A 42,351-nucleotide genomic window follows, 5' to 3' on the forward strand; every position below is an offset into this window, starting at 1 on the left:
TGATCAACCGCGTCGCCATCGGCAAATGAGCGGAAAGCCGCCCCGTGTAATCAACCTGGCAACGTGCCACCAACAAACGCATGCCGAAGACCCTACCGGTGCGGCCTGATGCGACGGCGCGTGCCGTGGCTAACCTGAGACCTGTGCATGACAAGTTCGAGGCGATCTGGACGCGGCGCTGGCCGATGGAGCTGCTTGCGGTCCCGTATGAGCTGAAGGAGCGGTTCAACGACCGTTGGGTGCGGTTCCACTGCCTGCCGGAGTCGAAGCGATACCCCGAGAACGAGTCCGAGTACGCCGTCATCCTCGACCGCTACAACACCATCCTGGACGAGCTTTTCAGTGGCGGTGGCGTCTGCATCGTGAAAGTCAAGTACGACGATGAGCTCGAATCCTCTGAGCTTCCGCCGCCGTGGCGGACAGTCGTGAGCGATGAGGATCCCGAATTCGGTACAACCTACGGCCACCTCTTCTTGGAACGATCCGAGTGGCGGCGGGGATTGATCGACGAGTGGCTGCGCGGGGTCGCCGACGACCGGGATCCTTGGGGAGTTGTCACGGACGCGGAGGCGCACTGGCTGTTCCACCCCTACGACGGGGGTATGGACGTCATCGCGCCGTCGGTCGCGGACCGAGACGCGCTGCGGGACCGGCACCGCGGCTGGCTGTCCAAGCATCCACAGGGTTACTGAGCGGCAATTTCAAGCGAGTCGCTCGATGTCGGCCCGGTTCTGGAGGGCTTGGCCGTGGCGGGTGAGCCGCAGCGATTTCGCGAAGTCGCTGCCGGGCAGGCGGATGTCGCGAAGTAGAGGGTCCTCGGGAAACCCACCTGAGAATCGGCCCTGGTCGAGATCGTAGACATCGGGTGCGTAGTCGGAACCGTCGAAGCAGTGGAGCGAGGATTGGTCGGGGCGGGGGGCCGAGGTGGGTGAGGCGCAGTCTCAGGGTTGAGCGGGCGGAGTTCCAGGAGACGGCGCCGGAGCCAGACCGTGTGCGGTTCGGTCCCAGCTCGCAGGCTCTGATCTCGGTGGAGCACACGTGTCGGCGTGTCGGGCACGCCGAGGTCGAACAACCTCGTGACGAGTGGAACGCCGTCGATGAGTACGTGCGTCCGGGGCGACCCGTAGGTCGAGGGGGCCGGTACGTTGGCGCCGTAGGGACGTGTCGAGTAGCGCATCAGTGCGAGCAGGCGTCGAGCGTGGTGGGTCGCTGCACGGGAGCGAATGTGTCGTATAGGCGGTCGATCGCCGCGATGACGGTGTCGGATGCGCGCACCCGGCGACTATAGCGCCGGGTCGGTGGGGCTTGTCCGGTTGGCGGCCGTTGGTGGACCGTTTGTGGGCCGTTTGGCGATTTATTGATGGGGGTCGATGGAGTTTGGGGGTGGGGGCGTTGTGTTGCAGGGGTTTTGGGGGGATGATTCGGGGTGTTCTTGTTGGACGGGACATCATTCTTTCGTCATCCCCTCATGGCGACCGGGTTTGGGCTCGGGGAGTTCGTCGACGGTGGTTGGTGCGCCGTGGTTGCCGGTGTGGCCTGGTATGGGCCGCCGGTCGAGCTTTTGAGGAGGGCGCATGCGTGATCGCATGAGGCCGTTCGTTTTGTTGTTGTCCGTGTTGGCGCTGGCGTTCGGGGGTGTTGTGGGGGTGGCTTCGAGTCCGGCTCAGGCGCAGCAGTGCAATGGGTACGTCGCTCTGACGTTCGACGACGGGCCCAACGGCGGGACCACCGCCAGTCTGCTGAACGCTTTGACCTCGAACGGGCTGCGGGCCACGTTCTTCAATACCGGGCAGGCCGCGCAGAGCAATCCGGCGCTGGCCCGGGCGCAGGTGGACGCCGGGATGTGGGTCGGGAACCACTCGTGGTCGCACCCGCACATGACCCAGTTGAGCCAGGCGCAGATGGCGCAGGAGATCTCCAGCACCCAGCAGGCGATCCAGTCGGCCACCGGGGTCACCCCGAACCTGTTCCGGCCGCCCTACGGGGAGACCAATGCGACGTTGAGATCCGTTGAGGCCCAATACGGTCTCACCGAAGTCCTGTGGACTGTGGACTCACAGGACTGGAACGGGGCCAGCACCGCCCAGATCGTGGCCGCGGCGCGGAACCTCCAGAGCGGCGGCGTGATCCTCATGCACGACGCCTACCAGAACACGATCAACGCGATTCCCCAGATCGCCGCCGACCTGCGTGCGCGGGGCCTGTGCGCCGGGATGATCTCCCCGGCCACCGGCCAGGCGGTCGCCCCCGACGGCTCCGGGAACCCCGGGAACCCCGGCGGGACCGGCACCGATCTCTTGCGCAGCGCCTCGGCCGCCAAGTGCATCGACGTCCCCGGCGGCTCCACCGCCAGCGGGACCGGCGTGCAGCTCTACAGCTGCTACGAGGGCCCCAACCAGCAGTTCACCTACACCGCAACGCAAGAGCTGCGAGTGCTCGGCCAGTGCCTCCAAGCGCCCTCGGGCGCGAACGGGGCCAGAGCCCAGATCGCCGGGTGCAACGGCTCAACCGCGCAGCAGTGGACCTTCGGCGCCGACGGGACGATCCGCAACGTCGGGTACTCCAGTGCGTGCCTGGACGTCTACAGCGCCGCCAACGGCGCCCCGGTGCAGCTCTACGGCTGCTGGGGCGGCGACAACCAGAAGTGGACCCGCGTCTGACGCGAAACGCCCCGGTCGGGACCACCGACCGGGGCGCTTTTTGCTTCTAGCCCAACAGGTCCGGGCGCAGCACCAGGGCCGCCGCGCCGACGATCGGGGCGTCGCCGCCCAGTTCGGGTCGGACCACGGCGAGCTCGGTCGCGTACGGGTTCACCGCGTTCGCGCCGATCGCCTCCTTGACCAGCGCCGGGTAGTCCTCGGCCACGGACGCGAACCCGCCGCCGATCACCGCGAGTTCCAAGTCCAGCAGGGTGGACGCGTTGACCAGGCCGAGGCCGACCGCGCGGGCCGAGCGCCGCACCGCCTCGATCGCGACCCGTTCCCCGGCCTTGTAGTCCCGCGCCAGGTCTTCACCGGTCTCACCGGTCCAGCCCTGCGACACCGCCCACGCCACCGTGTTCGGGCCCGAAGCGATGCCCTCCACAGTGGCCTCAGCGGTGGCTCCGTCGATGCTCTCGACCAGGATCTGTCCGATGTGGCCCGCGTTGCCGCTCGCGCCGGCCACGAGTCGCCCGTCCGAGACGATCCCGCCCCCGACGCCGGTGGACACCACCATCACCATCGCGTTCCGCACCCCTCGGGCCGCGCCGAGCCAGGTCTCGGCCAGCGCGATGCACGTCCCGTCCAGGCGCAGCATCACCTGGTCCAGGCCGGTCAGGTCCCGCACGAAGTCCGCGATCGGGAACCCTTGCAGCGCAGGCAGGTTGTGCGGCGCGATCGTGCCCTTGAGCAGGTCGATCGGGCCCGCGGCGCCGATGCCCGCCGCCGTCACCGAGTCCCACTCCGGGGCCACCAGGCACGAGGCCACGACCGCGGTGATGGCCGCCTCGGCCGCCGAGCGGTCCGCGGCCGCCGCCGCGCCCGTGGCCGCCCGCGTGCGGGTCCCCTCCACGATCGAACCGTCGGCGCGCACCAGAGCGGCCTCCACTTTGGTGCCGCCCAGGTCCAGGGCCAGGCTCACAGTCATTCCGAATCCTTCGTTCATTGTGGAGCGGCATGCCGCTCAGTCCATGTTGTGGCCGCCGTTGACGGTGATCCGCTGCCCCGTCACGAACGCCGCGTCCCCCGAGACGAGGTAGGCCACCGCCCCCGCCACGTCCCCGGGCTCCCCGATGCGCCCCAGCGGCACCTCTGACAAATACCCGGCCAGGTCCGCGCTCGAAAGCTCCCCGTGCCGCTCCACCGGGATCCACCCGGGCGCGACGAGGTTCACCGTAATGCCGTGCCGCCCGAGCTCCTTCGCCCACGTGCGGGTCAGGCCCCACTGCGCGCCCTTCGCGGCCGTGTACGCCGACATGCCCGGCAGCGACCGCTCGAACACGTCCGAGCCGATCTGCACCACCCGGCCGCCCCCGGCCGCGCGCATGTCCGGCAGGAACGCCTGCACCAGCAGTGTGGGGCTCTTCACGAAGAACACCAGCTGATCGAGATGGTCCTGCCACACCAGGTCCTCGACGGGCGCCTCGGGCTGCGGCCCGGTCGCGTTGCACACCAGCACTTCCACCGGCCCGAGCCTGGAGCGGACCTCCTCGGCGAGCGACGCCACGCCCGCCTCGTCGGTGACGTCCGCGCCGAACGCCTCCGCCACCCCGCCTGCCGCCCGGATCTCGCCGACCACCCGCTCGGCCCCGTCCCGGCTCGCGGCGTAGTTCACGGCCACGGCGAACCCGTCGGCGGCCAACCGCCGGGCGATGTGCGCGCCGAGCCCGCGCGACGCGCCGGTCACGAGTGCGACGGTCATGGGAACCTCCGTTCGGGCGCGTCGGTCGCGCCGCCAGCAAGCATCCCAGCCCGCGCCGCCCGCCGCACCCGCCAGTCCAGGTGGTGGAACGGCACTCACCGAGCGAATGTCGTAGGGCCTCCCTATGCTCGTTCGCGTGAACCTGACTGACACCCCCGAACGCCTCGAACTCCCCGAGTCCTGGCGCACGCATCTGCTCGACCGCCGCGGCTCCGGCACGCCGAAGCCGGTGACCATCGATCCCGAAGCGCCCCAAAGGCTCCGCGGCCTCATGGAGAAATGGGCCGACGCCTACGCACCGGCCGCCGCCCTGATCGAGAGCTCCGACCACCAGGACGCGGTCGTAGGTTGGGCCGAAGGCAAACCCGATCCGCTCGGCGCGGCCCTGACCTTCGCGATCCTCAAGCAGGTCATGCCCCGCAACATGGAATTCGACGACCTGACCGCCCGCGACGCGTGGATCACCGAGCACGGCCTCGAATTCGCCGTCCAGGCGTTCCTGGAACTGTTGTCCCACAACGTGTACTGGCGATCGAAGAGCCAGCGCTTCGAGGCGAGACTCACGATCCGCGAAGTGACCGGGTCCTGGGTCCCGCACCTCGCCTACCTGTTGAAGACGGCCGCGCCGATGCGCTCGCTGCTCGCGGGCCTGCCCGAAGCCGAGTACCTGCGGGTGCGGGACGCGCTCGCGCTCCGCAGGAGCAGCGACGGGTACAAGTTCCTGTCTGCGATGTTCATGCCCGACCAGGAGGACTGGGTGCGCGAGTCCTGCGCGATCCAGCGCACCCACTGGCGGCACGAGGCCGGCTCCGACCCGTTCTGGGCCGTCGCCCGCACCCGCGAGCACCTCGAACTCGCCGATGTCAAGCGCATGGACCTCAACGGCGACCCCGCGAGCCGCGTCCCGCTCGTAGTGGACGCGCTCGGCACCGACGCGTTCCCGATCCTGGTGGGCACCATCGAAGGCGAGAGCCGCCCGCCCGCCGACACCCGCGACCGCCTCTACGAGGCCCTGAGCCTGCTGCCCACCGACGAGGCGGTCGGCTACCTCCTGCGGGACCTCGCCGACCCGCATTCGATGATCGCCGCCCGGGCCGCCGCCAAGCGCTTCCCCGCCCGGACCCTCCGCGTCCTTGCCCAGACCGCCGCCTCGGCCCCCGCCCACGCCAAGGCCCGCCTCGCCGGATTCGCGAAGGCCAACGGCCTGTTGGAACTCGACGCGACCGAGACGGCCGTCGTGGAGGAACTGCTGGCCTCCACCCGCCACCACCCCGAGGCCGACGAACTCCCGGCGGCCTTCACCACCCCGCCCTGGACCGGCTTCGCCAAGCCCGTCGCGGGCCCCACCGGCCTCACCCCGCCGGTCATCGACGAACTCCGCTGGGCCCCAGGCGAGCAGGACGAGTGGCGCGAGCTCCCCGACGGCTACTGGTACAGCCGCGACGCCGCCTGGGACCGGGTCATGCCCGGCGACCCGAACCCGAAGCACTACGCCTTCCCCGAGTTCCTCGCCTACGCCGACGAGTCCCGGGCCCGGCCCGCGCTGGCGCTGTGGGACGGATCGGTCTCCCCCTACGTCCATCACCCGGCCACGATCGGCGCGCTGCTCGCGCGCTTCGGCGACGAGGCCGCCGCGCGGGTCCTGGCGCTCATCAAGAAGAAGCCCTCGCTGCGGGTCTACACGCTGCCGTTCGTGAACCTCGACGTGGCCCGCATGGCCGCCGACTGGGTCGCCCGCTCTCGGGTCGACCGGGCCACCGGTCAGGCCTGGCTCCAGCGCCACGCGACCGACGCCGTGGCCCTGCTCGTCCCCGACGCCGTCGGCAAGCCCGGCCGACCCCGCCAGGTGGCCGAAGCGGCGTTGCGGCACCTCGCGATCAAGCACCGCGAACTCGTGCGCGAAGGCGCGGCCTCATACGGGGAGGCCGCGCTCGCGGCCGTGGACGCGGTACTCGACGCAGACCCGCTCGACCCGCGCGTGCCCCGCGTCCCCAAACCTCCGGCGTGGGCCGACCCGGCGATGCTCCCGCAGGTGCTCCTGAAGGGACGAACGGCGGCACTGCCCGACGCGGCGGTGCGACTCCTGTTGACCGCCTTGGCCTTGGACGACTCCGAGCGGCCCTACGCGGGGGTCGACGTGCTCGCGGCCGAGTGCGACCCCGACTCGCTCACGGCCTTCTCGTGGGGCCTGTTCGAGCTGTGGACCTCCTCGGGTTCGCCCACGAAGGACGGTTGGGCGTTCGACCAGTTGCGGCGCTTCGCCGACGACGACACGGTGCGGCGCCTGACCGCGCTCATCCGCGAGTGGCCCGGCCGCAGCCAGAGCCGCAAGTCCGTGCGGGGCCTTGAGATCCTCGGCCGCATCGGCACCGAGGACGCGCTGCGCGCGGTGCAGTCGATCGCCGGGAACGCGAAGTTCAAGTCGCTCAAGAAGACCGCCGCGGCCCAGATCGAGATCATCGCCGAGCGGCTCGAACTGACCTTGGACGAACTCGCCGACCGCCTGGTGCCGGACTTCGGGCTCGGCGCTGAAGCGGCGATGGTGCTCGACTACGGTCCCCGTTCGTTCACGATCAAGTTCGACGAGAGCTTGAAGCCGTACCTGTTGGACGAGAAGGGCAAGCGCCGCGCGAGCGCCCCGAAGCCCGCCGCGAAGGACGACCCGGAGCTCGCGCAGCGCTCCTACGAGCGGTTCGCGGCCCTCCGCAAGGACGTCAAGGCCACCTCGGCCGAGCAGGTCAAGCGCTTCGAAGCGGCCATGACGGCCCGGCGAGCCTGGGGCGCGGCCGACTTCCAGCGGTTCGTGGTCGACCACCCGCTGGTCTGGCAGCTCTCCAGCCGTCTCGTGTGGGAGACCACTGTGGATGGACAGGCGCGGAGTTTCCGTCTCGCCGAGGACCGCACCCTCGCCGATGCCGAGGACGACCCGTTCGAGCTGCCCGAAGGCGCCGAGATCCGCCTGGCCCACCCGATCACGCTCGGCTCCGAAGCGGTCGAGGCCTGGTCGACCGTGTTCGCCGACTACGAGATCCTGCAACCGTTCGACCAGCTCGCCCGCCCCGCCTTCACACTGTCCGAACAGGATCGCATCGCCGGTCGCCTGCATCGGTTCGAGGCCGAGAAGGTCAGCGGCGGCGCGATCGTGGGCCTGATGAAGCGCGGCTGGCAGTACGGACAGCCCAAGGGCCACAAGGGCACCCACGCGGTCTACCTCGAACTGCCCGGCGAGTCGTTCCTGATCGTCGACACCGTTCCCGGGGTCTATCCCGGCTACGGCGATCAAGGTGACCACCGCGTCGAGATCACGTTCCGCGGCTCGGAGTCGATCGACCCGGTGACGCTCTCCGAGGCGCTCTACACCGTGGCCCGCCTGACCCACACGGTCTGATGCGTCGCGGCCCCTGGGAAACCGGGGGCCGCGGCCGTCAGGCGGCCTCGCCGGCGATCAGGCCGTCGAGCCGGGACGGGTCGAGCGCGTGCTCGATGACCATGACGCCCGCGCCGATCGCGCCGCTCGACTCGCCGGTGCGGGCCGCCGCGATGCGCAGGTGCCCGGTGGCCAGCGGCAGCGACCGCTGGTAGATCACCTCGCGCACCCCGGCGATGAGATGGTCGCCCGCGAGCGCGAGGGACCCCCCGATGACGATGATCGAGGGGTTGAAGAAGTTCACCGCCCCGGCCAGGACCTCGCCGATGTCCCTGCCCGCCTGGCGGATCAGTTGCAGCGCCGGGACGGACCCGGCGCGGGCGTGCTCGACCACGTCGATCGAACCGCGCGCGGGGGTGCCCTGCGCGGTGAGCGCGGCCGCGATCGCCGCGCCGGAGGCCACCGCTTCGAGGCACCCGGTGTTGCCGCAGCGGCATTGGGCGTCGTCGGCCCCGGCGACGCGGATGTGCCCCATGTCCCCGGCCGCGCCTTGCGCGCCCCGGTAGACCTGGCCGCTGGCGATGATCCCGCACCCGATCCCGGTGGCGGCCTTGATGAACAGCAGGTGCTCGTGTTCGGGCCAGGCGGTGAAGTGCTCGCCGAGGGCCATGATGTTCACGTCGTTGTCGACCAGCACCGGCACGCCGAGGCGCTCGCTCACGTAGGCGGGCACGTCGAAGCCGTCCCAGCCGGGCATGATCGGCGGATTGACCGCGCGCCCGGTGGAGTGCTCGACCGGCCCGGGCAGCCCGATGCCGATGCCGAGCAGGTCGCCGTGGGGCCGCTCGGCCGAGTCGAGGATCTTGCGGCTCGCCTCGACCACCCAGTCCAGCACCGGCTTCGGGCCGAGCGCGATGTCTATGTCCGCATTGGATGCGGCCAGGACCGTCCCGGCGAGGTCGGTGACGGCCAGCCGCGCGTGGGTCGCGCCGAGGTCGGCGCCGATCACGATGCGCGCGGCGGGGTTGAACGCGAACGTGGCCGGGGGCCGCCCGCCGGTCGAGGCGGTCTCCCCGCTGGGGGCGATGAGCCCGGCGGCCAGGAGGGCGTCGACCCGGCCGGTGACGGTCGAGCGGGCGAGACCGGTGATCGCGGCGAGCTCGGATCGCGTGCGGGGCACGCCGTCTCGCAGGAGCTGGAGCAGCGTCCCGGCTCCCGGCGCGGGCGCCACGCGGCGGCGCGAGCTCGAATCATCTGTCACTTCACTAGTGAAGCACACCGGTTTCGACGGCCTGATGTCATAACTGTTTCATAACATGAACAACTTTTGCTTGTGTTCCGACAGAAGTCTCCTCTACGGTTCTCGTATGGCTTACGTCACGGACACTCGGCCGCGGACCTATCGGGCCGCCATCGTCGGCACCGGCTTCATGGGGCGGGTGCACTCCCACGCCATCGCCGTGGCCGGCGGCTCGGTCGCCGGGATCGCCGGGTCCACCCCCGAACGCGCGCTCGAAGCCGCCGCCTCGCTGCGCGCCGAAGCGGTCTTCGAGGACCTCGCCGACCTCATCGACGCCGCCGACGTGGTCCACGTCTGCGTCCCCAACCACCTCCACGCCCCGATCGCCTTGGCCGCCATAGCGGCCGGGAAGCACGTCGTGTGCGAGAAGCCCCTCGCCACCGACGCGGCCACCGCCCGCGCCATGACCGAGGCCGCCGCCGAAGCGGGCGTGGTGGCCGCCGTGCCCTTCGTCTACCGCTTCCACCCGATGGTCCGCGAGGCCCGCGCCCGCGTCGCCGCCGGGCAGATCGGACGCCTCACCCTCGCGCACGGCTCCTACCTCCAGGACTGGCTCCTGCGTCCCGGCGACGACAACTGGCGCGTCGACGCCGACAAGGGCGGCGCGCTCCGCGCCTTCGGCGACATCGGCTCCCACTGGTGCGACCTCCTCGAATTCGTCACCGGCGACCGCATCACCGCCGTCTCGGCCCAGCTCTCCACCGCCAACCGCCGCCGCTCAGGACGCGACGTCTCCACTGAGGACATCGTCACGCTCCAGTTCGCCACCGCCGCAGGCATGGTCGGGAGCACCGTCATCAGCCAAGTTTCCGCCGGACGCAAAAACCGGCTCCTCTTGGAGATCTCCGGCACCGAGGAAACCCTCTCCTTCGACCAGGAGCAGCCCGAGACCCTCTGGGTCGGCGGCCGCGACCGCAGCGCAGTCCTCATGAGGGACCCCGACCACCTCGCCCCCGACGCCGCCCGCCTCGCCCGCGTCCCGGCCGGGCACCCCCAGGGCTACCAGGACTGCTTCAACGCGTTCGTGGCCGACACCCACGCCGCCATCGGCGGCCAGACCCCCGACGGCCTCCCCGTCTTCGCCGACGGCCTGCGCGCCGCCCGCCTCGCCGAAGCCGTCGCCGACTCCGCCCGCACCCGCGACTGGACCGAGGTGCCCCATGACTGAACCACTGCTCGACATGCAGGGCATCGGGAAAGCCTTCCTCGGCGTCCAGGTGCTCTCCTCAGTGGACCTCCGCATCGAACCCGGAGAAGTCCACGCGCTGGTGGGGGAGAACGGCGCCGGCAAGTCCACCTTGATGAAGATCCTCGCCGGCGTCCACGCCCCGGACGCGGGCACCGTCGAGCTGGGCGGCCGCGCCGTCTCCTTCACCCACCCGCTCCAGGCCCAGCACGCCGGGATCGCCTCGGTCTTCCAGGAATTCAACCTCCTGCCCGAGCTCACCGTGGCCGAGAACGTCCACCTCGGACGCGAACCGCGCCGCCGCGGCCTCCTGGACCGCCGCCGGATGGCCCTGCGCACCAAGGAGATCCTCGACGACCTCGGGGTCGACGACCTCGCGCCCACCGCCAAGGTCGGCACGCTCTCGGTCGCCCACCAGCAGATCACCGAGATCGCCAAGGCCCTCTCCCAGGGGGCCGACCTCATCTGCATGGACGAGCCCACCGCCGCCCTCGCCGACGCCGAGGTCGAGATGCTCTACCGCCTCGTCAGGCGCCTCCAAGAGCGCGGCGTCGCGGTCCTCTACGTCTCCCACCGCCTCCGCGAGATCTTCGACCTGTGCGACCGCATCACCGTCCTCAAGGACGGCCGCCTCGTCACGAGCGTCGACACCGCCGAGATCACCCCCGACGACCTCGTCACCCTCATGGTCGGCCGCCGCATCGAAGCGGTCTTCCCCGAACGCCTCCCCGGCACCGAGACCGGCGAGGTCCGGCTCAAAGTGGACGGCGGCGGCAACGACTACGTCGACGGCGTCGACCTCGAAGTCCGCGCCGGAGAGATCGTCGGCCTCGCCGGGCTCCAGGGCTCGGGCCGCACCGAGATCGCCGAAGCGCTCTTCGGCATCAACCCCTTCACCCGCGGCAGCCTCGAAGTCGACGGCAAGCCGATCCGGATCACCGGGCCCCGCAAGGCCATCGCCGCCGGGATCGCCCTGGTCACCGAGGACCGCAAGGCCGAAGGCCTGGCCCTGGGACAGTCCGTGCGGGCCAACGCCCGCATGGTCCTCGACGGCAACCGCCGCACCCACTCCCGCAAGCGACTGGGCCGCATCTCAGGCCTCCTGAGCAGCCTCGACCTCGTCGCCCGCGGCGAGGACCAGGAAGTGCGGTTCCTCTCCGGCGGCAACCAGCAGAAGGTCGTCGTCGCCAAATGGCTCGCCGCCGAACCCGGCGTGATCGTCCTCGACGAACCCACCCGCGGCATCGACGTCGGCGCCAAGCACAAGCTCTACTCGGTCATCCGCGAACTCGCCGCCGAAGGCCTCGCGGTCGTCCTCATCGCCTCCGAACTCATCGAGGTCATCGGCCTGGCCGACCGCATCGTGGTCCTCCACGACGGCCAGATCTCCGGCGAACTCCCCGGCGGCGCAACCGAACAGCAGGTCATGGCGTACGCCACCGGAAGAAGGCCCGCATGAAACCCCTCCTGCGAGCCACCCCGCGGCTCGACACCACCGCCCTGATCTACCTCGCGCTCGCCGGGGTCCTCGCCGTGGGCGCGGTGGCCGTCGCCGCGGGCGGCAAGAACCTCTTCAGCACCGCGAACCTGGTCGACATGCTCACCCGCACCAGCCTCACCGGGTTCCTCGCCATCGGCATGACCCTGGTGATCCTGTGCCGCTCGCTCGACCTCTCGGTGGGCTACACGGCCGCGCTCTCCAGCCTCGTCGCGGCCACCACCATGGACGGCGACGTGGGCCGCATCCCGCTCGCCGTCGGCGCGGTCCTGCTCGTCTCGGGACTCATCGGCGCCGCCAACGGCACCATCGTGGCCTACCTGAAGGTCAACCCGTTCATCGCGACCCTCGGCACCGGCCTGATCATCAAGGGCTACCTCGACACCCAGTACAAGGGCCCCGCCGGGGACGTGCCCGCCGTGTTCCAGCAGTTCGGGTACACCCGCATCGGGTTCATCCCCGTCTCGGCGCTGGTGATGCTCGCGCTCGCCGCAGCCGCGATCTGGTTCCTGCGCTCGACGAGGACCGGCCACCACATGTACGCCGTCGGCGGCGACACCGAGGTCGCGCGGATGTCCGGCATCCGCACCGGCCGCGTCCTGGTCGCCGCCCACGTCCTGTGCGCCATGTTCGCCGGGGTCGCCGGGCTGCTCCTGGCCGCGCGCTTCGGCACCGGCTCGGCCGAGGCCTACACCAACCTCTACGAGCTCGACGCGATCGCCGCGGTCGTACTCGGCGGCACGCTCCTGTTGGGCGGCAAGGGAGGCGTGGCCGGAACCGTGGCGGGCGTGCTGATCCTGGCCGTGCTCGACACCGTGTTCAACGTGATGCAGATCGACCCGTTCGCCAAGGACGTGCTGCGCGGCGCGGTGATCATCACCGCCGTGGCGATCTACGCCCGCCGCCAACTCGACCGCACCGCCCGCCGGCCCCGCTTCAAGCTCGCGGGCTCGGCACCGACCCCGCCCGACACCATCCGCGACTCCCGGGAAGTGAAGCCGTCATGACGCGCGTCCGCGGCGACCTCGTCGCCCTGCTCCGCTGGGCCGCCAATCCCACCGGCACCGTCTTCGTCCTGCTCGCGGCCATCTTCGTGGCCATCTTCTTCGCCAACAGCGGCTTCTTCGAGGGCCCCTCGTTCATGGCCTTCCTCAAGCAGGCCGCGCCGCTGGTGATCCTCGCCGCCGGGCAGTACTTCGTGATCGTCTCGGGCAACTTCGACCTGTCCGTGGGCGCGCTCGTCGGTGCTCAAGTGGTGATCGCGGCCCGGCTCATCGACGGCGAGGAGTCGCGCACCGTCCCGGTGCTGCTGATCATGCTCGCCTTCGGTGTGGCCGTGGGACTCGTCAACGGTCTCATCACGACCGTCCTCAAGGTCCAGTCGTTCATCACCACACTCGGGATGCTGCTGGTGCTCTACGGCGCCATCAAGCTCTGGACCGGCGGGGCCCCGACCGGCAGCCTCTCGGAGTCCTTCCGCCAGGCCGGACGCATGGGCATCGAGGACGTGCCGGTGCTCGGGCAGATCCCGTGGGCCCTGCTCATCATGATCGGCCTCGGGGCCGGGGCGATCGCGCTCATGCGCACCCGGTTCGGCCGCATCCTCATGGCCTCGGGCGACAACGAGCGGGCCGCGGCCCTCTCGGGCGGGCGGGTCGACTACGTCCGCACCATGGCCTTCGTCCTCTCAGGAGTGTCGGCGACCGTCGCCGGGATCCTCATCGGCGGCTACGCGGGCGTCAGCGCCCAAGTGGGCGAAGGCATGGAGTTCACCGTGATCACCGCCGTGGTCCTCGGCGGCGTGGTCCTCGGCGGCGGCCGCGGCTCCGTGGTCGCCGCGATGGCCGGGGCCCTCACCATCGAGGCCCTGTTCATCCTGTTCAACCAGATGGCGCTGCCCTCGACGGTCCGGCCGACCGTCCAGGGCGTCATCATCATCGCCGCCGTCGCCTACGCCGCCCGGCAGCGGCACAGGCCCGGCAAGACCGTTCCCAAAGCCACCGCAATCGCAACTCCCTCATGAAAAGAAGGTCCCGCACCATGCGAACCATCCGTTTGGCCGCCGCGTCGGCAACAGCCCTCGGGCTGATGCTGGCGGTCGGCTGCACCACCGACACCCCGACCGAGAGTCCCGACGACGACACGACCACCACCGAAGAGTCCGGCGACGAGTGGTTCGTCCAGGCCGAGTACGACGAGCAGCTCGCCCAGCGCGACATCGAGCCCGAAGGCGACCCGGCCACGCCGTGGCTCCAGGCCATCGAGCCCGAATGGGTCGACACGACCGAGTTCGCGCGCGAGGGCGGCGACGCCACCGTGTGCTTCTCGAACGCCTCGATCTCCAACCCGTGGCGAGTGACCGGCTGGATCACCATGCAGCAGCAGGTGGAGGTCCTCAAGGAATCGGGCGACATCGGCGAGTTCCGCAGCTCGGACGCCGGTGACGACGACGAGCAGCAGATCTCCGACATCCAGGCGTTCGTCGACTCCGGCGAGTGCGACGCGCTCATCATCTCGCCTTCGACCACCGCGACCCTCACGCCCGCGGTCGAGACCGCGTGCGCCTCGGGCATCCCGGTGATCGTCTTCGACCGCGGCGTCAACACCGACTGCGCCGTGACCTTCATCCACCCGATCGGCGGCTACGCGTTCGGCGCCGACGCCGCCGAGCACCTGGTGGACAACCTGGAGCCGGGCTCGAAGGTCCTCGCGCTGCGCATCCTGCCCGGCGTGGACGTCCTGGAGAACCGCTGGGCCGCGGCGAAGGAGATCTTCGGCGACTCCGAGCTGGAGATCCTCGGCGACGAGTTCACCGGTGGCGACGCCGCCGAGATCAAGAGCATCGTGACCCAGTACCTCCAGCGGGGCGACGTCGACGGCATCTGGATGGACGCCGGCGACGGGGCCGTGGCCGCGATCGAGGCGTTCGAGGACGCCGGCAAGCCCTACCCGGTGATGTCGGGCGAGGACGAGCTGTCGTTCATGCGCAAGTGGGAGGAGACCGGCATGACCGGCTTCGCCCCCGTGTACTCGAACTTCCAGTGGCGCACCCCGGTGATCGCCGCGACGATGATCCTCGCGGGCGAGCAGGTCCCGGCCGAATGGGTGCTCCCGCAGGACCCGATCGAGCAGGACGAGCTCGCCGACTACTTGGAGCGCAACGCCGACATGCCTTCGCTGCACTACGCCAAGTTCGGCGGCGAGGACCTGCCGGGCTTCCCCGACGCATGGCGGGACCGTTGAGCCGAAAGCTCGGTGTCAACACCTGGGTCTGGGCCTCGCCGCTCGACGACGAGGCCCTGGCCCGGCTCGCGGTGTCCGTGCGCGACTGGGGGTTCGACGTGATCGAGCTCCCGGTCGAGGCGCCGGGCGACTGGGACCCTCAGCGCGCGTCCGAGCTGCTGCAAGAGCTCGGGCTCGACGCCACGGTGGTCCTGGTGATGGGCCCCGGCCGGGAACTGGTCGGGGCCCCCTCCGAGACCGTCGCCAGGACCCAGGACTACCTGCGGCGCGTGGTGGACGCGGCCGTCGCCGTGGGCTCGCCGGTGATCGCCGGTCCGGCCTACGCGTCGGTGGGGCGCACCTGGCGAATCGACGACCGGGCCGCCGTCTGCCGGGAGCTGCGGGCGAACCTGCTCCCGGTGGCCGAGTACGCGGCCGAGCGCGGCGTCACCATAGCGGTCGAACCTCTGAACCGCTACGAGACGAGCCTGGTCAACACCGTCGAACAAGGACTGGACGCATTGGACGGTCTGCCCGGTTGCGCACTGGCCCTTGACGTCTACCACATGAACATCGAGGAGACCGACCTCCCGGCGGCGATCAAGTCCGCTGCGGGACACATCGGACACGTCCAGGTCAGCGCCAACGACCGGGGCGCTCCGGGCCGCGACCACCTCGACTGGCCCGCGATCGTGGCCGCCCTCGACGAAACCGGGTACGCCGGGCCTCTGGTCATCGAGTCGTTCACGGCGCACAATGCCACCATCGCCACCGCGGCCTCGATCTGGCGACCGCTCGCGCCGACACAGGACGCGATCGCCGTAGACGGCCTGACCTACTTGAGGAGTCTCGATGCCTAGACCGATCACGCTGTTCACCGGCCAGTGGGCGGACCTGCCCTTCGAGGAGGTGTGCCGCCTCGCCTCCAGCTGGGGTTACGACGGGCTGGAGGTCGCCTGCTGGGGCGACCACCTCGACGTGCGCCGCGCCGCGACCGACGACGACTACGTGGCCGAGCGCAAGGGCCTCCTCGAATCCCACGGCCTCGGGTTGTGGGCGATCTCGAACCACCTTGTGGGCCAAGCGGTCTGCGACGACCCGATCGACCAGCGCCACGAGGCGATCCTGCCTTCGCACGTGTGGGGCGACGGCGACCCCGAGGGCGTGCGACAGCGCGCCGCCGAGGAGATGAAGACGACCGCCCGGGCCGCCGCGCGCCTCGGCGTCGACACCGTGGTGGGCTTCACCGGCTCGGCGATCTGGAAGTACGTGGCGATGTTCCCGCCCGTGCTCGAATCCCAGATCGAGGCCGGCTACGACGACTTCGCCGACCGCTGGAACCCGATCCTCGACGTGTTCGACGAGGTCGGGGTCCGCTTCGCGCACGAGGTGCACCCCTCCGAGATCGCCTACGACTACTGGTCGACGCAGCGCGCGCTCGAGGCGGTCGGGCACCGGACCGCGTTCGGGCTCAACTGGGACCCGAGCCACATGGTGTGGCAGGACATCGACCCGGCCGCGTTCCTGTGGGACTTCCGCGACCGGATCTACCACGTGGACTGCAAGGACACGCGCAAGCGCTTCGACGGCCGAGGCGGCCGCCTCGGCTCCCACCTGCCCTGGGGCGACCCGCGGCGCGGCTGGGACTTCGTCTCGACCGGCCACGGCGACGTGCCCTGGGAGGACTGCTTCCGGGTGCTCAACGCGATCGGCTACGCCGGGCCGATCTCGGTGGAGTGGGAGGACGCGGGGATGGACCGCCTGCGGGGCGCGGCCGAGGCCGTCGACTTCGTGCGCAACCTGAACTTCGAACCGCCGGAGGCGTCCTTCGACAGCGCCTTCAGCTCCGACTGAAATCCTATAGCCTATAGGCTATATCCTATACGTTGACCAGTACGGCGGATATCCTATAGGATATATCCTATGTGAAGCGCCCCGATCCGAGCGGATCGGGGCGCTTTTCGCGTCGTTACGCGAACGCGAAGATCGGCGGGAAGGCCAGGACCACGATCCAGGCCCATGTGGCGTAGACCGGCACGTAGTCGGTCTGCCAGCGTTCGAGGAGCGTGAAAGGTTTGCGGCCCTTGATGATCCGCCAGTACAGCCACGCCGACCATGCGAGGTTGACGAACAGGATGAGGTTGAGGCCGAGCGCGGCGGTCTTGTTGGGTGTGAGGCCCCATTCGGTGATGCGGCCGGTGATCGCGACGAGCACCAGGATGTCGATGAGCAGCGCGCTCACCACGAGCGAGAACTGCATCCAGTCGAAGACTCCCACCCGTGAGCCCGGGTCGCGGGCCGAGATCGAGTAGAGCACCAGGCCGAGCACGACCACCAGGAGCAGGTCGAACAGGATGAGCATGTCGCGCTCGACGTCGATCGCGTTGGTGGTCACGGCGATCGCGACCAGCACCGCCAGCAGCGTCACCGCGAACAGCGGCGTGAATACGCGGGTGAGCACGGGCGCCATGTTCTCGATGACGCTCTGCTTGGCCTCGACCAGCCACGCGGCCACCACGACCGCCGCCACCGCGCCGCACGGGAGCAGCCATTCGACCACGAACGGCTCCACGTCGACGCCGATCGCGCTGAAGACCCCGAACGTGAACCCGGTGAGCACGCTGCCGCCGAGCCCGATGAGGTTCATGTAGATGAACCACTCGCCGGTGAAGCGGATGAAGTCCATCCGCCTTCTGGCCGAACGCCATTCGCCGCCCGCGTACGCCACGCCCACGACCAGCCACAGCGCGAGCGGCAGGTGGATCGCGCTGAGCGCGAACGACTGCGACTCCTCGCCGAGCCCGTACGCGTTGGCAGCCACCGCGCCGAGCGCGAAGAGCCCCGCCACGATCGCGATCGCCCCACGTCCCAGGCCCCTGCGCCACGCGAAGTACGCCGCGAGCGGCGCGAGCGCGAACAGGCCCAGGTTGCGCGCGTAGAAGATCCCGTCGGAGTCCCAGTCGAGCCCGAACAGCGCGGGGAGCTTGATCCCGACGGCCGCCACGGCCGCGCACGCGATCATCGCGACCAGGTCGCGGCGGCGGGCCCGGTCGGCGCCGCTCTCGGGGTCGGCGCTGAGCACGAGCTGCTTCCAGAGCCGCTCGGAGTGCTCGCGGGCGAACTCGCGGGAGAGCTCGTCCACGCTGCCCATGCGCTTGACGGCGATGAGGAACGCCTCGTCGGGCCTCAGCCCGGCCTCGCCGAGGTCGGCGATGCGGCCCCGGAGGTGGTCCTCCAATTCATCCACATCGGACTCGACCACACCGCGGCGGCCGAGCATGTAGCCGCGCCATTCGGCGATCTGGGGTTCGGTGTCCTCGCTCATGTCAGGCCTCCAGCGCCGGTGGGGCGAGCGGGGCGGCCGACTTCGTCGCGGTCCAGACGTCTTGCAGCGCTTCGACCACCGCGTCCCACTGGCGGCGCTGCTCGGCCAGTTCGCGCCGCCCCTCCTCGGTGATCCGGTAGTACTTGCGGCGGCGGCCGCCTTCGGGTGTGCGCCAGTGGGATTCGATGTAGCCGGTCTTCTCCAACCGGTGCAGCAGGGGGTAGAGCAGCCCTTCGGTCCACTCCAGACGGCCGCCGGAGCGGTCGCTGACCTCCTTGAGGATCGCGTAGCCGTAGCTCTCCTCCTCGGCGAGGATGCCGAGCACCAGGGGAGTGGACGAAGCGGCGACGAGGTCTTTGGCGATGCGCATGGCGACGCCTCCTATGCCTAGAGCTTCTATGCCTTGAACTTCTATGCATCATAGATCTAGGTTTCCGCGATCGTCAACCGAACGCCGGACGCAGCGCGATGTCGCACCCCCGCGGGATCCTTGAAACCGGGGGGACCTGCGGCGCGACACGCCCGGGCGCGGGGTGCGGCCTCGCCCGCCGGACACGCAGAAGGCCCGGCCGAAGCGGCCGGGCCTCGCGTTCCGTCTACCCGTTCGGGAGGATCACCGCCCGGCCGTTGATCGTCCCGGCGTGCAGCCGCTCGTACGCCTCCGGGGCCTCGTCCAGCGAGAACCGCTCCACGTGCACGTCGATCGCGCCCGCCCGGGCCAGGTCGAACACCTCGATCAGCTCGTCCCGAGTGCCCCAGTACGGCGACTTCACTGAGACCTCGAACGGCAGCACCCCGAACCCGACCGGCAGCGTGCCGCCGCCGATGCCCACGATCGTGACGTCGGCCTCCACGGACGCGCACGCGCCCGCGGTCTTCACCGTCGGCGCGGCGCCCACGAAGTCGAACACGGCCTGCGCGCCGACCCCGCCGGTGAGCTCCTTGACCTTGTCGGCCGCGCCCTCGTCGGAGATGATCGTCTCGTGCGCGCCGACCTTGCGGGCCAGGTCGAGTTTGTCCTGCGAGACGTCCAGCGCGATCACCCGCACCGAAGTGAGCGCCCGCAACAGCTGCACGGCCACGTGCCCGAGCCCGCCGGTGCCGATGACCACGGCCGACGAGCCGGGCGTCAGCTTGGGCAGCGACTGCTTGATCGCGTGGTAGGGGGTCAGCCCGGCATCGGTGAGCGGCACGGTCTCGACCGGGTCGAGGTCGCCCAGCGGCACCAGGTGCCGCGCGTCGTCCACGATCAGGTACTCCGCGATCGCGCCCGGCGCGCCGAGCCCGGGCGGGTTGATGCCCAGCTCACGAGCCCTCAGGCAGTAGTTCTCCGCGCCCGCGGCGCACTTGATGCAACGCCCGCAGCCCCACGGCCCGTAGACCGCGACCGATTCGCCCACGTCGAGCCCGATGACCCCGTTGCCGAGTGCGGCGACCGTGCCCGCGCCCTCGTGGCCGAGCGTGAGCGGCAGCGGGTACGGGAACTGGTCGGCGGGCCAGGACATGACGGCGATGTCGGAGTGGCACACCCCGGCCGCGGTGACCTTGAGCAGCACCTCCCCGGGGCCGGGCTCGGGGGTGGGAATCTCGACGACCTCGGGGGCCGCGCCGATCTCGCGGTATTGCAGGGCTTTCATGTCGCCTCCGTGCGCTGCGCTGGGGCCCGGGCCGCACCGGCAGGGCCTCTGACCAGGTCACGGTAACCCGGGGCGGGACGTCCGCGGACCGATTCGCGCCCCGGCGGCGGACGTGGGCTAGGTTCGGCGCGTGGACTTCGCAGACGACCCCCAGGCGCTCCTCGACCGCGTCAAGGCCCTCCGCGGCGCGGGCCGCGTGCTCATCGGCATCGCCGGCTGCCCCGGTGCCGGGAAGTCCACGGCCGCCGCGTGGCTCGCGCGGACGCTCGACCGGGCCGTGCAGGTCCCGATGGACGGGTTCCACCTCGCGAACGCCGAGCTCGTGCGCCTGGGCCGCCGCTCCCGCAAGGGCGCCATCGACACCTTCGACGGCGCCGGATATCGGGCCCTGTTGCGGCGCATCAGGACCGAGACCGACGAGACGGTCTACGCCCCCGAGTTCGACCGCCGCGTAGGCGAACCGGTCGCCGGTGCGATCGCGGTGGAGCCCGAGGCCGAGATCATCGTCACCGAAGGGAACTACCTGCTCGACCCCGAAGGCCCCTGGCCCGGCGTGCGGGACGCGCTCACCGAAGTCTGGTACTGCGAGACGCCCGAACCGCTGCGGCTGCGGCGACTCGTCGCCCGCCACGAGCGCTTCGGCAAGACCCCCGACCACGCCCGCTCCTGGGTCGCCACAGTGGACGAACCCAACGCCGAGCGCATCCGCGCCGCCAGGGACCGCGCCGATCTCGTGGTCGACTTCGACGCCCTCGGCATCGCCCCGGGCGCCTGAACGCGCCGGATCCGCAGCGGGCCAGGCCGTGCTCGGATTCCCGAGCGGTCGCCATCGGGCCGTGCGCTTCGCTGCCGTATAGGGGAGGGCCTGTCGCGGCCTCGGCGAGCGAGCTGACGGACTCCGATACCGCCTCACGAGGATGCGCGATCACCGCCCGGACGTATATTCGACGCCATGCCCATCGCAGCCGATTCGCTCCGCGTCGGCGTCCTCGGACCGCTCACGGTCACGGCTCCGGAAGGCCCGATCGAGGTCGCCGGCGCGCGCCTGCGCTCGCTGCTCACCCGCCTCGCCCGCGACGCCGGGCGGCCGGTCACCGCCGAGGCCCTCGCGGCCGCCGTGTGGCCCGAGGACGGACCCGCCGACCCCGCCTCGGCCGTGCGCTCCCTCCTCACCCGCCTGCGCCGCCTCCTCCCCGAAGGCGCGATCGCCTCCGTGCCCGGCGGCTACCGCCTCGACGTCGAACCCGACGCGGTGGACGCGTGCCGGTTCCACCGCCTCGCCGCCGAAGGCCGCCGCGCGCTCCGGGCCGGCGACCCCGCCGCCGCGCGCCCGCTTCTGGCCGAGGCCCTCGACCTGTGGCGCGGCCCCGCGCTCGCCGACACCCCCGACGCGCTCGGCGCGATCGCCGCCCTCGACGAGGAGCGCCTCACCGCGCTCGAAGACCGCGCCGAAGCCGAACTCGCCACCGCCGCCGACCTCGGCGCGGTCCTGCCGCCCCTGGCCGAGGCCGCCGCCGCCCACCCGCTGCGCGAGCGCCTGCACGCCCTGCACTTCCGCGCCCTGCGCGCCGCAGGCCAAGGGGCCGAAGCGCTCTCGCGCTACGACGAGCTGCGCCGCCGCCTCGCGAGCGAACTCGGCGCCGACCCCGGCGCCGAACTCCAGGCCGTGCACCGCCTCCTCCTCGAACCCGAGGCCCCCGCCCGGCCCCGCGGCAACCTCCGCGCCGCCATCACCAGCTTCGTGGGCCGCGAGAGCGAGATCGACCAGGTCACCGCCGCGCTCAAGACCTCCCGCCTGGTGACCCTCCGCGGCCCCGGCGGCGTGGGCAAGACCCGCCTCGCCACCACCGTGGCCGCCGCCGCCGAGTGCCCCGCCTGGATCATCGAGCTCGCCCCCGTCACCGACCCCGAAGGCGTGGTCCGCACCGCGGCGCAGACCTTGGGCGCCTTCGACACCGCCTTCGACGACACCGCCGCCCGCGCGCTCGGCGACGCGCTCGACCGCATCGTCGACGTCCTCGCGGGCCGCCCCGCCCTGCTCGTCCTCGACAACTGCGAGCACCTCATCGACGCCGCCGCCGACTTCGCCGACCGGCTCCTGGGGCGCTGCCCGAACCTGCGAATCCTCGCCACCAGCCGCGAACCGCTCGCCATCACCGGCGAGACCGTGTGCCAGATCGAACCCCTCGATCCCGAAGCGGCCGTACGACTCTTCACCGAACGCGCCGAAGCGGCCCGACCCGGAACCATTGTGGACGAAGCGCTGGCGGCCGAGATCTGCGACCGCCTCGACGGCCTCCCGCTCGCCATCGAGCTCGCCGCCGCCAAGTTGCGCACCCTCGAAGCGGCGCAGCTGATCCGACTCCTCGACGACCGCTTCCGGCTGCTGACCGGCGGCTCCCGCACCGCCCTGCCGCGCCACCAGACCCTCCGCGCGGTCGTGGCCTGGTCCTGGGACCTGCTCGACCCCGCCGAACGCGAACTCGCCGAGGCCGCCTCCGTGTTCGGCGGCGGCCTCGCGATCGAGGCGGCCGAGGCGCTCGGCGGCTCCCTCGACACCCTGACCGCCTTGGCGGACAAGTCGATCCTGCAACCGGGCGGCGGGCGCTTCACCATGCTGGAGACGCTGCGCGAGTACGGCCAAGAGCGCCTGGCCGAGACCGGCCGCCTCGTCAAGGCCCATCAGGCCCAGGCCGCGTACGTCCTCGACCTCGCCGAACGCGCCGAGCCGCATTTGCGGCGCGCCGAGCAGCTCGACTGGATCCACCGGCTCGACGCCGAACGCGACAACCTCGTCGCGGGCTTCCAGTTCGCCGTCGGCGCGGGCGACGCCGACACGGCCGTGCGCCTGGCCGCCGCGATGTGCCTGCACTGGCTCTACACCGGCGCCCAGCCCGAGGCCGCCCGCTGGCTCGACACGGCCCTGAGCGTCCCCGGCCCGGCCCCCGAGGACGCGCGGGTCCTGGTGCGCGGCATGGCCATGGTCAACGACATGCTCTGCGGCACTTTCCAACCGGACACGGTCCTGACCGAGTTCGGCGCGGTGGTCCGCGACGCGAAGCCCTTCGGCGACCATCCGCTCTTGGTCCTCGCCGAAGCGCTGTACCTGATCTTCGTCGACGAGCACGACGCCGGGCTCGCGGCCATCGAGGCCCGCCGGTCGCACCCCGACCCGTGGGTCCAGGCGGTGCTGTCGATGCTGCGGGCGCTGCTGCTCGAAGACCGCGGTGAGATGACCGCGATGCGCGTCGACCTCGCCCGCGCCGCTTCGGGTTTCCGCCAGGTCGGGGACCGGTACGGGCTCTACCATTCGTTGAACTGGCTGGCCCAGCTCGGCCTGATGTTCGGCGACCTCGAACCGGCGATCGAGGCTTTGGAGGAGTCGCTGGCGTTGCAGCGGGAACTGGTCCCCGGCGCTGCCGCCGTGCAGACCCGCACGATCCTCGCCGGGGCCCTGATGCGCCAGGGCCGAGGCGATGAGGCCCGCGCCTCGCTGGAGGCGATCGTGGCCGAGGCCGAGGCCGACCGCGAGCACCCGTCCTCGGCCCGGGAGGCCCTGTTCGCACAGCTCGGACTCGGTGACCTCGCCCGTCTCGAAGGGCGCCTCGACGACGCGCGTGAGCATTACGCGGCCGCCGAGTGGCTCCGTGAGGACTCCGGCGGCATCGTGCCTCCTCAATGGAGCGCTCTGATGTCCCGCACCCGTATCTTCACCGCCCTGGCCCGAGGCGAGGTCGACCAGGCCCGGCGCGACGTGGCCTTCGCCGTGGCCCAAGGCAAGGAGGCCATGGACATGCCCGTCCTGGCCAAGGTCGCGATCGCGGTGGCGGCCTTGGCCGCCAGCGACGGTGACGACACGGCGGCCGCCCGCCTCCTCGGCGCGGCCGACCGGCTGCGGGGCGCGCCGGACCGGTTCGACATCGATGCGGCCGTTCTCGAAAGGGGCCTGCGCGGTCGCCTCGGGGTGGTGGCCTACGAGACGGCGGTCAGATCCGGCCGCGAACTCGACCGAGACGATGCGGTGGCCCTTTTGGACAATGCGAAGTAGACGAGAACGGACCGGGCGCAGCCCGGTCCGTTCTCGTGGGTGTTCCGATCAAGTCGTGCCCCCGCCGGTGTCCGGCGCGAACGGGTCTGGCGTCCGCAGGCCGCACCGAACCCCGGCGGGGAGTCTCAAGGGGCTAGGGGGTTCGTAAACACCCCCTAAGTCCGGCGCCGGTAGGCTCGGACCGCCAGCGGCGCGAAGACCGCGATGATGCCCGCCGTCCACAGCAGCGTGGCGGTCACCGGCCCGGCCACGGGCCCGCCGACCATGAGCCCGCGGGCGGCGTCCATCGCGTGGACGGCCGGGTTGACGTTCATCCAGGCCTGGAGCCAGCCCGGCATCGATTCGACCGGGGTGAGCATGTTGGTGCCGAACGTCAGCGGGAAGATCACGATGAACGCCACGCCCTGCACCGAGCCCGGCTCCTTCAGCACCGCGCCCAGCAGCAGGAACACCCAGCTCAGCGCGAAGCCCATCCCGATCGCGAGCAGGCAGGCCGCCAGAGCGCTGAGCGGGTCGGTCTCGATCCGGAAGCCCAGGATCGAGGAGAACCCGATGAGGACCACGAGCGTGACCACGTACCGGATGCCGTCGCCGAGCACCGCCCCGATCAACGGCGCCGAGCGCCCGATCGGCATGGACCGGAAGCGGTCGAACAGCCCGGTCTTGAGGTCGGAGCTGAAGTTGACGCCCGACTGGATCGACGCGAACAGCGTCAGCATGATCGCCAACGCGGGCACCAGGGTCTGTAGGTAGGCCGCGGTGTCCCCGGCGAGCGCGCCGCCGAGGAGGAACCCGAACATCGCGGTGAAGATGATCGGCTGGAGCGTGACGTCGAGCAGCTGTTCGGGGTTGCGCATGGTCTTGGTGAGGTTGCGCCATGCGAGGGCGAACGCGTGCCTCGCGAGTGCGAAGGGCCGCTTGGCGACCGTGGATTCGCCCATTGTGGTTTCGTGTTCTGCGAGTATCGCGGTCATGCCGGGACCTCCGTCTTCTCGTCGCTGGCGTGCCCGGTGAGCTTGAAGAACACGTCGTCCAGATCGGGCAGCTGGAGCGAGAGTTCGGTGACGCCGATGCCGACCTGGGCGAGTTCGCCGACCACGGCGGTGAAGACCAGGTCGCCGTCGGCCGGGACGCTGAGGACCCCGCGCTGCGGCGATTCGGGTCTGCGCCCGGTGAACTCGGCGAGGACCCGGCTGACGCGGTCGAGGTCCCCGGAGTCGCTGGGGCGCACCACGATCGACTGGCCGCCGACGATCCGTTTGAGTTCGGCGGGGGTGCCGTGGGCGATGACGCGGCCGTGGTCGATCACCGAGATGGCGTCGGCGAGCGCGTCGGCCTCGTCGAGGTACTGGGTGGTGAGCAGGATGGTGGTCCCCTCGGCCACGAGGCGGCGCACCACGCCCCACAGCTCCTCGCGCTTGGCGGGGTCCAATCCGGTGGTCGGCTCGTCGAGGAACACGATCCGGGGGCGGCCCATGAGGCTCGCGGCGAGGTCGAGGCGGCGGCGCATCCCGCCGGAGTAGGTCTTGACGGTGCGCTTCGCGGCGTCGGTGAGGTCGAAGTCGGCCAGGAGCCGCTTGGCCCTGGCGCGGATCTCGCCGCCGCGCTGGTCGAGGAGGCGGCCGATGAGGGTGAGGTTCTCCATGCCGGTCAGGTCGTCGTCGACCGAAGCGAACTGGCCGGTGAGGCCGATGGCGCGGCGGACCTTGTCGGGGTCGCGGACCACGTCGTGCCCGGCGACGGTGACGGTGCCGCCGTCGGGGCGCAGGAGGGTCGAGAGCACGCGGACGGCGGTGGTCTTGCCCGCGCCGTTGGGCCCGAGGACGCCGAGGACGGTGCCTTCGGCCGCGGCGAGGTCGACGCCGTCGAGCGCGGTGAAGTCGCCGAAGCGTTTGACCAGCCCTTCGGTCTGGAAGGCGGTGGACATGCGGGTTTCCCTTCGAACGGTTCCGGTTTCCGGGGTCCATCGTTCGCGGGAGGCGTGTCATCGGCGGTGCACGCGCGTGTCACGGGTGTGGCACGTGGGTTCAGCGGGTGGTGAACGGCTCGGTGAGGTGCGGGGTGGCCAGGTGGAGCGTGGCGTCGAGGTCGAGGACGCGTTCCCTGGAGCGCCGCGCCTGCTCGGGGTCGGTCTCGTGGGAGTACGGCAGTTCGGGGTGGAGCAGCTGGATCGCGTGGACGAGGAGGTCGCCGGTGACCACGGCGAGGTCGCGGCCGTGCTCGACCACGACGCTCTGGTGGCCGGGGGTGTGGCCGGGGGTGGCCACGGCGCGGCCGGTGCGAAGCTCGGTGTCGCCGTCGAGGAGGCGCAGCTGCCCGGTGTTCTGGAGCGGTTCGAGGAGCGCGGAGCGCAGGCCCGGGTTGAGCGACTCGACGGCCTCGTATTCGGTCCGCTGGAGCAGGTATTCGGCGTTCGGGAAGTACGGCCGCTCGCTCACGACCGCCCAGCCGACGTGGTCGGTGTGGAGATGGGTGAGCACCACGGTGTCCACTTCGGATGGATCGATGTCGGCGGCGGCCAGCGACTCCGGCAACGTTCCGGGCACGGGCGCCCAGGACGCGGCGGGGCTGTCGGCCGGGCCGATCCCGGCGTCGACCACGGTGAGGCCTTCTTCGCTGCGGATCGCGAAGGCGCGGAACTGGAGCACCCACTGTCCTTCGGCGTCCACGGCTCCGGGGGCGAAGCGGTCGGCCGCGTTCCACTGCTCGGCGGTCGCGGTCGGGAACGCTTCCTCTCGGCCGGCGAAGAACGGCCCGTCGCCGTCGGGGAGGGCGATGATCTCGGCTGAACCGATCCTGAGGCGGGGGAGTCGCATGGCGCGATCCTGCCACGGGCTGCGGGGCCGCGACCGGGCACCTTGACCTGGAGTCCGCTCCAGGCCGTAGGCTGCGAACGGTCACACCGACGAAGGGGAATGCGATGGCGCGAGTGGCGGTCACCGGCGGCAGCGGCAAGCTCGGACGGGCCTGCGTGCGGGACCTGGTCGAACACGGCTGGGACGTGGTCAATCTCGACCGGCGGCCCTCGCCGGACGGCCTCGCGCCGTACACCGAGGTCGACCTCACCGACTACGGCCAGACCGTGGAGGCCCTGACCCGCATCGACGACCGCTACGACGGCCTCGACGCGGTGGTCCACCTCGCCGCAATCCCCGCTCCCGGCCTGCGGGCCAACGCGGCCACGTTCGAGAACAACATCGTGACCACGTTCAACGTCTTCCAGGCCACCCGCCTGGCCGGTATCACCAACGTCGTGTGGGCCTCCAGCGAGACCGTGCTGGGCCTGCCGTTCGAGACCCCACCGCCGTACCTCCCGGTGGACGAGGAGTACGCCGCGCGCCCTGAGTCCACGTACTCCCTGGTCAAGCACCTCGAAGAGACGATGGTCGCCGAGCTGTGCCGCTGGCGGCCGGACCTCAAGGTCACGGGCCTGCGCTTCTCGAACGTGATGTACGTCGAGGACTACGCGGCCTTCCCGGCCTTCGACGCCGACCCGACGCTGCGCAACTGGAACCTGTGGTCCTATATCGACGCCCGCGACGGCGCTCTGGCGATCCGCCTCGGACTCGAACGCGAAGGCACCGGCAAGGAGGTCTTCGTGATCGCCTCGCCCGACACCGTGATGACCACGCCCACAATGGACCTGGTCGAACGCTACTACCCCGACCTCGAACTCAAGCGCCCCTTGCGCGGCCACGAGACCCTGCTCTCGATCGAGAAGGCCCGCACCCTCCTCGGCTACGACCCGCGGCACACCTGGCGCGACCACGTCTGACGCGTCGCCAAGGCCTGCCGCGGGAACACCGTTCGGGACTATTCGACCTCGTACCAGACGTGGAAGTCGTCGTAGCGGTGGATGCCGGGGGTGCCGTCGATCTCGCGCAGGGCCGCCTGGAGGTCGTGGAGCTGGCTGACCCGCATCGGCAGGGCCGCCTCGTCGGGCTGGTAGGTCCAGCCCCGCGGGTAGTCCATGCCCGGCTGGATCGACATCTCGACGTGGCAGCCGAGCAGGTGGGAGACCTTGTGGTCGGCGCACCAGTCCACGAGCCGGTCCACGGTGTCCACATAGGTGTCCCACTCCTGGACGTAGAGGCGGCCGGGGTAGAACGTGTCGCCGGTCAGGAGCAGGCGGGTCCAGCGGTCGTAGAAGTGGGTCGCGGCGATCTGGTGGCCCGGGCCGGGGATCACGTCGATCACCCTGCCGCCCAAGTCGAGTTCGCGAGGGGTCTGGGGCCAGTCGTCGAAGCCGTAGAAGTCGCGCACCCCGTCGAGCCCGGGGGCCACGACCGTCGTGTTCGGACGGTCGGCGAACTGGGCGTCGGCGGCCTTGTGGTCGCCGTGGCCGTGGGAGTGGGCCACGATGAGGCGGTAGTCCTTCCTCGGATGCCGCTCCAGCCAGGCCTCGATGTGACTGTCGACGGTCGCCCGCAGCGGGAAGTACTCGGCCTCGGTCGTGGCCCCGGTGTCGACCAGCAGCGCCAATTCGTTCCCGAAGAGCAGGAACATGAACGGCGCCTCGTAGTTCACGGACATGTTCTGCCGCATGATGATCGTGTGCTCGTCGGCGGCGTGCGACTGGATCTCGGGCGCGGGGTCGTGCTTCGGCGAGGGCCACCCGGCGTGCCAGTCCACGTCGAGGTCGGGCGTGCAGCCTTCGCTGCCGAAGCTCACCGGTCGTTGCGGCATGGTCTCCTCCTGGGCGGGGCGGTGGAAGGCGGTTCCCGCCGTCAGCGTACCCAGGGTTCCGGCGGCGAGCAGGGTGCGGCGTCGTGCGGTCATGTCGGCTCCTTGATCTGGTGGTGAAGCCCAGTCTCGCGGCCTGCGCGGCCCGCCGCCTCGTGTGCGCGAATGAACTGCGCGCCAAGGCGATTCGACCAAGGTGGCAGGCCCGTTCCGACTTCGGTGGCAGAGCCCCGGAGATTTAATTGCAACAAATGGTTGCGCGTTGCCTCGATGTCCGCTAATGTAAGAAGCAACCAAAGGTTGCGAAAGGTGGTAGTCATGAACGCGCAATACGACACGATCGAGCGGGAGATCCGCATCAACGCCTCGCCCGAGGTGGTCTTCGACGTGGTGAGCAGCCCCGAGCACCTCACCGAGTGGTGGCCCGACGAGGCCCAGTACGAAGCGGTCCCCGGCTCGGCCGGGCGGATCGGATTCAAGGAGCAGGACGGCACGGTCGACTGGCAGCAGTTCACCGTGGTCGACGCGAGGCCGCCGCGTCACTTCTCGTTCCGCTGGACCCACCTCGAAGGCGAGACCGCCGCGCCCGGGAACTCGTTCCTGGTCGAGTTCGACCTCGAACCCGACGGCGCGGGCACCGTGCTGCGCATGGTCGAGTCCGGGTTCCGCGAGCGGGGCTGGGACGAGGCCAAGGCCGTCGCCGAGCACGCCGCGCACGTCGAGGGCTGGGGCATCTTCCTGCCGCGCCTGCCCGTCTACGCCGAGAAGGTCGGCGCGAGCCGATGAGCACGGCAGTGGACGACGAGCTCTGGTCGGCGATCGGCGACCCGACCCGCCGCCGCCTGATCGACCTGCTGCTCGACGAGGACGGCACCGCCACCAGCCTGAGCGGGCACCTTCCGGTGACCCGCCAGGCGGTGGCCAAGCACCTGGCCGTCCTCGACCGGGCCGGACTCGTCACCGGCACGACCGCGGGCCGCGAGCGGCGCTACCGCGTCGACCGCGCGCAGCTTGCCCGCGCGATCGCGCAGCTCACCGAGGTCGGCGAGACCTGGGACGCCCGCCTCGACCGCATCAAGCGCCTCGCCGAGTCGATCCAGCGGGAGAAGGACGCCTAGAGACTCCAGGCCCCGTTGGTGTTCAACAGGATCGAATAGACCGAATCGGTCGCGGTGACGAAGAGCCGGTTGCGCTTCGGGCCGCCGAAGACCAGATTGGACACCGCGGGCTGCGGAACGTGGAGGGTCGCCAGGAGCGAGCCGTCGGGATCGAAGCAGTACACGTTCTCGGCGGCCGCCCACACGCGGCCCTCCACGTCCACGCGCAGGCCGTCGAAGTTCCCCGCGGGCACCTCGGCGAACACCTCGCCGCCCGAGAGCGAACCGTCCCGGGCGTCGAAGCGCCGCAGGTGGCCGCCGCGCGTGTCGGCGATGTAGAGCACCGACTCGTCGGGGGAGAACGCGAGCCCGTTGGGCCGCTCGAAATCGTCCGCGACCCGCGCGACCTCGCCCGAGGGGTCGACCCGGTACACGTGGCACCCGTCGATCTCCTGCTCGGCCCGGTGGCCCTCGTAGTCGCTGGTGATCCCGTACGGCGGGTCGGTGAACCAGACCGCGCCGTCCTTCGAGACCACCGCGTCGTTGGGGCTGTTGAGCCGCAGGCCCTTCCAGCGGTCGGCGACCACAGTGGTCGAACCGTCGAACTCGACCCGGGTGACGCTGCGCGATCCCTGCTCGCACGAGATGAGCCGTCCCTGCCGGTCGAGCGTGTGCCCGTTCGCGTACCGCGCGGGCGAGGCGAAGACGCTCACCGACCCGTCGGTCTCGTCCCAGCGCATCACCCGGTCGTTGGGGATGTCGCTGAACAGCAGGTACTTCCCCGAAGGCACGTACACCGGGCCCTCGGTCCACCTCCCGTCCGAGAACAGGCATTCGAGATGGTCGTCGCCCGCGACCGCGAACCGGGCGTCGTGGACTTCGAACTTCGCATGGGTCTTGTGCATCGGGCCCTCCTGAGGATCGCCTCCGACCCTAACCCCAGCACACTGACGGCCTCGGCGGCGATGTGCTGGCGCATCCCGTCGAAGCCGAGCTCCATGACCGCTTCGAGCGCGCGCCGATGGGCCTCGGCCAGCGCGTCGTCGGCCGCGACCTCCACATCGGGCACGACCCCGACGCCTTCCCAGTTCCGGCCCGAGATCGGGCTCACCGAACGCGCGGTGGGGATCGTCACCTCCAGGTGCGTGTCGACCTTGAAGCCCTCGCGCGGATGCGCGCCGCCGCGGGTCTGCTCGCCGACCACGACGGCCCGGCCGCGCTCCTGGAGGTCGAAGCTGAGCGCCTCGCCGCCGGAGAACGTGGTCGCGCTGGTGAGCACCCACATCGGTTTGGTCCCACCGAACTTGGGCCCGGGCACGTGCGCGGTCCAGTTCTGGACGAAGTCCTCGGGATGGCGTTTGGCCATGCCGGACAACTGGACCGGCTCGTCGCCGGTGAAGTAGCTATACGCCAGGTTGACCATCGTCGGGTCGCCGCCGACGCAGTCGCGCAGGTCCAGGATCAGCGCGTCGGTCGAGGCGAGCAGGTGCATCGCCGCGATGACCTTCTCCCCGGCGACCGCGGGCGGGAACAGCAGCGGCGCGATCGACAGCAGCCCGACGTTCCCGGGCAGCCGCTGCGCGTTCGCGACCCCGCCGCAGGTCAGGTCGCTCCATTCGGCCATCTGGCGCATCTGGGTGGCCTCGTCGTCGTGGGTCTCGCTGAGCGGCGACTCGCTGTATTTGAGCCGCAGGTGCAGGTCGCCGTTCACCGCTTGCAGATCGGGGGTCACCAGCGCGGCGAGGCGCAGCTGGTCGGCCCCGGCGTAGCGGCCCTCGGTCTCGCGGGCGAGCAGGAGCGCGCCGAGCTCGGCGGCGACCTCGGGAAAGATGTAGTGCCGGTCGAGCAGCTCGACGATCCGCGGGATCACGGTGGCGGCGGCGTTGGGCATGGCTTCCTCCAAGAGGTGGCGGGGTTCTGGCAAGAAGTGAACCACCGATTTGACAAAGAGTCCAGTTTTTTGGACACTTAATTCATGACCGACGACGACCTGACCGTCACCACCGCGCAGCAGTACCGCGCCCTCGGCCACCCGGTCCGCCACCGCCTCCTCTTCGCCCTCGGCCGCGAGCCCGCGACCCTCAGCGGCCTCGCCGCCGACCTCGGGCTCAGCAAAGGCAGCGTCGGCCACCACCTGAAGATCCTCAAAGAGGCCGGCCTGGTGCGCCTCGACCACGCCCGCCAGGTCAGAGGCGGCACCGAGCAGTACTTCAGGCGCTCCTTCGAGCGATTGAAGTACGACACCGGCACCGACGCCACCAAGGCCGCGCTGGCGGCCGTGGCCGACGACATCGCCGCCGCCGAACCCGACCCGCTGCTCCTCCTGCGCAACGTCCGCCTCACCGAAGACCAGGCCCGGCGCCTGCGCGACCTCCTCGAGGAGACCGTCCACGACCTCGAAGACACCCCGGGCGAGGCCCGCTACGGCGTCCTCGTGGGCCTCTACCGGCCTTGACCTGAAGTGACGGTTGACTACCCTCCGTTCCGGCTGCGATACTCGGCGACTGGTCTTCCCTACACAAGGCCGCCGTTCGGCGAGCCCGGAACGAGGCGATGGCATGGCCACCATTGAGGAGCACCGCGAGGAATGGTTCAAGATCCTCGACGGCTACCCCGACCACGAGAAGCCCGACCCCGAAGACCGTCTCGCGGTGGAGACCTCCTGCTCGGGGTTCCTCGGCAACATGTGGACCCGCGCCTCCATCCCTGAGGTGCAAGGGGTCTCGCTGCCGGAGCTGGAGATGGTGTTCATCCAGTACTACCTCCGGCGGGCCGACGCGTTCGGCGCGGCGATGCTCGCGGCCATGACCGAGCTGGCCGACGCGCCGGGGGGCCGCCGGGCCGCGTCCAAGGCCGTCGAGCGCCTCAAGGGACTCGGCGTCCCCGTGCCCTCCTGGCACGGCGAGGAGCTGACCCTCGGCGAGTGCTGGAAGGCGGGCGACCACTACGGGGACCAGCTCACGTTCTTCTGCTCGTTCCACGCCCCCAGCGGCGACCACGCGCTGTCCTACACCGTCGACTACTCCGAGTACCACTTCGACATGGTCGTGGACTGCGACGCGACCGACCGGATCGAGCGGCTCCTCGAACTCCACCGCGACCGCAACGCGAAGTTCCCCGACCGGCTGTTCGTCCCCGTCCAGGCCGAACCGGCCGAGCTGGGCCCCGGCACCCGCCGCTCCCTCCAGGACTGGGACATCTTCTGCGTCGAGGGCGACCCGACCCGCCTGGCCCCGCGCTACCTGATGCTGCGCGAGCTGTGGAAGGCCCGCATGCGCCTGCTCCCGCAGGTCGAGCCCGAGGAGATCAGCAAGCCCTCCGACGACGAGCTGTCGATGTTCGCCTCCGGTTTCGTGGGCCACGTCCTCGGCGAGATCCACTTGAGCGAACCCCACTTCGAGGCCATCCAGGAGCTGTGCTGGTTCCACGGCATCAACGGCCCCAAGGTCAGCCCCACCCGCGCGTTCGTGTTCCTGGAGCGCTACCTGCCCTCCAAGTACGAGCCGGGCGACCCGGTCGTGGAGGCCGTGGGCCAGCTCTACCTGCCGTTCCTGCGCTGGGCCGCCTCGGCCACCGATCTTCGCCCCGAGGCCTGGCCCTACTTCAAGCACAAGACCGAGAAGCTCTTGAGCAAGTACCCGAACTGGACCGCGAAGGATCCCGACAGCGCCCGCATCCCAAGGCCGCGTTCCCTTTGAGGCTCAAACGGGCCACGCCACGTCGTCGATCGCGAGCCACGGCGCCCGCGCCAGCGCGGTCGGGGTCAGGCCCGTGAACGCCTTGACCTCGCGGTGCAGGTGCGACTGGTCGGCGTAGCCGGTTGCGGCCGCGACTTCGGCTGCGCCGCGGCCCGAGGCGAGACGGTGCGCGGCGTGGTCGAACCGCACCAGCCGAGCGGCGCGCTTGGGGGAGATGCCGAGTTGGGACCTGAAGCGCGACCACAGTCGTTTGCGGCTCCACCCGGTCTCGCCCGCGAGGTCGTCGACGCGGACCCGCCCGCGCGCGGCGAGGGTCCGCCGCCAGGCATGGGCCACTTCGGGATCGACCGTTCGGTGCTCCAGCCTGCGGCCGACGGCCTCGGTCGCGATCGCGAACCGCTCGTCCCAGGAAGCGCCGGCGCGCAACCGGTCTTCGAGGCGTTCGGCCTCGCGGCCCCACAGGTCCGCGAGCGGCACGAGCCCGAGTTCGGCCCGCGTCCCGAGCACCGCCGCGGCGGCGACGGGCCCGAGCCGGATCTGGAGGCACGCCCCGGCCCGCCGGGCGGTGGCCCGGAGCGCGCCGGGGTCGAGCCCGACGACCACGCTGCCTCTTTCGCGCCTGCCGCCCGCGTCGTAGTCGATGCCTTCGCCGAGTTCGACGAGCAGCGTGACGGAGGGGTGCGCGATCATGGCCATGTCGACCGATGCCGGTGCGCGGTAGGCGAACCCGGCCATCCGAAGCCCCGGCACCCGAACCGGCCGGGCCGGGACGGCGACGTCCGCCCACGACCAGTCGAACGGCGTCCCGGCACTCATGCGGCCGAGTCTACGCCCGGGCCGTCACCTCGCCGTGAATTCGAGCAGCAGTTCGCTTGCGGCCCCAGGTGATTCGAGGAGTGGGAGATGTCCCACGCCCGACAGCACTTTGATTTGCGCGCCCGGCACTGCCTCGTACTGGCGCACCGAGGACGGCTCCCAGCGAGGGTCGGCGTCGCCGAAGATCGCCAGGACCGGCACGTCGAGTGCGGCCAGCCGCTCGGGCACGCTCCGCTCCTTGAGGTACGCGAGGTTCCCGCTCGACACCTTCCGGAAGGTGCGGTACGTGATCGCCTTGACCCCCGCGATCAGTTCGTCCGGCAGGTCCACCGGGCGAGCGGCCACCGCGCTGATCCCGCGTCGGATCATCGCGTCCGACCGGATCGACCACAGCAGCGGACCGAAAGGCGGGCCCAGCAGGGCTCTGAGGATCGGCGGTTCCGGAAGGAGCGCATCGACACTCGGGCCGGTGCTCATCAGCGTCAACGAGCGCACGAGGTCGGGGCGGTGCTCGGCGAGCGCGGTGAGGACGTACCCGCCGCTGGAGTGCCCGGCGGCGCAGACCGCGCCGAGGCCGAGACCGTCGATGACCGCCGCGAGCCTGCGCGCCTGCTCCGGCACGTCGTACGAAGGCGCGGGCGGGGAGTGGCCGCAGCCGGGCAGGTCGACCCGGATCACGCGGTGGCGCTCGGCCAGGGCCGGGACCATCGGAGCCCAGGTGTCGCCGGAGGCCCCCGATCCGTGGACGAGCAGCAGCGGCGGCGCCTCCGGTGGGCCGCTGCCGACCACGTGCATCCCGTGCGGACTGTCGTTCTCGCTCATGGGGAAATGGTGCGCCCCAGGTCGGCCCGCGTCTTGTACGAATGTCGCTGAGGCGGGCCGCCGCAGCGGCCCGCCTCCGGGTGTTTCCTGGTATGGCTTCTAGCGCTTGTTGAAGCGCTTCTTGGCGACCACGTAACCGAGCAGCGCGAACGCCAGCGCCCACGCGACCGTCAGGACCAGGTCCGCCGTCCCGACTTCGGTCCCGGACAGGAGCGCCCGCACGACCTCGATGAAGGGGGTGAACGGCTGGTAGTCCGCGAAGTACCGCATCGCGGTCGGCATCGACTCGGTCGGGACGAACGCCGAACCGAGGAACGGCAGGAGCAGCAACGGCATCGGAGTGTTCGAGGCCTCCTCGACCGACTTCGCGGTCATGCCCAGGCCCACGGTCAGCCAGGCGAGGCCGAAGGCGATCAGCAGCAGGACCCCGGCCAGGCCCAGCCAGCCGAGCGGGCCGGTCTCGGCGCGGAAGCCGAGCGCGAACGCGACGAGCAGGAGCACCGCCACGGACAGGAGCGACTGGAGCACCGAGGCGATCACGTGCCCGGTGAGCACCGAGACCCGCGCGATCGACATCGTGCGGAACCGGTCGATGATGCCCTGCGTCATGTCCATCGCGACGCTGATCGAGGTGCCCTGGACTGCGGCCACGATCGCCATGAGGACCATGCCCGGCGTCAGGTAGGTCAGGTACGCGTCGCGCCCGCCGGTGGGGCCGCCGAGGCCGTCGCCGAGCGTGCCGCCGAAGACGAACACGAACAGCAGCAGGAAGACCACCGGCATGCCCACGAGCATCACGGTCAGGGAGGGGTACCGCAGCATGTGCTTGAGCTGGCGGCGCAGCATGGTCGAAGTGTCGGAAACGCTGTAGGCGATGGTGCTCATCGGAGTGCTCTCTCTATACGTATGGGTATGCGTGGCTCAGGCGGCGGTCTCGGCCCGGCCGGTGAGCGCCAGGAACACGTCGTCGAGGTCGGGGGTGTGGACGGTGAACTCGTCCACTTCGACCCGCTCGCGGTCGAGCGTGTCGAGGATCCGGCGCAGCGAGTCCACCGACGCGTCGGAGGGCACCTGCACCGTCAGCTGCTCGGCGTCGAAGGCGCTGGCGCCCAGCACCTTCGCGGCGTGCTCGACTTGACCCGCGCGGCGCAGGCGCAGGCCCACGTGCCCGCCGGGGATCATGCGCTTGAGCTGCTCGGGCGTGCCCTCGGCCACGACCTTGCCGCCGTCGAGGACCGCGATCCGGTCGGCCAGCTCATCAGCCTCCTCCAAGTACTGCGTGGTCAGGAAGACCGTGGTGCCGCCCTTGACGAGCTCGCGGATGATCGCCCACATGGTGCGGCGGCTGCGCGGGTCCAGGCCCGTGGTGGGCTCGTCGAGGAAGATCACTCGCGGGTCGCCCATGAGGCACATCGCGATGTCGAGGCGGCGCTTCATGCCGCCCGAATACGTGGCCGGGGTGCGCTTCGCGGCGTCGACGAGGTCGAACCGCTCCAGCAGCTCCTCGCTCCGCCGCCGCGTCTCCTGCTTCCCCAGGTGGTTGAGGCGGCCCATGAGGTGCAGGTTCTCGCGGCCGGTGAGCAGGTCGTCCACGGCCGCGAACTGGCCGGTCACGCCGATGCGCCCTCGGACCTCGTCGGCTTGGTGCGCGACGTCGCCGCCGCCGACGAACGCCTCGCCGGCGCCTGCCGGGATCAGGGTCGACAGGATGTTGACGGTGGTGGTCTTGCCCGCGCCGTTGGGCCCGAGCAGGGAGAAGATCGTGCCTTCGGGGACGGCGATGTCGACGCCCTTGAGGACCTCGGTCTCGCCGTAGGACTTGACGAGGCCGCGGGCCTCGATCGCCAGGGGCTTGGTGGTGTCCATGGTTCCTTCTCAGAGGTAAATGTGCATTGTGGACAGTCGGAGGGCAGGCTCCGCCCCCGCTGCTCAGTGGGTGTTTCAGTGCATACCGCCCGGGGCCTTGACCAGGGCAGCGTCGATCAGCGGCCTGCGGCCGCGAGTTCGCTTGCGGTGCTTAGATGTCGAGGTCCAGGACCGCTGGGGCCTCGGTGTTCCCGGCGATCATGTCGTAGAGCTGGGCCGGGATCTTCTCCTTGAGCTGCGCGAGCGTCTCGACCACTTCGAGCGTGGCCTCGCCGGTGTCGAGCGAATAGCTCTGCTCGCCGAGCCCGAGCATCTTGCGCCAGCCGGTCTCGTTCGTCAGGTGCACGTAGTCGGGGGTGCGCTCGATGTGGAGGGCGAACTTCCCGGTGCGCGTGCGGTAGACGCGGTAGATCACGGCCTTCTTGTCGTTGCTCCAGACGTGCTCGCCCAACTGGACGCCCATGAAGCGCTGGCGCTGCCGCTGGCCGCCGGGGCCCTTGCCGACGCGGACGGTGATCTCCTTGTAGCCCTCCAGCAGGCCTTCCTCGGCGTCCACGTAGCGCTTGAGCGCCTTGGCGATCGCTTTCGACAGGTTCCCCCCGGCCAGCTCCTGGGCCCTGGTGTAGAGCGGCAGGTCGCTGTCGGAGACGTAGATCGTCTTATTGGGCATGGCGGCATCCTAACCTCCCCTCACGGTTCGCTCTCGGTATACGTAGAGACTATACGTATACGTACAAGCATGCAAGCCCGAAACCCCGATTTCCCTCCGAGACGGCGAAAGGCGGCCCCGCGGTGTTCCGCGGGGCCGCCTACTCGAAGGCTTTGAGCTGCGCTTACACGCCCTTCTGGGCCGCCAGCTGCGTCAACTGCGCCTTGATCGTCTCGGTCACATCGCCCGGGTCGCTCGTGGGCAGCGAGAACCGGATCGTCGAGTTCAGGTCCGGAGCGAGCAGCTCGGCCGAGTTGTCGGCCGCGAGCACCACGTCGGTGTTCGCCTCGCCCACCACGAACACGACCTCCAGCTCCTTGATGCGCCCGTGGAACTCGCCCTCGGTCGCCCAGAACTCGACCTCCTGGTAGAACGGCACCGACGCCCCCTGGATGGTGCCCAGCTCCAGATCGGTCTCCTGGAACGCGAAGCCCAGGGACTCCACCGCCTCCCAGACCGCCTTGTGGATCGGCAGGGCCTCGACCGTGAGCCAGTCCAGGTCGCCCTTGTCCAGGGCCTGGTCGAGCGCGAGATGCGTCGAGACGCCGAGCTTCATGCCGCCCACCAGCGGACGGGTCTCCACGTTGTTGAACGGGGTCTCCCACGGCACCTGCACCTCGAACGGGATCGAGTGCGCGGTGCCCTTGGCCAGGTCGAACTTGCCGGAGACCTCGGCGCGGAAGTAGTCGTGCACCGAACCGGGCGCGTCCTCGCCCTTGCTGTCGTCCTCGACCAGCGCGGTGAACTCGAGCGTCACGCCCTCCACCGAAGCGTCCACTTCGGCGCCGGAGATGCGCACCTCGCCCTTGAGGACCCCGCCGGGCACGATGTGCTTCTCGTGCAGCAGCGTGTCCACCTGGATGCCACTGCCGAGGAAGGCTTTGAGCTTGCTGAAGACCATTGGGGCGGTTCCTTTCGGGGGAGGATCACGGAACGTCGAGCGAGGGTGGACAGGGGCACCCGCATCGTATCCCGGAAGCCGCACTCGGCGTGTGACAGATCCCGCCCGCGGCCCGCTCCCCTTGCGGGGCAGCGGGAACTACTCGCCGCCGCTCTTTTGGACCACCGGGATCGCCGGGTCGCCCGGGGAGAGTTTCAAACCCTCCCAAGGGATCGAGATCAACCGCTGGCGAAGCAGCTCACGCGACTCCTCCAAGCTCGGCTGCGCCACCAGCTCGCCGCCGCGGAACATCGGGACCTGGAGCAGCTTGTCGCCCGGCTGCGACTCCGGTTCCCCCTGGGACACCACGACCTCCTCGACCGCGGTCCCGGTGGGCTTGTGACGGCGCACCGCCACCTTGCGGCCCCCGTTGGTGCCCTTGTGCTCCGAGCGCTTCGCGACCGCGCGGCCCTCCACTTCGACCAGCTTGTACACCAGCTGCGCCGTCGGCGCGCCCGAGCCGACCACCACGGCCGTCCCCGCCCCGTAGATGTCCACCGGCGCCGCGGCCAACGCCGCGATCGAGTACTCGTCCAGATCCCCCGAGACCACGATCTGCGTGTCGCGCGCCCCCAACTCGTCCAGCAGTTCCCTTGCGCCCGTGGCCATCACGTCCAAGTCGCCCGAGTCGATCCGGATCGCCCGCAGCCGCGGCCCGGCCACCGCGATCGCGTTGCGGATGCCCTGCGTGATGTCGTACGTGTCCACCAGCAGCGTCGTCTCGGTCCCGAACGCCTCGATCTGCGCCTCGAACGCCTCGACCTCGGACTTGTGCAGCAGCGTGAACGCATGCGCGCTCGTCCCCGAGGTCGGCACCCCGTACCGGCGCCCCGCCTCCAGGTTGGACGTGGCCGCGAACCCGGCCAGATACGCCGCCCGCGAGGACGCGATCGCCGCGGCCTCGTGCGTGCGCCGCGAGCCCATCTCCAGGATCGGGCGGCCCCGCGCGGCCGTGACCATGCGCGCGGCGGCGCTGGCGACCGCGCTGTCGTGGTTGAGGATCGAGAGCGTCAGGGTCTCCAGGAGCACGCACTCGGCGAACGTCCCGGTCACGGTCACGATCGGCGAGCCGGGGAAGTACAGCTCCCCTTCTGCGTATACGTCTACGTCTCCGCGGAAGCGGTAGTCGGCCAGCCACTCGGCCGTGGACTCCTTGACCACCCCGCGTGAGGTGAGGTCCTCCAGGTCGGCCGGCTCGAAGCGGAAGCGCTCGATGGCCTCGGCGAGGCGGCCGAGCCCGGCGACCACGCCGTAGCGGCGGCCGGTGGGCAGGCGGCGCCCGAACACCTCGAACACGCACGGCAGCTCGGCGGTGCCGTCGCGGAGCGCGGCTTCGAGCATCGTGTACTCGTAGTGGTCGGTGTACAGGGGCGTGCGCGGCAGCGTGACGGACATAGGGGTGAGCGTAATGCACCCGTGCGGCCCCTGGGACCGGTGAGCGAGCGGTGTTCACACCACGGGCCTTATTCCCTTCCTTCGCAGGTGGCGAGCCTCGTCTCACGCAATGAGCGAGGGCTTCGGGCCACAGGCCCCCGCGTGTACGCTTGCTTGCGTGTTGCGGATCGCGCATGAGCTGGTCGAGGCGATGGTCGCGCACGCCCGGGCAGACCACCCCGACGAGGCGTGCGGCCTCATCGCCGGCCCTGAGGGCACGGGAACGCCGAAGAGGCACATCCCGATGACGAACGCTGCCCGCTCGACCACCTTCTACGAGTTCGACGCCGAAGAGTGGAAGCGGGTCTACGACCAGATGTGGGAGGCCGACGAGGAGATCGTGGTGGCCTACCACTCGCACACCCACACCGAGGCCTACCCTTCGCGCTCGGACACCGCGATCGCGTCCGAGATGGGCGTGCCCACCGCGCACTACGTCCTGGTCACGACCAAGGACCCCGAGGTGGCCGAGGTCCGCTCGTACCGCATCGTCGGCGGCGAGGTCACCGAGGAGCCCATCGAGGTCACCGGCGCGCCCGAGGCCGTGCAGAGCTACAAGTTCGCGCACACCCCCGACTCGACGGTCTACGACTGTTCCTGAGTTTCCGCCGAGGCCCGCGGGCCCCGGCTTCGTCATGCAGCCGCTTCGCTGCGCACCAGGCACACCGAGGGCCGAAGGCCGCTCACCGAGTAAAGGGAATCCCAGCATGTCCATTGAAGTCCGCGTCCCCACCATCCTCCGCGAGCACACCAACAAGGAGAAGCTCGTCTCCGGTGAGGGCGAGACCCTCGCCGCGCTGTTCGACGACCTCGACGCGAAGTACTCCGGCCTCAAGGCCCGCATCGTGACCCCCGAGGGCGCGCTGCACCGCTTCGTCAACGTCTACGTCAACGACGAGGACGTCCGGTTCATCGGCGGCCTCGAGGCGAAGCTCGCCGACGGCGACCAGATCACCATCCTCCCCGCCGTCGCCGGCGGCATGTAGTCGACAGGGGAGCGGCGCCCCGGCGCCGTTCCCCGAACTGGAGTGATCGCAGTGCTGTATCCGGACATCACCGCCACGCAGGGCGACACGCCGCTGGTGGGCCTGCCGCGGCTCTCGCCCTCGCCGGAGGTCCGGCTGTGGGCGAAGCTGGAGGGCGCCAACCCGACCGGTTCGGTCAAGGACCGCGTGGCCGCCAAGATGATCGAGGCCGCCGAGGCCGACGGGCTCCTCAAGCCCGGCTCGACCATCCTGGAGCCGACCTCGGGCAACACCGGCATCGCCGTGGCGATGCTGGCCCGCCGCAAGGGCTACAAGCTCGTCGTGGTCATGCCCGAGAACACCTCGCTGGAGCGCCGCCATCTCCTGTCGGCCTTCGGCGCCGAGATCGTGTTCTCCCCGGCGGCGGGCGGCTCGAACGCCGCGGTCGCGAAGGCCCGCGCGATGGCCGCCGAGCGCCCCGACTGGGTGATGCTCAACCAGTACGCCAACCCGGCCAACGCCGCCGCCCACTACGAGGGCACCGGCCCGGAGATCCTGCGCGATCTTCCCGGGGTGACGCACTTCGTGGCCGGCCTCGGCACCACCGCGACCCTCATGGGCGTGGGCCGCTACCTGCGCGAATACGCCCCTGGGGTCCAGATCGTGGCGGCCGAGCCGCGCTACGGCGAGTTGGTCTACGGCCTGCGCAATCTCGACGAGGGCTTCGTGCCCGAGCTGTACGACGAGAAGATCCTCGACCGGCGCCTGAGCGTCGGCACCGAAGACGCGCTCCGCCGCACTCGTGAGGTGCTCAGCGAGGAGGGCCTGTTCGTGGGCCTTTCGACGGGAGCGGTATTGCACGCGGGCCTGGCACTGGCCCGGGAGGCGACGGCGGCGGGCCGGCCCGCCGACATCGTGCTCCTCGTAGCCGATGGCGGCTGGAAGTACCTCTCGACCGGCGCTTACTCCGACGACCTGGACGACGCGGCGAACGCCCTCGACGGCCAAGTCTGGGCCTAAGCGAGAACGTAACGGCCGAGCCCGAAGGGCTCGGCCGTTACGGCGTCCGTACCCCGCGCTCGGGCGTGTCGCGACGCAAGCGCCCCCGGTTCAAATGATCCCGCGAGGCACCGACACTCCTTGCCGCTGCCGCGCGTGAGCTTCACTCGTTTAGCGGGGTTGTCGTACCTTCGCGCGATCATTGCAGTCGGGGGCAGTCGAGTTCGGACACGCCCGACCGCAGGGGTTGACACACGCGGTCGGGCGTGTCGGTTCGCAGTCGCCCCCGAATCAATCATCGCGCGAAGGTACGACACTCTCTCGCCGCCGCCCGCCGC

The 42,351-nt window shown here is 70.6% G+C and carries 39 protein-coding genes and 1 pseudogene (1 of these 40 cut by a window edge); 20 read left to right on the forward strand and 20 right to left on the reverse strand.

Features of this window, described 5'->3' with window-relative positions:
• On the reverse strand, nucleotides 1-82 hold the 5' portion of the coding sequence (gene nucS / locus AB0B28_RS19700; RefSeq protein ID WP_360123329.1) for an endonuclease NucS. It extends 584 nt beyond the left edge of the window; 82 of the gene's 666 nt are visible here — the first part of the coding sequence; its start codon is at nucleotides 80-82; its stop codon lies off the left edge, out of view.
• 61 nt (nucleotides 83-143) lie between these two features.
• Between nucS and AB0B28_RS19705 the strand changes: the two genes are divergently transcribed.
• Both AB0B28_RS19705 and AB0B28_RS19710 read left to right on the forward strand, forming a co-directional pair.
• A complete protein-coding gene (locus tag AB0B28_RS19705) occupies nucleotides 144-692 on the forward strand; it encodes a hypothetical protein (protein WP_360123331.1) in 549 nt (182 codons plus the stop codon).
• A gap of 882 nt (nucleotides 693-1,574) precedes the next feature.
• Nucleotides 1,575-2,660: a polysaccharide deacetylase family protein gene (locus tag AB0B28_RS19710; protein WP_360123334.1), complete on the forward strand. Its 1,086-nt coding sequence runs from the start codon at nucleotides 1,575-1,577 to the stop codon at nucleotides 2,658-2,660.
• Between the two features lie 46 nt (nucleotides 2,661-2,706).
• Here AB0B28_RS19710 and AB0B28_RS19715 read toward each other — a convergent pair whose 3' ends face one another.
• Together AB0B28_RS19715 and AB0B28_RS19720 are read right to left on the reverse strand one after the other, a co-directional pair.
• Nucleotides 2,707-3,627: an ROK family protein gene (locus AB0B28_RS19715; RefSeq protein ID WP_360123337.1), complete on the reverse strand. Its 921-nt coding sequence runs from the start codon at nucleotides 3,625-3,627 to the stop codon at nucleotides 2,707-2,709.
• A 36-nt stretch (nucleotides 3,628-3,663) separates the two neighbouring features.
• Nucleotides 3,664-4,401, reverse strand: coding sequence for an SDR family oxidoreductase (locus AB0B28_RS19720; protein WP_360123340.1), 738 nt, complete (start codon nucleotides 4,399-4,401; stop codon nucleotides 3,664-3,666).
• A 136-nt stretch (nucleotides 4,402-4,537) separates the two neighbouring features.
• On the opposite strand from AB0B28_RS19720, the gene AB0B28_RS19725 reads away from it, so the two are divergent.
• Complete coding sequence (locus AB0B28_RS19725) at nucleotides 4,538-7,789, forward strand: DUF4132 domain-containing protein (RefSeq protein ID WP_360123343.1); 3,252 nt, start codon at nucleotides 4,538-4,540, stop codon at nucleotides 7,787-7,789.
• Between the two features lie 37 nt (nucleotides 7,790-7,826).
• Here the strand turns inward: AB0B28_RS19725 and AB0B28_RS19730 are convergent, their stop codons facing one another.
• Entirely contained in the window at nucleotides 7,827-9,029 is a 1,203-nt protein-coding gene (locus AB0B28_RS19730) for an ROK family transcriptional regulator (protein WP_360123346.1), read from the reverse strand.
• A 106-nt stretch (nucleotides 9,030-9,135) separates the two neighbouring features.
• On the opposite strand from AB0B28_RS19730, the gene AB0B28_RS19735 reads away from it, so the two are divergent.
• The 7 genes from AB0B28_RS19735 to AB0B28_RS19765 are packed head-to-tail and all read left to right on the forward strand — an operon-like array spanning nucleotide 9,136 to nucleotide 16,828.
• On the forward strand, nucleotides 9,136-10,236 hold the full coding sequence (locus AB0B28_RS19735; protein ID WP_360123349.1) for a Gfo/Idh/MocA family oxidoreductase: 1,101 nt from the start codon (nucleotides 9,136-9,138) through the stop codon (nucleotides 10,234-10,236).
• Nucleotides 10,229-11,713 (forward strand): sugar ABC transporter ATP-binding protein, encoded by a 1,485-nt coding sequence (locus AB0B28_RS19740; protein WP_360123352.1) that lies wholly within the window; start codon nucleotides 10,229-10,231, stop codon nucleotides 11,711-11,713. The genes AB0B28_RS19735 and AB0B28_RS19740 overlap by 8 nt, the downstream gene beginning before the upstream one ends.
• Nucleotides 11,710-12,759: an ABC transporter permease gene (locus tag AB0B28_RS19745; RefSeq protein WP_360123355.1), complete on the forward strand. Its 1,050-nt coding sequence runs from the start codon at nucleotides 11,710-11,712 to the stop codon at nucleotides 12,757-12,759. Before AB0B28_RS19740 ends, AB0B28_RS19745 begins: the two co-directional genes overlap by 4 nt.
• Complete coding sequence (locus AB0B28_RS19750; protein WP_360123358.1) at nucleotides 12,756-13,775, forward strand: ABC transporter permease; 1,020 nt, start codon at nucleotides 12,756-12,758, stop codon at nucleotides 13,773-13,775. The genes AB0B28_RS19745 and AB0B28_RS19750 overlap by 4 nt, the downstream gene beginning before the upstream one ends.
• A gap of 17 nt (nucleotides 13,776-13,792) precedes the next feature.
• A complete protein-coding gene (locus AB0B28_RS19755; protein ID WP_360123361.1) occupies nucleotides 13,793-14,995 on the forward strand; it encodes a substrate-binding domain-containing protein in 1,203 nt (400 codons plus the stop codon).
• Nucleotides 14,992-15,834 (forward strand): sugar phosphate isomerase/epimerase family protein, encoded by an 843-nt coding sequence (locus AB0B28_RS19760; protein ID WP_360123364.1) that lies wholly within the window; start codon nucleotides 14,992-14,994, stop codon nucleotides 15,832-15,834. Before AB0B28_RS19755 ends, AB0B28_RS19760 begins: the two co-directional genes overlap by 4 nt.
• Nucleotides 15,827-16,828, forward strand: coding sequence for a sugar phosphate isomerase/epimerase family protein (locus AB0B28_RS19765; protein ID WP_360123367.1), 1,002 nt, complete (start codon nucleotides 15,827-15,829; stop codon nucleotides 16,826-16,828). Before AB0B28_RS19760 ends, AB0B28_RS19765 begins: the two co-directional genes overlap by 8 nt.
• A 115-nt stretch (nucleotides 16,829-16,943) precedes the next feature.
• Here AB0B28_RS19765 and AB0B28_RS19770 read toward each other — a convergent pair whose 3' ends face one another.
• From AB0B28_RS19770 to AB0B28_RS19780, 3 genes are all read right to left on the reverse strand, one after another.
• Nucleotides 16,944-18,299 (reverse strand): permease prefix domain 1-containing protein, encoded by a 1,356-nt coding sequence (locus AB0B28_RS19770; RefSeq protein WP_360123370.1) that lies wholly within the window; start codon nucleotides 18,297-18,299, stop codon nucleotides 16,944-16,946.
• A 1-nt stretch (nucleotide 18,300) separates the two neighbouring features.
• Nucleotides 18,301-18,669 (reverse strand): PadR family transcriptional regulator, encoded by a 369-nt coding sequence (locus AB0B28_RS19775; protein WP_360123373.1) that lies wholly within the window; start codon nucleotides 18,667-18,669, stop codon nucleotides 18,301-18,303.
• A gap of 226 nt (nucleotides 18,670-18,895) precedes the next feature.
• Nucleotides 18,896-19,936, reverse strand: coding sequence for an NAD(P)-dependent alcohol dehydrogenase (locus AB0B28_RS19780; protein WP_360123376.1), 1,041 nt, complete (start codon nucleotides 19,934-19,936; stop codon nucleotides 18,896-18,898).
• A gap of 130 nt (nucleotides 19,937-20,066) precedes the next feature.
• Here AB0B28_RS19780 and AB0B28_RS19785 point away from each other — a divergent pair, with 130 nt between their 5' ends.
• Together AB0B28_RS19785 and AB0B28_RS19790 are read left to right on the forward strand one after the other, a co-directional pair.
• The gene (locus tag AB0B28_RS19785) at nucleotides 20,067-20,711 is read left to right on the forward strand and encodes a nucleoside/nucleotide kinase family protein (RefSeq protein ID WP_360123379.1); all 645 of its coding nucleotides are present in this window, start codon (nucleotides 20,067-20,069) and stop codon (nucleotides 20,709-20,711) included.
• 177 nt (nucleotides 20,712-20,888) lie between these two features.
• A complete protein-coding gene (locus tag AB0B28_RS19790; protein ID WP_360123382.1) occupies nucleotides 20,889-23,984 on the forward strand; it encodes a BTAD domain-containing putative transcriptional regulator in 3,096 nt (1,031 codons plus the stop codon).
• A 155-nt stretch (nucleotides 23,985-24,139) separates the two neighbouring features.
• Here AB0B28_RS19790 and AB0B28_RS19795 read toward each other — a convergent pair whose 3' ends face one another.
• The 3 genes from AB0B28_RS19795 to AB0B28_RS19805 all read right to left on the reverse strand — a co-directional run bounded on the left by AB0B28_RS19795 (nucleotide 24,140) and on the right by AB0B28_RS19805 (nucleotide 26,800).
• Nucleotides 24,140-24,958, reverse strand: coding sequence for an ABC transporter permease (locus AB0B28_RS19795; RefSeq protein ID WP_360123385.1), 819 nt, complete (start codon nucleotides 24,956-24,958; stop codon nucleotides 24,140-24,142).
• Nucleotides 24,955-25,911, reverse strand: coding sequence for an ATP-binding cassette domain-containing protein (locus AB0B28_RS19800; RefSeq protein ID WP_360123388.1), 957 nt, complete (start codon nucleotides 25,909-25,911; stop codon nucleotides 24,955-24,957). The genes AB0B28_RS19795 and AB0B28_RS19800 overlap by 4 nt, the downstream gene beginning before the upstream one ends.
• A gap of 100 nt (nucleotides 25,912-26,011) precedes the next feature.
• Nucleotides 26,012-26,800 carry an MBL fold metallo-hydrolase gene (locus AB0B28_RS19805; RefSeq protein ID WP_360123391.1) on the reverse strand — a complete coding sequence of 263 codons (789 nt, stop codon included), beginning with the start codon at nucleotides 26,798-26,800 and terminating at the stop codon, nucleotides 26,012-26,014.
• Between the two features lie 104 nt (nucleotides 26,801-26,904).
• Here AB0B28_RS19805 and AB0B28_RS19810 point away from each other — a divergent pair, with 104 nt between their 5' ends.
• Complete coding sequence (locus tag AB0B28_RS19810; protein WP_360123393.1) at nucleotides 26,905-27,759, forward strand: NAD(P)-dependent oxidoreductase; 855 nt, start codon at nucleotides 26,905-26,907, stop codon at nucleotides 27,757-27,759.
• A 38-nt stretch (nucleotides 27,760-27,797) separates the two neighbouring features.
• On the opposite strand, the gene AB0B28_RS19815 is transcribed toward AB0B28_RS19810, so the two are convergent.
• Nucleotides 27,798-28,763: an MBL fold metallo-hydrolase gene (locus tag AB0B28_RS19815; protein WP_360123396.1), complete on the reverse strand. Its 966-nt coding sequence runs from the start codon at nucleotides 28,761-28,763 to the stop codon at nucleotides 27,798-27,800.
• Between the two features lie 222 nt (nucleotides 28,764-28,985).
• Here AB0B28_RS19815 and AB0B28_RS19820 point away from each other — a divergent pair, with 222 nt between their 5' ends.
• A complete protein-coding gene (locus AB0B28_RS19820; RefSeq protein WP_360123399.1) occupies nucleotides 28,986-29,453 on the forward strand; it encodes an SRPBCC domain-containing protein in 468 nt (155 codons plus the stop codon).
• A complete protein-coding gene (locus AB0B28_RS19825) occupies nucleotides 29,450-29,785 on the forward strand; it encodes a metalloregulator ArsR/SmtB family transcription factor (protein ID WP_360123402.1) in 336 nt (111 codons plus the stop codon). Before AB0B28_RS19820 ends, AB0B28_RS19825 begins: the two co-directional genes overlap by 4 nt.
• Here AB0B28_RS19825 and AB0B28_RS19830 read toward each other — a convergent pair.
• Both AB0B28_RS19830 and AB0B28_RS19835 read right to left on the reverse strand, forming a co-directional pair.
• Complete coding sequence (locus AB0B28_RS19830; RefSeq protein WP_360123405.1) at nucleotides 29,782-30,669, reverse strand: SMP-30/gluconolactonase/LRE family protein; 888 nt, start codon at nucleotides 30,667-30,669, stop codon at nucleotides 29,782-29,784. The two genes, AB0B28_RS19825 and AB0B28_RS19830, sit on opposite strands and share 4 nt — an antisense overlap.
• A gap of 158 nt (nucleotides 30,670-30,827) precedes the next feature.
• Nucleotides 30,828-31,655 (reverse strand): annotated as a pseudogene (locus tag AB0B28_RS19835) (S41 family peptidase); the annotation flags it as partial.
• Between the two features lie 84 nt (nucleotides 31,656-31,739).
• On the opposite strand from AB0B28_RS19835, the gene AB0B28_RS19840 reads away from it, so the two are divergent.
• Together AB0B28_RS19840 and AB0B28_RS19845 are read left to right on the forward strand one after the other, a co-directional pair.
• Nucleotides 31,740-32,219, forward strand: coding sequence for a transcriptional regulator (locus AB0B28_RS19840; protein ID WP_360123408.1), 480 nt, complete (start codon nucleotides 31,740-31,742; stop codon nucleotides 32,217-32,219).
• A 103-nt stretch (nucleotides 32,220-32,322) separates the two neighbouring features.
• Entirely contained in the window at nucleotides 32,323-33,462 is a 1,140-nt protein-coding gene (locus AB0B28_RS19845; RefSeq protein WP_360123411.1) for a hypothetical protein, read from the forward strand.
• Between the two features lie 3 nt (nucleotides 33,463-33,465).
• Here AB0B28_RS19845 and AB0B28_RS19850 read toward each other — a convergent pair whose 3' ends face one another.
• The 7 genes from AB0B28_RS19850 to AB0B28_RS19880 form a co-directional block, all read right to left on the reverse strand.
• Nucleotides 33,466-34,278, reverse strand: a complete 813-nt coding sequence (locus AB0B28_RS19850) for a helix-turn-helix domain-containing protein (protein WP_360123413.1) — start codon at nucleotides 34,276-34,278, stop codon at nucleotides 33,466-33,468.
• Between the two features lie 24 nt (nucleotides 34,279-34,302).
• Complete coding sequence (locus tag AB0B28_RS19855) at nucleotides 34,303-35,100, reverse strand: alpha/beta hydrolase (protein WP_360123416.1); 798 nt, start codon at nucleotides 35,098-35,100, stop codon at nucleotides 34,303-34,305.
• Nucleotides 35,101-35,199: 99 nt separating this feature from the next.
• On the reverse strand, nucleotides 35,200-35,985 hold the full coding sequence (locus AB0B28_RS19860; RefSeq protein ID WP_360123419.1) for an ABC transporter permease: 786 nt from the start codon (nucleotides 35,983-35,985) through the stop codon (nucleotides 35,200-35,202).
• Between the two features lie 36 nt (nucleotides 35,986-36,021).
• The gene (locus AB0B28_RS19865) at nucleotides 36,022-36,966 is read right to left on the reverse strand and encodes an ATP-binding cassette domain-containing protein (RefSeq protein WP_360123422.1); all 945 of its coding nucleotides are present in this window, start codon (nucleotides 36,964-36,966) and stop codon (nucleotides 36,022-36,024) included.
• A gap of 151 nt (nucleotides 36,967-37,117) precedes the next feature.
• Complete coding sequence (locus AB0B28_RS19870; protein ID WP_360123425.1) at nucleotides 37,118-37,636, reverse strand: EXLDI protein; 519 nt, start codon at nucleotides 37,634-37,636, stop codon at nucleotides 37,118-37,120.
• A 163-nt stretch (nucleotides 37,637-37,799) separates the two neighbouring features.
• On the reverse strand, nucleotides 37,800-38,576 hold the full coding sequence (locus AB0B28_RS19875) for a sporulation protein (protein WP_360123428.1): 777 nt from the start codon (nucleotides 38,574-38,576) through the stop codon (nucleotides 37,800-37,802).
• 138 nt (nucleotides 38,577-38,714) lie between these two features.
• The gene (locus tag AB0B28_RS19880; RefSeq protein WP_360123431.1) at nucleotides 38,715-40,010 is read right to left on the reverse strand and encodes a nicotinate phosphoribosyltransferase; all 1,296 of its coding nucleotides are present in this window, start codon (nucleotides 40,008-40,010) and stop codon (nucleotides 38,715-38,717) included.
• A 157-nt stretch (nucleotides 40,011-40,167) separates the two neighbouring features.
• Here AB0B28_RS19880 and AB0B28_RS19885 point away from each other — a divergent pair, with 157 nt between their 5' ends.
• From AB0B28_RS19885 to AB0B28_RS19895, 3 genes are all read left to right on the forward strand, one after another.
• The gene (locus tag AB0B28_RS19885; protein WP_360123434.1) at nucleotides 40,168-40,650 is read left to right on the forward strand and encodes a M67 family metallopeptidase; all 483 of its coding nucleotides are present in this window, start codon (nucleotides 40,168-40,170) and stop codon (nucleotides 40,648-40,650) included.
• Nucleotides 40,651-40,756: 106 nt separating this feature from the next.
• Nucleotides 40,757-41,035 (forward strand): MoaD family protein, encoded by a 279-nt coding sequence (locus AB0B28_RS19890; RefSeq protein ID WP_360123437.1) that lies wholly within the window; start codon nucleotides 40,757-40,759, stop codon nucleotides 41,033-41,035.
• A 51-nt stretch (nucleotides 41,036-41,086) separates the two neighbouring features.
• On the forward strand, nucleotides 41,087-42,034 hold the full coding sequence (locus tag AB0B28_RS19895; protein WP_360123440.1) for a cysteine synthase: 948 nt from the start codon (nucleotides 41,087-41,089) through the stop codon (nucleotides 42,032-42,034).
• Nucleotides 42,035-42,351 lie beyond the last annotated feature (317 nt).

The organism is Glycomyces sp. NPDC046736, assembly GCF_040645615.1.
Taxonomy (GTDB): Bacteria; Actinomycetota; Actinomycetes; order Mycobacteriales; family Micromonosporaceae; genus Glycomyces.

Excerpts from the sequence above, each read along its gene's own strand:
- AB0B28_RS19870 (WP_360123425.1), bottom strand. The coding sequence starts at position 37,636 with ATGCCCAATAAGACGATCTACGTCTCCGACAGCGACCTGCCGCTCTAC.
- AB0B28_RS19800 (WP_360123388.1), bottom strand. The coding sequence starts at position 25,911 with ATGTCCACCGCCTTCCAGACCGAAGGGCTGGTCAAACGCTTCGGCGAC.
- AB0B28_RS19825 (WP_360123402.1), top strand. The coding sequence starts at position 29,450 with ATGAGCACGGCAGTGGACGACGAGCTCTGGTCGGCGATCGGCGACCCG.
- AB0B28_RS19720 (WP_360123340.1), bottom strand. The coding sequence starts at position 4,401 with ATGACCGTCGCACTCGTGACCGGCGCGTCGCGCGGGCTCGGCGCGCAC.
- AB0B28_RS19765 (WP_360123367.1), top strand. The coding sequence starts at position 15,827 with ATGCCTAGACCGATCACGCTGTTCACCGGCCAGTGGGCGGACCTGCCC.
- AB0B28_RS19875 (WP_360123428.1), bottom strand. The coding sequence starts at position 38,576 with ATGGTCTTCAGCAAGCTCAAAGCCTTCCTCGGCAGTGGCATCCAGGTG.
- AB0B28_RS19755 (WP_360123361.1), top strand. The coding sequence starts at position 13,793 with ATGCGAACCATCCGTTTGGCCGCCGCGTCGGCAACAGCCCTCGGGCTG.
- AB0B28_RS19855 (WP_360123416.1), bottom strand. The coding sequence starts at position 35,100 with ATGAGCGAGAACGACAGTCCGCACGGGATGCACGTGGTCGGCAGCGGC.
- AB0B28_RS19750 (WP_360123358.1), top strand. The coding sequence starts at position 12,756 with ATGACGCGCGTCCGCGGCGACCTCGTCGCCCTGCTCCGCTGGGCCGCC.
- AB0B28_RS19810 (WP_360123393.1), top strand. The coding sequence starts at position 26,905 with ATGGCGCGAGTGGCGGTCACCGGCGGCAGCGGCAAGCTCGGACGGGCC.
- AB0B28_RS19770 (WP_360123370.1), bottom strand. The coding sequence starts at position 18,299 with ATGAGCGAGGACACCGAACCCCAGATCGCCGAATGGCGCGGCTACATG.
- AB0B28_RS19790 (WP_360123382.1), top strand. The coding sequence starts at position 20,889 with ATGCCCATCGCAGCCGATTCGCTCCGCGTCGGCGTCCTCGGACCGCTC.
- AB0B28_RS19735 (WP_360123349.1), top strand. The coding sequence starts at position 9,136 with ATGGCTTACGTCACGGACACTCGGCCGCGGACCTATCGGGCCGCCATC.
- AB0B28_RS19845 (WP_360123411.1), top strand. The coding sequence starts at position 32,323 with ATGGCCACCATTGAGGAGCACCGCGAGGAATGGTTCAAGATCCTCGAC.
- AB0B28_RS19865 (WP_360123422.1), bottom strand. The coding sequence starts at position 36,966 with ATGGACACCACCAAGCCCCTGGCGATCGAGGCCCGCGGCCTCGTCAAG.
- AB0B28_RS19840 (WP_360123408.1), top strand. The coding sequence starts at position 31,740 with ATGACCGACGACGACCTGACCGTCACCACCGCGCAGCAGTACCGCGCC.
- AB0B28_RS19780 (WP_360123376.1), bottom strand. The coding sequence starts at position 19,936 with ATGAAAGCCCTGCAATACCGCGAGATCGGCGCGGCCCCCGAGGTCGTC.
- AB0B28_RS19830 (WP_360123405.1), bottom strand. The coding sequence starts at position 30,669 with ATGCACAAGACCCATGCGAAGTTCGAAGTCCACGACGCCCGGTTCGCG.
- AB0B28_RS19710 (WP_360123334.1), top strand. The coding sequence starts at position 1,575 with ATGCGTGATCGCATGAGGCCGTTCGTTTTGTTGTTGTCCGTGTTGGCG.
- AB0B28_RS19880 (WP_360123431.1), bottom strand. The coding sequence starts at position 40,010 with ATGTCCGTCACGCTGCCGCGCACGCCCCTGTACACCGACCACTACGAG.
- AB0B28_RS19795 (WP_360123385.1), bottom strand. The coding sequence starts at position 24,958 with ATGACCGCGATACTCGCAGAACACGAAACCACAATGGGCGAATCCACG.
- AB0B28_RS19740 (WP_360123352.1), top strand. The coding sequence starts at position 10,229 with ATGACTGAACCACTGCTCGACATGCAGGGCATCGGGAAAGCCTTCCTC.
- AB0B28_RS19815 (WP_360123396.1), bottom strand. The coding sequence starts at position 28,763 with ATGACCGCACGACGCCGCACCCTGCTCGCCGCCGGAACCCTGGGTACG.
- AB0B28_RS19890 (WP_360123437.1), top strand. The coding sequence starts at position 40,757 with ATGTCCATTGAAGTCCGCGTCCCCACCATCCTCCGCGAGCACACCAAC.
- AB0B28_RS19860 (WP_360123419.1), bottom strand. The coding sequence starts at position 35,985 with ATGAGCACCATCGCCTACAGCGTTTCCGACACTTCGACCATGCTGCGC.
- AB0B28_RS19820 (WP_360123399.1), top strand. The coding sequence starts at position 28,986 with ATGAACGCGCAATACGACACGATCGAGCGGGAGATCCGCATCAACGCC.
- AB0B28_RS19745 (WP_360123355.1), top strand. The coding sequence starts at position 11,710 with ATGAAACCCCTCCTGCGAGCCACCCCGCGGCTCGACACCACCGCCCTG.
- AB0B28_RS19805 (WP_360123391.1), bottom strand. The coding sequence starts at position 26,800 with ATGCGACTCCCCCGCCTCAGGATCGGTTCAGCCGAGATCATCGCCCTC.
- AB0B28_RS19715 (WP_360123337.1), bottom strand. The coding sequence starts at position 3,627 with ATGACTGTGAGCCTGGCCCTGGACCTGGGCGGCACCAAAGTGGAGGCC.
- AB0B28_RS19850 (WP_360123413.1), bottom strand. The coding sequence starts at position 34,278 with ATGAGTGCCGGGACGCCGTTCGACTGGTCGTGGGCGGACGTCGCCGTC.
- AB0B28_RS19775 (WP_360123373.1), bottom strand. The coding sequence starts at position 18,669 with ATGCGCATCGCCAAAGACCTCGTCGCCGCTTCGTCCACTCCCCTGGTG.